This is a genomic window from Achromobacter sp. 2789STDY5608615 (assembly GCF_001298995.1).
Lineage (GTDB): Bacteria > Pseudomonadota > Gammaproteobacteria > Burkholderiales > Burkholderiaceae_B > Achromobacter > Achromobacter insuavis.
In genome coordinates, this window is record NZ_CYTY01000044.1 from 1 (window position 1) to 47,622 (window position 47,622).

Consider the following 47,622-nt stretch of genomic DNA (forward strand, 5'->3'; position numbering starts at 1 on the left):
CCCCCCCCAGGGCCTCGGCCTTCTTCTGGCTGATGCCGCGCACCCGGTCGGCCAGGTCCTGCAGCGACTCGAACCGGCCGGCGCGCTCGCGTTCGCCGACGATGATCTGCGCCGTGCGCGGCCCGATGCCGCGGATGCCCTCGAGCTGCTGCGCGGTGGCGTCGTTCAGGTCCAGCGCCTGCGCCGGCGCGTGCGCCACGCCGGCGGCCAGCAGGGCCGCGCCCAGCGCCTGGCGCAACACGGGCGGGCCTCGTCGCGCGGCAACGGGTTGTGGGCGGCGCCACGGCAGCGCGGGCAGGCGGCGGGCGACGGTGGAATGGAGGAAGGGATTCATGGACAGGTCTCCGGAAAAAACGCGGCGCAACGGTTGCCGCGCCACCTCCGGATCATGGCCCGCCGGGCATTCCCCGCAGATGCGCGGTGAATGGATTGATCCACCCCGGCAACTACGCAGGCGAAAAAAAGCCGCCCGGAACGGCGGCTCTTTTTTGACACGGACCGGCCACCGCCAGGCGGCGGCCGGCGCGCCTTACTTGCGCGCGCGCCAGTAGCGCACGTACTCGGCCACGCCGGTCTGCACGTCGCGCATCGGGGCGGTGAAACCCGCCGCGCGCAGGCGGCTGACGTCGGCCTGGGTGTAGCTCTGGTAACGGCCCTTCAGGTCGTCCGGGAACGGGATGTAGCGGATCAGGTCCAGCTCGACCAGCTGGGCCAGCGTCAGTTGCGCCTCGCCGCGCTCGGCGCGCAGCGTGTTGACCACGGCGGCGGCGACGTCGTTGAACGGCTGGGCCCGGCCCGTGCCGCAATTGAACACGCCGGACTGCTCCGGATGATCGAGGAAGTGCAGGTTGACCGCCACCACGTCCTCGACCGAGATGAAGTCGCGGCTCTGGCCGCCATCCACGTAGCCGTCCCAGCCGGCGAACAGGCGCACGTGGCCGTGCTCCAGGAACTGGTTCATGTTGTGGAAGGCCACCGACGCCATGCGGCCCTTGTGCTGCTCGTGCGGACCGTAGACGTTGAAGTAGCGCAGGCCGACGACCTGGGCGGTCAGGGAGTCCATGCGCTTGCGCAGCACCTGGTCGAACAGCAGCTTGGAATAGCCGTAGACGTTCAGGGGGCCTTCGTTGGCCGGATCTTCCACGTAGATCGACGAACCGCCGTAGACCGCGGCCGACGAGGCATACAGGAAGGGAATGCGGCGCGCCTGGCAGAACTCGAACAGCTCCAGCGTGACGCGGTAGTTGTTGTCGAGCATGTAGCGGCCGTTGCGCTCGGTGGTGTCCGAGCAGGCGCCCTGGTGCAGCACGGCGCGGATCTCCGGCAGGCTGCCATCGGCGACGCGGCGACGGAAGTCGTCCTTGTCCATGTAGTCGGCGATCTTGCAGTCGACCAGGTTGACGAACTTGTCGCCCTCGGTCAGGTCATCGACCGCGATGATGTCCTCGATCCCGCGGCGGTTCAGGCCGCGCACCAGGTTGCTGCCAATGAAGCCCGCGGCTCCGGTAACGACGATCATGAGAGTTCTCCTGCCAGTTCGGCGGCGGTGACGACGGACGTGCCCAGCTTGCCCACGGCGATGCCGCCGGCCCGGTTGGCCCAGCCCATGGCATCCGCCCACGGCAGGCCGATGGCGCGCGAGACGGCCAGCGTCGCCAGCACGGTATCGCCCGCGCCGGACACGTCGAACACCTCGTGCGCCTGCGCGTCGATGTGCTCGCGGCCCGTGTCGGTAAACAAAGTCATGCCCTGCTCGGAACGCGTCACGAGCAAGGCTTCCAGGTCCAGATCGGCGCGCAGGCGCTGCGCGCGATCGGTCAGTTCGGATTCGGAATTCCAGCGGCCCACGGCCTGCTGCATTTCGGAACGGTTGGGCGTGACCAGCGTCGCGCCGCGATAGCGCGAATAGTCGTCGCCCTTGGGATCGACCAGCACCGGGATGCCGGCGCTGCGGGCCAGCGCGATCAGCGACTCGACCCGCGTCAACACGCCCTTGGCGTAGTCGGACAGCACCACGATGTCGTGGTTGGCCAGGTGACGCGCCAGCGCGGCGTCGATGCTGTCGAGCGCCTCCTGCGCCGGGTGCTGCTCGAAGTCGACGCGCAGCAGCTGCTGCTGGCGGCCCAGCACGCGCATCTTCAGCGTGGTGTGCAGGCTCAGGTCGGTGATCAGCTCGGCCTGGATGCCGGCCTCGGCGGCCAGGCGGCGCACGCTGTCGCCGGCCTCGTCCTCGCCCAGCACGCCCACCAGCGTGACGTGGCCGCCCAGCGCGGCGACGTTGCGCGCCACGTTGGCGGCGCCGCCCAGGCGGTCCTCGCGGCGCGCGACACGCACCACCGGCACCGGCGCCTCGGGGGAAATACGCTCCACCTCGCCGAACCAGTAACGGTCCAGCATGACATCGCCCACCACGAGCACGCGGCTATGCGAAATGGATTCGGCGGGAAATTGGCTCATTCAAGTTCTTCCAGACGGCGCGGCGCGTAGGTTTCCCAGGCGTTGCAGCCAGGACATTGCCAATAGAAGCGGCGCGCTTGAAAACCGCAGTTCCGGCACGCGTAGCGGTCCAGTCGTTGCGTATGCTTGTGAATCAGGCTGCGCAGCAGCGTGAGGTCGGCTCCAGGCACGGGGCCATGCTCGCTCGCGCCCTCCGGATTGGCCAGTTCGGCCTCCAGCAGGCGGTCCAGGCCGAGCAAAGAGGGATGGTTGCGCAACGCGCCCCGGGCAAAGGCCCAGGCCGGCGCGGAGCCCTGCTGCACGCGCAATTCGCGGAACACGACGTTGAACAGGTCGAGCGAGGCGTGGCGCGCGTATTGGCGCTGCAGCAATTCCAGCCCGGCCTCGGCCTGGCCGGCGGCGCGATAGTTGGCCAGCAACTGCTCGGCCACCAGGCCGGCGTACTCGGGGGCGTCGGTCATGACCGACTCCAGGTACAACCGCTCGCGCTTGGGATCCTGTTCGATCAGCGCCAGGCGCGCGCGCAGCATGGCGGTGCGCACCACGGCGCCCTTGCTCGACATGCCGGCGTCGGCGGTCGACAAGGCATGGTCGGCGGCATCCAGGGCGGCGTGCGCGGCATCGACGTTGGGCGGCTTGGCCGCCAGCGCCGTCGCGGCCTGCTCGCAGTAGTAATGCACGATCTGCGGCACCGGCTCGTCCACCAGGCCGTGCAGCGTCTTGACGGCCTCGATGGCGCGCGGCCAGTCGTGCTCGGATTCGTAGATGCGGATCAGCGAACGCAGCGCCGGCAAGGCGTAGCGCGTGTCCTTGAGCTGCTCGAAGCCGTTTTCGGCGCGGTCGAGCATGCCGGCCTTGAGGAAGTCCTGCGCCAATTCGTGCTGCGCGTGCTCGCGCTCGGCGGCGGGCAGGTCGGAACGGTTCAGCAGGCTCTGGTGCACGCGGATGGCGCGCTCCATTTCGCCGCGGCGACGGAACAGGCTGCCCAGCGCGAAGTGCAGTTCGGTGGTCTCGGGATCGAGCTTGGCCACCTCGACGAACGCGTCGATGGCGCGGTCGGGCTGCTCATTGAGCAGGAAGTTCAGGCCCCGGAAATACGAATCGGGCAGGCTGCGGGTTTCCCGCAACATCTGCCGGATGTCGAAGCGCGCGGCCAGCCAGCCGAGCGCGAACAACACCGGCACGAATATCAACCACCAAGGTTCAAAATCCACTATGCGGGCTCTTGCGTAGATTCAATGCGGAAAAGAAAGGCTTGCGGACGGCGCGGCGCCGTCACAGCGGCGACATCGGCGCGACGGCTTCCGGCGGCACGGCCGGCGTGGTGCCGTTCACGGCGGCCTGCACGCGGTCGAGCTCGCGGCGCAGGCGGATGGCCTCGCGGCGGCGGCGCATGGCGGCCGGCACGGTCAGCAGCAGGCCGAACAGGGCGCCGACCACGAACACCACCAGCATGACGACGATCAGCGGCACATCCTGCACCACGTAATCGGCGTAGAACTTCACGGCGACGGGATCGGTGTTCTTCAACGCGAACATCAATACCGCCACGAACACGAGCAATCGCAGGGCCCAGACAAGGTAGCGCATGACGCATGCTCCTAAGAATTCGAGAGGGTCAATTGTAAGCGACCTCCGCAAAAACAAAGCCCCTTGATTGCTCAAGGGGCGTTTGCTCGCGGTCCGATCTGCCCGAAGGCAGCTTGCTGGCCGTGCCGTCAGTGCATGGCGTGCATGCTCGCCATGGACGGCATCGGTTCACTCGATCCAGAGGATTGAGCGTCCTCGTCATTGCCGCCGACCAAATCCACCCGCTCGCGCAACTCCTTGCCCGCCTTGAAGTGCGGCACCTGTTTGCCAGGCACCAGCACTTGTTCGCCGGATTTCGGATTGCGGCCGATACGGGGAGACCGCTGCGACAGCGAGAAGCTGCCAAAACCGCGGATCTCGATGCGCTGGCCCGAGGCCAGGGCCTGGGTCATTGCATCGAGCACGGTCTTGACCGCGTAATCGGTGTCGCGGGCGGCCAGCTGAGGATAGCGGGCCGCCAAGGCGGCGATCAGCTCCGACTTGGTCACGAATTAACCGTCGTTGCGCTGTTGGTCCAGCTTGGCCTTCAGCAGCGCGCCGAGGTTGGTGGTGCCGGACGAAGCGCTGGCGTCGGACATGCGCTGGATCGTTTCGGCGGTTTCGGCGTTGTCACGGGCCTTGATCGACAGCTGGATCGAACGCGTCTTGCGGTCGATGTTGACGATCATGGCTTCGATGTTCTCGCCGGCGGTCAGCACGGTGGTGGCATCTTCGACGCGGCCCGAGGAGATCTCGGAAGCGCGCAGGTAGCCTTCGACGTCCACGGACAGCGTCACGACGGCGCCCTTGGCTTCGACCGACTTGATGGTGCCCGGAACCACGGCGCCCTTGTCGAACGTGGCAACGAAGTTGTTGAAGGGGTCGCCTTCCAGCTGCTTGATGCCCAGCGAGATGCGTTCCTTGTCGGTATCGATGCCCAGAACCACGGCTTCGATCTCGTCGCCCTTCTTGAAGTTGCGCACGGCTTCTTCGCCGGTTTCCGTCCACGACAGGTCGGACAGGTGAACCAGGCCATCGATGCCGCCGGGCAGGCCGACGAACACGCCGAAGTCGGTGATCGACTTGATGGCGCCGCGGACCTTGTCACCACGCTTGAAGTTGGTGGCGAACTCTTCCCACGGGTTCTGGCGGCACTGCTTCATGCCCAGCGAGATGCGACGACGGTCTTCGTCGATTTCCAGGACCATGACTTCGACTTCTTCGCCCAGGGTCACGACCTTGCGCGGATCGACGTTCTTGTTGGTCCAGTCCATTTCGGAGACGTGCACCAGGCCTTCGATGCCGGCTTCGACTTCAACGAACGCGCCGTAGTCGGTCAGGTTGGTGACCTTGCCGAACAGGCGGGTGCCTTGCGGGTAGCGGCGAGCCAGGCCCACCCACGGATCTTCGCCCAGCTGCTTGACGCCCAGCGAGACGCGGCTCTTTTCCTGGTCGAACTTGAGGACCTTGGCTTCGACTTCCTGACCCACTTGCAGGACTTCGGAGGGGTGACGCACACGGCGCCAGGCCATGTCGGTGATGTGCAGCAGGCCGTCGATGCCGCCCAGGTCCACGAACGCGCCGTAGTCGGTGATGTTCTTGACCACGCCCTTGACCACAGCACCTTCGTGCAGGGTTTCGAGCAGCTTCTGGCGCTCTTCGCCCATGCTGGCTTCCAGCACCTGGCGACGCGACAGCACGACGTTGTTGCGCTTGCGGTCGAGCTTGATGACCTTGAATTCGAGGGTCTTGCCTTCGTACGGGGTCGTGTCCTTGACCGGACGCAGATCCACCAGCGAACCCGGCAGGAACGCGCGGATGCCGTTGGTCATGACGGTCAGGCCGCCCTTCACCTTGCCGGTGATGGTGCCGGTGACCAGCTCGCCGTTTTCCAGGGCCTTTTCCAGTTGCAGCCAGGCCGACAGGCGCTTGGCGCGGTCACGCGACAGGATGGTGTCGCCGTAGCCGTTTTCCAGGGAATCGATGGCCACCGAGACGAAATCGCCGGGTTGCACTTCGAGCTCGCCCTGGTCGTTCAGGAACTCTTCCAGGGGGATCAGCGCTTCGGACTTCAGGCCGGCGTTGACGACGACGAAGTTATGGTCGACGCGCACGACTTCGGCGCTGATGACCTCGCCGGACTTCATGTCCTGGCTCTTGAGGCTCTGGGCGAAAAGGTCGGCGAAACTTTCGCCGCCGGTGGCGGTAGTGGAAACGGAAGACATGGGGTTGAAATCCATTGGGCCGAAATGGCCGTTAAGAACACACCGCAGCGGATTGCCCGCCACAGTGGAGTCAAAATACCTGCCTGCCGGTTTGCCCTTGCGGGGTGTCCCGTGGGGGTTTCGCCTGGCGAAGACAGGGCCGATAAAAAAAACGACTGGCGAAGATGCCCGCCATTCAAACGACTGGCGGGGATACCCGCCATTCAAACGAGATTGGCCGGTGCCCGCCCCTCAATGCGTGGGGCTGGCCTGCCAGAGATCCAGTATTGCCTGCACGGTTTCCGCAATCGTCAAATTCGACGAATCCAGCACGTGTGCATCCGCTGCGGGAGCAAGCGGCGCCGTGGCGCGCTGCGTGTCGCGGGCATCCCGCTCGCGCATATCCCGCAAAAGGTCGTCTAGATTAGCAGAAATTCCCTTTTCGATCAACTGCTTACGCCGCCGCTCGGCTCGCGCGACCACATCGGCCACCAGGAACACCTTCAGGGACGCATCAGGGAACACCACCGTGCCCATGTCGCGGCCGTCGGCCACCAGTCCGGGAAGCAGGCGGAACGCGCGCTGGCGCTCGAGCAGCGCCTGCCGCACGCCGGGAAACGCCGCCACGCGGGAAGCGAAGTTGCCGACGGCCTCGCGGCGGATTTCATGGCCGACGTCGGCGCCTTCCAGATAGACGTGAGGGCCGTCGAAACGCACATCCAGCGTCTCGGCCACCCGCGCCACGGCGGGCTCGTCGGCCGCGTCGACGCCGCGGTTGATCGCCGCCAGGGCGGTCAGCCGGTAGAGCGCGCCGCTGTCCAGCACCGCCCAGCCCAGCGCCTTGGCGACGCGGTGGGCGACGGTGCCCTTGCCCGAGGCGGTGGGGCCATCGATGGTGATGACAGGGGCGGCGGAAGTCACGATCGGATCAATCGAAGTCATGTAGAGGGGCAATGGGCCGAAGCCCTGGTTCGCTACGCCGACACCAGGCCGGCGTAGACATCAAAGTAACCCGGGAACGTCTTGCTGACGCAACCCGGATCCAGAATCCGCACCGCGGCCGGGCCGAACGCGGCCAGCGAAAAGCACATCGCCATGCGATGGTCGTCCCAGGTGCCGATATGCGCGTCGCGCCAGGCGCCGTCGGCCGGCGGGGTCACGCGCAGCCAATCCGGCCCCGATTCCACCTGCGCGCCCAGCTTTTCCAGCTCGGTCTGCATGGCGTGGATGCGGTCGGTCTCCTTGACGCGCCAGCTGCCGATGTTGCGCAGGCGGCAGGGGCCGTCGGCGTACAGCGCCAGCGCGGCGGCCGTCATGGCGGCGTCGGGGATCAGGTTGAAATCGGTGTCGAAGGCCTTCAGGCGACCGCCCTCGGCCACGCGCACGCCGGTCACCTCGATCCAGCCTTCGCCGTAGGTCACGGTCGCGCCCATGGCGGCCAGGGTGTCAGCGAACTTGACGTCGCCCTGGATGCTGTCGGCGCCCACGCCGGTCACCCGCAGCGGGCCGCCGCCGATGGCGCCGAGCGCCAGGAAGTACGAGGCGGTCGAGGCATCGCCCTCGACCGCGATCTGCCCCGGACTGCGGTAGCGCGCGCCGCCGGCAATGGTGAAACGGCTCCAGCCGTCGCGCTGCACGGCCACGCCGAAGCGCGCCATCAGGTTCAGCGTGATCTCGATGTACGGCTTGGAGATCAGCTCGCCCGCCACTTCGATCACCACCGGCTGGCCGCTCTGCGCGGCCTGCAGCGGCGCCGCCAGCAGCAAGGCGGTCAGGAACTGGCTGGAGACCGAGCCTTGCACCCGCGTCACGGCAGGCGTGGCGATCTCGCCGCGGCCGATATGCAGCGGCGGATAGCCGGGCTGGCCCAGGTAGTCGATACGGGCGCCGAGCGCCTTGAGCGCATCGACCAGGTCGCCGATGGGACGCTCGTGCATGCGCGGCACGCCCGACAGGCGGTAATCGCCGCCCATCAGCGCCAGCGCCGCCGTCAGCGGCCGGATCGCGGTGCCGGCATTGCCCATGAACAGGTCGGCGCTGTCGACCGGAAAACGGCTCACGCCGCGCACGGTGACGCGGCCCTCGGCCAGCTCGGACACCGCCACGCCCAGTTGGCGCAAGGCGGCCAGCATGACGCGGGTGTCATCGGAATCGAGCAGTCCGGTGATGGCGGTCTCGCCGTCGGCGATGGCCGCCAGCAGCAGCACGCGATTGGAAATGCTCTTGGAACCGGGCAAGGCCATGACGCCCTGCGCGCGCCGCGCGCGCGGCAGATCCAAGAAAGGCAAAGCGCCCATGTCGATTACTCCTTGCGCCAGTTGCGGCGCGCCTGCGCCGCCGTGTCCAGCAATGCCAGCAAGGCCGCGCCGTCGCCGCCGTCGATCGCGCGCTCGGCCCGATCCAGCACGGCGCGCACGGCCGCCAGCTCGGCCAGCATGGCGTCGCGGTTGGATAGAAAGATATCGCGCCACATCTCGGGCGAGCCCGCCGCGATGCGGGTGAAGTCGCGGAAGCCGCTGCCGGCCAGCGCCAGCCGCGTGGCGGCGTCATCGGCGGTGGCGACCTGCTCCATATAGACCGACGACAACAGGTGCGGCAGATGGCTGACCGAGGCCAGCACGCGGTCGTGCGCGTCGGCGTCCATGTCGATCACGCGGGCGCCACAGGCCTGCCAGGCCTCGCGCACCCGGGCCACGGCGGCGGCGGCGTTCTCCGCCAGCGGCGTCAGGATGACGCAGCGGTCTCGATACAGGCCGGCAGCGGCGGCATCGGGGCCGGTGCGCTCGGCGCCGGCAATCGGATGGCCCGGCACGAACTGGCCAATGCGCGCGCCCAGCGCCAGGCGGGCGGCATCGACCACCTCGGCCTTGGTGCTGCCGCCGTCGGTCAGCAGGGTGCCATCGCGCAGCTGCGGCAGCATGCGCGCCAGCATGTCCTTCAGGCCGCCCACGGGCGTGGCCAGGAACACCAGGTCGGCGCGGGCGGCGGCCTCTTCGGCGCTGACGGCTTCGTCGATCAGGCCCAGTTCGACCGCGCGCGCCAGCGACGCGGCATTGCGGCCCACGCCCAGCACCCGCCCCACCTGCCCCGCCTGGCGCAGGGCCGCGGCGAAGGAACCGCCGATCAGGCCCACGCCGACGACGGCCAGCACAGGAATCAGGGGGCCAGCGGCCCCCTGATTCGGCTTGGAGGTCGCGCCGTTCATTCGGACAGGATGGCGGTCAGCGCGTCGATGAAGCGGGCGTTCTCTTGCGGCAGGCCGATGGACACGCGCAGCCACTCGGGCAGGCCGTCGCCGGCCACCGGGCGCACGATCACGCCGCGCTTGAGCAACGCCAGGTTGATGCGCGGCGCATCGCCCACGTGCACCAGCACGAAGTTGCCGTAGCTGGGCACATAGCGCAGCTTGAGGCGGTCGAAGGCTTCGCACAGCTGCGCCTTGCCGGCCTTGTTGGAGGTGTAGGCCTGTTCCAGATAGGCGACATCGCCCAGCGCGGCCACGGCGGCGGCCTGCGCCAGCGTGTTGACGTTGAACGGCTGGCGCACGCGATTGAGCAGGTCGGTCAGGGCCGGCTGCGCCACCGCGAAGCCCACGCGCAGGCCGGCCAGGCCGTAGGCCTTGGAGAACGTGCGCGAGACGATCAGGTTGGGAAAGCGGCGCACCAGCGCGGTGCTGTCGAAACGGAATTGCGGCTCGAGGTATTCGTTGTAGGCCTCGTCCAGCACCACCGTGACGCGGTCGCCATGGGCGGCGTGGACGCGCTCCAGGAACGCGGCCACCTGGTCGCCCGGCACGAAGGTGCCGGTGGGGTTGTTGGGGTTGGCGATGAACAAGAGGCGCGTGTCGTCGGCGATGGCGTCGAACATGGCGTCCAGGTCATGGCCGTAGTCCTTGGCCGGCACCACGATGTGGCGCGCGCCGCGGGCCTGCGTGGCCAGGCGGTAGACGGCGAACGAATGCTGCGCGTAGACCGCCGAGGCGCCCGGCTCCAGCAGCGCCAGCGCGGCGATTTCCAGGATGTCGTTGGAGCCGTTGCCCAGCGTGATCCAGTTCATCGGCACTTCGTAGCGCGCGGCCAGCGCGGCCTTCAGGTCAAAGCCGTTGGGATCCGGGTAGCGCGCCAGCGACTCGGCGGCGGCCAGCATGGCGGCGCGCGCCGACTGCGGCATGCCCAGCGGGTTCTCGTTGGAGGCCAGCTTGACGATCCCGGCCGGATCCAGCCCGAATTCGCGGGCCAGTTCCTCGATGGGCTTGCCCGCCTGGTAGGGCGCGATGGCGCTGACGTGCGCGGGAGCGGCGAGAGGCTTGGAAGTGTTGGTCATGGAGGACTCACGGCGCCGGGTAGGAACCCAGCACTTTCAGGTAGGCGACCTGCGCCCGCAGGGTATCCAGGGCGAGCGCGACATTCGGATCGTTGCGATGTCCCAGGACATCGACGTAGAAATAGTATTCCCACTCGCCGGTGCGGGCCGGGCGGGATTCGAAGCGCGTCATCGACACGCCGTTGGCCGCCAGCGGCGCCAGCATCTCGTAGACGGCGCCGGCGCGGTTGGGGACAGCCAGGATCAGGCTGGTCTTGTCCTTGCCGCTGACCAGCGGCTCGATATTGCCGATGGCCAGGAAACGCGTGCGGTTGTGCGGATCGTCCTGGATGCCGGCGCTGACGACCTGCAGGTTCCAGGCCGGCGCGGCCACTTCGCCGGCGATCGCGGCGATGGCCGGATCGGACGCGGCCAGGCGCGCCGCCTCGGAATTGCTGGCCGCGGCCACGCGCTCCAGGTCGGGGTAGTTGCGCGTCAGCCAGCCCTGGCACTGGGCCAGCGCCTGCGGATGCGCGGAAATCGTCTTGATGCCGTCCATCTTGCCGGACTGCGACATCAGGCAATGGCGGATCACCAGCGAACGCTCGCCCAGGATGCGCAGCGGCGTGTTCAGCAGCAGGTCCAGGCTGCGGTTGACCGCGCCTTCGGTGGAGTTCTCGACCGGCACCATGCCGACATCGGCCTGCCCCGCCTCGACGGCGCGGAAGACTTCATCGAACGACACGCACGGCAGCTTCTGCACCGCGTGGCCGAAATGCTCCAGCGCGGCCTGCTCGGAAAACGAGCCTTGCGGGCCCAGGTAGGCGACGGTCATGCCGCGCTCCAGGCCACGGCAGGCCGAGATGATCTCGGTCCAGACCGAGGCCACGCCGGCCGCCGGAAACGGACCGGGATTGAGTTGCTGCAGGCGCCGGATCACTTCGGCTTCACGTTCGGGACGCAGCACCGGGCCGTCGGCGTGGGCCGCGTGCTTGGCCTCGCCGACTTCCTGCGCGGCGCGGGCGCGCTGCGACAGAAGGTCCAGGATCTGTGCATCGAGCGCGTCGATGCGGTCGCGCAGGGGGCGCAGCTTGCGCTGCAGATCGTCATCCATAGCGGCGCTCGAATTCCTTCAGGTACTCGACCAGCGCGGCCACGGCGGCCAGCGGCACGGCGTTGTAGATCGAGGCGCGCATGCCGCCCACGCTCTTGTGGCCCTTGAGCTGCGTCAGGCCGGCGGCATCGGCGCCTTGCAGGAAGGCGTCGTTGAGCGACTCGTCGCGCAGCACGAACGGCACGTTCATGCGCGAACGCACGGGCGCGTGGATCGGATTGCGGTAGAAACTGGTGCTGTCCAGGTAGCCGTAGAGCAGCTCGGCCTTGGCCTTGTTGGCCGCTTCCATGCCGGCCACGCCGCCATTGGCCTTGACCCACTTGAACACCAGGCCGGCGATGTAGATCGCGAAGGTCGGCGGCGTGTTGTAGCGCGAATGCTCGGCGGCCACGTTGGCGTAGTCGAACGCCGACGGGCAGATCGGCAGCGCGTGGCCGATCAGGTCGCGGCGGGTGATGGCCATGGTCACGCCGGCCGGGCCGGCGTTCTTCTGGGCGCCCGCGTACATCATGCCGCAGCGGCTCACGTCCATCGGACGCGACAGGAAATGCGAGGAAGCGTCGATCACCAGCGGCACGTCGGGCGCGCCGAGCGCGGCCGTGTCGGGCCAATCCATGAATTCGACGCCGCCGATGGTTTCGTTGCTGCACAGGTGCAGGTAGGCCGATTCCTTGCGCACCTTCCAGGTGTCGACCGGCGGCACCCAGGTGAACGGCGCCTGCTCGCGGCCGTCCAGCTGCGTCGCCTGGCCGCTGGTGGCCGCGACCTGCGCGTCACCGTAGCGGCCGGCTTCCTTGTAGGAGCGCGACGACCAGTGGCCGGTCACGACGAAGTCGGCCGCCGGCGTGCCGCGCCGCCCCATGAGATTCATGGGAACGATGGCGTTCTCCCCGGAACCTCCGCCCTGCATGAACATCACCGCGTAGTCCGGAGACAGGCCGAGCAGATCGCGCAGGTCGCTTTCCGCTTCGTCGCAGATCTGCACGAAGTGCTTGCCGCGATGGCTCATTTCCATCACGGACATGCCACTGCCGTGCCAGTCCAGCATTTCCGCAGCGGCTTGCTGCAGTACCACCTCGGGCAAGGCCGAGGGGCCTGCCGAGAAGTTCCAGGGGCGGGCCATTATTGCTCCGTAGGTTCCGTCGAATCCGTTGCAGCGGCGTCGCCGTTGCCCTCTTCCTGGCCGTCGTCCAGGTCTTCGCTGTCATCGTCCGCATCGCTTTCGACAACGCGGCGCACGCCGGACAGCGAGCTGCCGTCGTCGACGTTGATGAGGGTGACGCCTTGCGTGGCGCGGCCCATTTCGCGGATTTCCGCGACCCGGGTGCGCACCAGCACGCCGCCGGTGGTGATCAGCATGATTTCATCCGAAGGCATCACCAGCACGGCGCCGACCACCTTGCCGTTGCGCGAGCTGGTCTGGATGGCGATCATGCCCTTGGTGCCGCGGCCATGGCGCGTGTACTCGGTGATCGGGGTGCGCTTGCCGTAGCCGTTTTCAGTGGCCGTCAGCACGCTCTGCGTTTCATCCCCGGCCACCAGCAGCGCGATCACGTTCTGCGTGTCCTCGAGCATCATGCCGCGCACGCCGCGGGCGTTGCGGCCCATCGGGCGCACGTCGTTCTCGTCGAAGCGCACGGCCTTGCCGGCATCCGAGAACAGCATGACGTCGTGCTTGCCGTCGGTGAGGTCGGCGCCGATCAGGTAGTCGCCATCGTCCAGGTCGACCGCGATGATGCCGGCCTTGCGCGGGTTGGAGAAGTCGGACAGCGGGGTCTTCTTGACCGTGCCGCGCGAGGTCGCCATGAAGACGTAGTGGTCTTCGCTGAATTCCTTGACCGGCAGCACCACCGTGATCTTCTCGCCTTCGGCCAGCGGGAACATGTTGACGATCGGCTTGCCGCGCGAATTGCGCGTGCCTTGCGGCACTTCCCAGACCTTGAGCCAGTAGACCCGACCGCGGTTCGAGAAGCACAGCAGGAAATCATGCGTGTTGGCGATGAACAGTTGGTCGATCCAGTCGTTTTCCTTCATCGCGGTGGCCTGCTTGCCGCGGCCGCCGCGCTTCTGCGAACGGTACTCGGACAGCGGCTGGCTCTTGATGTAGCCGCCGTGCGACAGCGTCACGACCATGTCGGTGGGCGTGATCAGGTCTTCGGTGTCGAGTTCGGTCGCGTTCAGCTCGATGTCCGAGCGGCGCGTGTCCTTGGCGCCGGTCGAGAACTCGGCCTTGATGGCCTGCAGCTCTTCGCCGATGATGGTCGTGATGCGCTCGGGACGGGCCAGGATGTCCAGCAGGTCGGCGATGGCGGACATGACGTCCTTGTATTCGCCGACGATCTTGTCCTGCTCCAGGCCGGTCAGGCGCTGCAGGCGCATGTTCAGGATTTCCTGGGCCTGGGTGTCGCTCAGGCGGTACAGGCCGTCGCCCTGCAGGCCGAACTCGGCGCCCAGGTCGTCCGGACGGAAGGCCGCGCGGCCTCCCGGCGTGTCGCCGTCGGCGCGCGACAGCATTTCGCGCACCAGCGAGGAATCCCACGACTTGGCCATCAGCTCCTGGCGCGCGACGGGAGGCGTCGGCGCGGCCTTGATGATGGCGATGAAGTCGTCGATGTTGGCCAGCGCCACGGCCAGGCCTTCCAGCACGTGGCCGCGTTCGCGGGCCTTGCGCAGCTGGAACACCGTGCGGCGCGTCACCACTTCGCGGCGATGCTGCAGGAAGTAGTCGATCATCTGCTTCAGGTTGAGCAGGCGGGGCTGGCCGTCGACCAGCGCCACCAGGTTCATCCCGAAGGTGTCCTGCAGCTGCGTGTTCTTGTAGAGGTTGTTCAGCACCACCTCGGGCACTTCGCCGCGCTTGAGCTCGATCACCAGGCGCATGCCGTCCTTGTCGGACTCGTCGCGGATGTCGGAGATGCCTTCGATCTTCTTGTCGTTGACCAGCTCGGCGATGCGTTCCTGCAGCGTCTTCTTGTTGACCTGGTAGGGAATCGCGTCGACCACGATGGCCTGGCGGTTGCCCTTCTCCATGTCCTCGAAGTGGGTCTTGGCGCGCATGATGACGCGGCCGCGACCGGTGCGATAGCCTTCGCGCACGCCGGACATGCCGTAGATGATGCCGCCCGTGGGGAAGTCCGGCGCCGGGATGATCTCCATGAGTTCATCGACCGTGCACGCAGGATTGCGCAGGCAGTACAGGCAGCCGTCGACCACTTCCTGGAGGTTGTGGGGCGGAATGTTGGTGGCCATGCCGACGGCGATGCCCGAGCTGCCGTTGACCAGCAGGTTCGGCAGGCGCGAGGGCAGCAGCAGCGGCTCTTGCTCGCTGCCGTCGTAGTTGGGGCCGAAGTCGACCGTTTCCTGGTCGATGTCCGCGAGCAGCTCGTGGGCGATCTTGGCCAGGCGGATTTCGGTGTAACGCATCGCCGCGGCATTGTCGCCGTCGATGGAGCCGAAGTTGCCCTGGCCGTCGACCAGCATGTAGCGCATGGAGAAATCCTGCGCCATGCGGACGATGGTGTCGTAGACGGACTGGTCGCCGTGGGGGTGGTACTTACCGATGACGTCCCCGACGATACGCGCGGACTTCTTATAGGCGCGGTTCCAGTCGTTGTTGAGCTCGTGCATCACGTAGAGCACGCGCCGGTGGACGGGCTTGAGCCCGTCCCGCACATCCGGTAGCGCCCGCCCGACAATCACGCTCATCGCGTAATCGAGGTAACTGCGGCGCATCTCTTCTTCCAGCGATACCGGAAGCGTCTCCTTGGCAAAGGAATCCATATATATAACGACAGAATCGTGTAAGGAGGAACCCGGGCCGGGTAAACAGGAAATTCTATCATTCGATTGGGGTCACGGCCCCAAGGGCCCCGCCCCGCCATCGGCGCGGGCCTTGAAGCGGATGTCGGCGGCAAGCGGCACCGGCGCGTCCGCCATCGTCCGGGGAGCCTGTTGCCAAAAACCAACATGGCAAACGGATGGAGCGCGGAAAACGTCATATCCAGCACCAATGCGCCTCTCCAGGGAAGCCAAAGCCCCCCAAATGCCTTAAGATTGTTTCCAGCACGCAGGAAACCCAGTAGCTATTCCTTTGAACCAGCTCTTGGCGTTGCTATACTGGCCCCGTTTTCCTGATATGCGGCGGGGGTTCGCTGCGAGTCACTTATCCAGCTTCAAGCTCAACGAGGAGAAACATGAACAAACCCTCCAAATTCGCTCTGGCGCTCGCCTTCGCCGCCGTCACGGCCTCGGGTGTAGCCTCGGCCCAGACCTATCCCCAGACGGTGGACAACTGGCGCAATCCGTTCGGTAACGTTTGGAAAAACGGTACGAACGAACTGTGCTGGCGCGATGCGTTCTGGACCCCGGCCACCGGCATCCCCGGCTGCGACGGCGTTCCGGTTGCTCAACAGAAGGCGAAGCCGGCCCCGATGGCGGCCAAGGTCGTGTTCAACGCTGACACGTTCTTCGACTTCGACAAGTCGACCCTGAAGCCCGAAGGCCGTCAGCTGCTGGACCAAGTCGCCCAGCAAGCTCGCGGTATCGAGCTGGAAACGATCATCGCCGTCGGCCACACCGATTCGATCGGTACGGACGCCTACAACCAGAAGCTGTCCGAGCGCCGTGCCGCTTCGGTCAAGGCCTACCTGGTCAGCAAGGGCATCGATCCGAACCGTATCTACACGGAAGGCAAGGGTAAGAAGAACCCGATCGCTTCCAACAAGACGAAGGAAGGCCGCGCCCAGAACCGTCGCGTTGAAATCGAAATCGTGGGTAGCCGCAAGTAATTGCCGGACTAGCTACAATAAAGGGCCTCGCATAGCGAGGCCCTTTTTTTCGCCCGGCTTGCACCAATCCGGTGCAAACGCTCCGGCGCCCACGGGCGCCGCCGACTCTCTATATAGAGCCGTCTTATGCTGGACCGCCCATGAGCACCCAAACCCACGATTCCGCCCAAGCCACCGTCAACGCCGACCAGGCCGAACTGGACAAGTTCGGTGCGTTGGCCAGCCGCTGGTGGGACCCCGAAAGCGAATTCAAGCCCCTGCACGCCATCAACCCCCTGCGCCTGGAATGGATCCAGGAAAGCGTGGGCAGCCTGGCCGGCAAGAAGGTGCTGGACGTCGGCTGCGGCGGCGGCATCCTGTCTGAAGCCATGGCCCGCGCCGGCGCCGACGTCACCGGCATCGACCTGGCCGACAAATCGCTCAAGATCGCCAAACTGCATGGGCTGGAATCGGGCGTGAAGGTCGAATACCGCAAGGTGCCGGTGGAACAGCTGGCGGCCGAGCAGCCCGGCCAGTACGACGTGGTGACCTGCATGGAAATGCTGGAGCACGTGCCGGATCCCGCCTCCATCGTGCGCGCCTGCGCGGCGCTGACCAAGCCGGGCGGCTGGGTGTTCTTCTCGACCCTGAACCGCAATCCCAAGGCGTTCCTGTTCGCCATCATCGGCGCCGAATACGTGCTGCGCCTGCTGCCGCGCGGCACCCACACCTACGACATGTTCATCAAGCCGAGCGAACTGGCCTCGTCCGCGCGCGGCGCCGGCCTGGAGCCGGTCGGCATGCGCGGCATGGAATACAACCCGATCACCCAGATCTACTCGCTGACGTCCGACACCTCGGTCAACTACCTGATGGCTACCCGCAAATGAGCGCCCTGATCCTGTTTGACTTCGACGGCACGCTGGCCGACACCGCCCCCGACCTGGCCGCCGCCGCCAACCAGCAACGCACCCGCCGCGGGCTGGAAACCCTGCCCTACGAGACGCTGCGTCCGGTCGCCTCGCAGGGCGCGCGCGGCCTGCTGCGCGTCGCGCTCGGCCTGAAGCCAGGCGACGACGAATACGAGCCGACCCGCCTGCAATTCCTGGAAGACTACGCCGCCAGCTCCACCGTCCACAGCAAGCTGTTCCCCGGCATCGAGGCGCTGCTGGCCGACATCCGCCAGCGCGGCCTGTCCTGGGGCATCGTGACCAACAAGGTCACCTACCTGACGCTGCCGATCGTCGAGCACCTGAACCTGACCCGCGACAGCGCCGTGCTGGTCTGCGGCGACACCACCGCTCACGCCAAGCCGCACCCGCTGCCACTGCAGCACGCCGCGCGCGAGGCCGGCTTCGCCACCGACCGCTGCGTCTACGTCGGCGACGACCTGCGCGACATCCAGGCCGCGCACGCGGCCGGCATGCCGGCGGTTGCCGCCGCCTATGGCTATGTCGGCGAAGAAGACAACATCAGCACCTGGGAAGCCGAAACCTGCGCCAACACGCCGGCCGAACTGTGGACGGCGATCGAGCCGCTGCTGCCGCGCGATCTGCGCTGATACGCCGTCATCGGCGCCGATCTCCCGCGACCCGCATCGCCGCCCTGCCGACGGCGCACGGTCCGGGATGACAAGGGTTCGGTCGGATTAGTTGATCTGACCGAACAATTTATCCGGTGAAAAAGGGTTTATCCCTAGGCGCCGGTGAATTAAAGTACGTTTCATGCAAGGCAATCCGGGTGCCTCCCGATTGCCTTTCCCGGCTCATGCCGGGCGCCGCGCGGCGATGCCCGCACGGCGACTCTCGTTACGCATTGATGGCTTGCCGCCCTCATGCGCCCGCGCGCCGACGTCTCCCCGGCGCGCAACCTAGACCTTTTAGACCATTCATCCGCCCACCGCGCATTGCCTCCCGGCTTCGCGCGTACCTGGAATTGCCCATGCTTTTGCCCATCCTGCTACTTTCGGCCGCTGGTTTCACCATCCTGACCACCGAATTCCTGATCGTCGGCCTGCTGCCCAGCCTGGCCCGCGACCTCGACGTCACGGTTTCCCAGGCCGGCCTGCTGGTGTCGCTATTCGCCTTCACCGTGGCCGCCACCGGTCCCCTGCTGACCGCGCTGATGGCCAACATCGAGCGCAAGCGCCTGTTCATCAGCGTGCTGGTGCTGTTCGGCCTGTCCAACGCCCTGGCGGCGGCGGCGCCGAACATCTGGGTCATGGCGGTCGCCCGCTTCGTGCCGGCGCTGGCATTGCCGGTGTTCTGGTCGCTGGCCAGCGCCACCGCGGTGGAACTGGTGGGCCCGGCCCGCGCCGGCCGCGCCATCTCGATGGTGGCGTTCGGCATCGTCGCCGCCACGGTGTTCGGCATCCCCATCGGCGTGCTGATCTCGGACGCCTTCGGCTGGCGCGCGGCCTTCGGCGCGCTGTCGGTGGTGGCGTTCGCCAAGGCCCTGTTGCTGCTGCTGGCCTTCCCCAGCACCCGCATCCGCGCCGAGAGCGTCAAACTGGTGACGCAGTTGCGCATCCTGCGCAACCCCATCGTGGTGGGCCACGTGCTGCTGTCGCTGCTGGTGTTCACCGGCATGTTCACCGCCTACACCTACCTGGCGGACATGCTGGAACGCCTGGCCGGTTTCAATGGCCAGATCGTTGGCTGGACCATGATGGCGTTCGGCGCCGTCGGCCTGATCGGCAACACCCCTGGCGGCCGCATGGTCGACCGCAGCCCGCTGGGCGCCACCGCGCTGTTCTCGTCGCTGATGGCGGTCGGCCTGGCGTTCGTCGCGCCGGTGATGCAGTCGCACGGCCTGCTGGCCGTGGCGCTGACGATCTGGGGCATCGCCCAGGCGGCGCTGTTCATCGTCTGCCACGTGCGCCTGATGAAATCGGCGCCCGAGGCGCCCGCCTTCGCCGCTTCGCTCAACATTTCGGGCGCCAACATCGGCATCGGCCTGGGCGCGGTGGTCGGCGGCCGCGTCATCGACCAGTACGGCCTGGCGTCGCTGGGCTGGGCCGCTGCGGTGATCGTGGCGGTGTCCGTCGCGCTGGCGTTCGTGCTGATGGCGGCCTCGCGCGCACGCCCCGCCGGCAAGGCGGCCTGCGCCAACGCCTGAGCTCACATTGCGGCATCCGCGCCACGCCCGGGCGGGCGGGCGCGGAAACGCAGCGGACTATCGCGTTTACCAGTACAATAGAAAGTTCTTGGGGCCGATCCGGATTCGACGTGGGTCGCGAAACAACTCAGGGCATGCCGAGCACCAGTACGCTCGTTAAACCACTGGAACACTACAAACGCCAACGACGAGCGTTTCGCTCTCGCCGCTTAAGCGGTGAGCCGCTGCACTGATCTGTCCTTGGGTCAGGCGGAGGAAGGCAACTTCCTAGGGGGGGCAACCCTCGAACCGCAGCAGCGACATTCACAAGGAATCGGTTCGCGCTGGGGTCACACGGCTCGGATTTAAATTACGTGAATCGCTCTGGTCCGGCCTGTCGGTTGGCTAAGTCCAGGGTTAAAACCAAATAGATCGACTACGCATGTAGAACTGGTTGCGGAGGGCTTGCGGACGGGGGTTCAATTCCCCCCGGCTCCACCAAATTTCCGCCATAGCGCCAAATGGCCGACCTTTACGGGTCGGCCATTTTTTTTTCCGTGGGCGCTACCCGCTCTTTACGGTCATGGGTGCTTTGCATCCGTCACAGGGCGGGACGGGCACAGGTCTTTGATGCGAAGAGCCGGCGCCGGCGTCAGCCTTGCGCAAGTCGCTTGCGCAGGGCCTTGTATTGACGGAATTCCCTGGCGCAGAGATGGCCGACCACAATGCTGGGCAACAAGGCAATCAGGGTGGTGAGGCTTTGGCCACAACACGTGGCGAAGCTCTCTTTGCCACGCATCGCCGCGATGACGTTGGCAGCGACGCAGCCAACCAGCAATGCGCCGACTGCGTAGGCGAGGATGCTCCCGGCGTTGAGCCAGGGCCGGCCGACCAGCTTGTTGACGAGCCACTGGAACGCCAGGGCCACCGCAAGCGCCAAGAAGGACACCGTCCATAGAACAACAATCGCGACATCCGCATCACGCCCCACAGCCGCATCCTCCGAAAGCGATGTCATTTCATAGCATGCTCGCCTGAGGTCCGGGGACAACGCGGGTGCGCTTATCAGACTGATTCGAGCGCTAACCGATAACGCCTCTGGCCCACGGCCCGCCGCTATCGTCACACCGCGCTCAGTGGATATGCTCCTGCCCGGAACGATCCGAACGCTCCACCTGCAGCGTCGTGTGATGCAGGTCGAAGCCGTCCTGCAGGCGTCGCTCGATCTCCAGCCGGACGGTCTCGCCGTCGGCGCCCGCGGCCAGCACCACGTGGCCGGTCAGGAGCGGCTGCTTCTGCGTGATCGCCCACAGGTGGATGTCATGCACGCTGGCGACACCATCAGTGCCGGCGATGGCTTCGCGCACCGCGCTCAGGCTCATGCCGGGCGGCACGCCTTCGAGCAGCAGGTTGATGCATTCGCGCAGCAGCACCCAGGTGCGCGGGAACACCATGAATCCGATGGCCACGGCCAACGCCGAATCGACCCAGCGCCAGCCGGTCAGCCAGATGATCACGGCCCCCGCGATGACGGCGACCGAACCCAGCATGTCGGCCCAGACTTCGAGATAGGCGCCTTTCACGTTCAGGCTGTCGTCCTTGGAACCGGCCAGCAACCGCATCGACACCAGGTTGATCACCAGCCCGGCGATGGCCACGGCCAGCATGCTGGCGGACTGGATATCCGGCGGCGCCTCGAGACGGCGCCAGGCTTCGTACAGGATGTAGAACGCCACGCCCAGCAGCACCAGCGCGTTGACCGCGGCCGCCAGGATCTCGAAGCGCGCATAACCGTAAGTGCGCATCAGGTCGGCGGCCTTGCGGCCCGCGCGGATCGCGATCAGCGCCAGCAGCAGCGCGATAGCGTCGGTCATCATGTGCATGGCGTCGGAGATCAACGCCAGACTGCCGGTCCACAGGCCCCCGACGATCTCCACCACCATGAAGGTGCTGGTCAGCCCGAACGCGATCCACAGGCGGGATTCGGGCAGCGCCCGCACGTCGGCGTGCTCATGGCCGCCGCTCATGCCCGTCCCCGCGAAACGATCGCGACGCGGGCGTGGATGGGGTGGCTTTCCAGCAGTCTTTTCGGCGAATCCATGGCGCGACGCTCCGGGTGATGGGGGGGCGGCACCGTGGCGGAGGGTGCCATGGCCGTATGAGAAAGCCTGAAGTGACTATAAGGTCAAGCGATGGAAGACCCGCGGCGGCCCGGCCGCCGGCAGGCGGCGGCGGGCGAGGGATTGAAGCCGCGGGCGCGTCAGGGGGGAGACCCCTTGGCCGGATTCAGCCGCGATTGCCGAACAGGCCCGACAGCGAGGCCAGCAGGTCGGTGGGGTTGAACGACTGGCCGGGCTGCACCGTGCCTTCCGGGGTGGCCTTGTCGATCAGCTGCGGCAGCAGCGAAGACAGCGAGCCCAGCACCGAGCCGGTGTCCTGGCCGGTCTTGGCGGCCAGTTCGTTAACCACGCCGGGGTCCAGCACCTGACCGAGCTGGTCGGCGCTGACCGGCAGGTTCTGGCCCTTGCCGATCCACGACGCGACGATCTCGCCCAGGCCGCCCTGCTGGAAGCTGGCGATCAGGCCGGACAGGCCGCCCGGGTATTTGCCCAGTTGTTCAATCAGGGCGGGCAGCAGCGAGGCGGAGCCTCCTTGCTGGCCGCCGCCGGCCATCGAGGCCAAGGTATCCAATAGACTCATCGCCGTACTCCAGGAAAATCGGAAATCCAGTATAGGCCCGTGACGGCGCCGATGTGGTCATCCAAAGGTCGGCAACCGGCGATCTTTGCAAAGCTTGTCGTTCCGGCCTTCAGCCCGCGCCGCGCGGGGCTGGCGAGGCCAGGGGAGCCTGGGAGGCCTTGAGGGCTTTCAACGCCTTCTGGCCGGCGCGGCCGTCGGCGGGCAGGCCGAGTTCGCGCTGCGCTGCGCGCAGGGCTTCACGGGTGCGCTCGCCGATCATGCCATCGGGTTCGCCCAGCTCATAGCCGCGGGCAATCAGCAGCCGCTGCAATTCGCGCCGCTCGGCGCGCGACAGCCCCGGATCGTCGGTCGGCCAGGCCTGCGCCAGCGGGCCGCCGCCGCGCAGGCGGTCGGACAGGTGCGCAATCGCCAGCGCATAGCTTTCGGCGGCGTTGTAGGAATACAGCGCATCGAAATTACGCGTCACCAGGAACGCCGGCCCCTTGGGACCGGCCGGCAGCAGCAGGCCGACAGGCGTATCGCCCGCGGGCAACGGCTTGCCGTCGGCGCGGGTCAACCCCTGGCCGCGCCAGAAGGACAGCGGACGCTTGTTCTTGCGTCCCGCGCCGGCGGTGTTCGCGCCCGCCGGCAGGATCACCTCGTAGCCCCAGTCCAGGCCGCTGTTCCAGCCGGCGCGCTTGAGGAAGTTGGCGGTGGAGGCGAGCGCGTCGGGCACGCTGTCGATGAGGTCGCGGCGGCCATCGCCGTCGAAATCGACCGCCAACCGCAGATAGGTCGACGGCATGAACTGGGTCTGGCCGAACGCCCCCGCCCAGGAACCCTTGAGCTTGTCGGGGTCGATGCGCTCGTCCTGCACGATCTTGAGCGCGGCGAAGAACTCGCCGCGGAAATACGCCTGGCGGCGCCCGAAGCAGGACAGCGTCGACAGCGAGGTCAGCAGCGGCCGCCCGCCCAGCGTGCGGCCATAATTGCTCTCCACGCCCCACACGGCCGCGATGGTGGCCGGGTCCACGCCGTAGCGCGCGGCGGCGCGGTCCAGTTCGGCGCGCCAGCGCTCGATGCCCGCCTTGCCGTCGGCGACGCGCTCGTCGTCGACCAGCGCCGCCATGTAGTCCCAGATCGGCGTCTTGAATTCGGGCTGCGCATCCAGCAGGCCGATCACCGCCATGTCGGGCGACAGGCTGGCGGTATGCCGGTCGAACGTGGCGCCCGACACGCCCGCCTTGGCGGCGGGGGCGCGCAATCCGGCCAGGCAAGCGGCGAAGGCGTCGGCGGCGTGCGCGGCGGGCGCGGACAACGCCAGCATGGCGGCCAGGGGAACGGCGTGGCGAAAGGTCATCGAGAAAGCGCTCCTGCGGATGCGTTGGCCGCACCGCCATCGGGGCAGCGCTGGCTGTCTTCGGCTTCGCCCGTGACGGCGCGTTTGTCGAGCAAGGCGGCCAGTTCGGCCTCGTCGAAACCCGCCGCGCGGCGCGCTTCCATGTTGAAGGGGCCGCGCAGCCGCGGCGCGTTGTAGCGGCTGGCCAGCTCGGCGTAGCAGGCGACCGGCTCCCTGCCCTGCTCGGCGCACAACCGCCTGTACCAGTAGTTGCCGATCGCCACGTGGCCGATCTCGTCGCGCAGGATGATGTCGACGATGGCCGCGCTCTGCGCGTCGCCGGCGCCGGCCAGCTTGTTGCGGATCAACGGCGACGCATCCAGGCCGCGCGCCTCCAGAGTGCGCGGCACCAGCGCCAGCCGCGCCAACAGGTCGTCGCATGTGCGTTCGGCCATGTCCCACAGGCCGTTGTGGCCGGGAAAGTCGCCATAGGCATGGCCCAGCTCGGCCAGCCGCCGATTGAGCAGATCGAAATGCGCGGCCTCTTCGCGCGCCACGCGCAACCAGTCGCGGTAGAACGCGTCCGGCATGCCGGCGAAGCGCCAGAGGATGTCCAGCGCCAGGTTCACCGCGTTGAATTCGATATGCGCCAGCGCGTGCAGCAGCGCCGCGCGGCCTTCCTGGGTCGCCATGGAACGCTGCGGCACCTCGGCCGGCGCCACCAGCACGGGCGCGGCGGGGCGCCCCGGCAATCCGCCTGGCGCCGCGTAACGCCGCGCGCCATCCAGCGGGGCGTCGTCGCCAATGGCGCGCACCCGCGCCAGCTTGTCGGCCCAGCCGGTGGCGGCCAGCGCGCGCAGGGCCTGGGCGCGCAGACAGGGCGTGCCGGATTGGTCCAGACCGTTCCCGTCCGCGGGAAGGATCGAATTGCTGTCCATGAGGATTTCCGGTGCGGGGCGGAACGACGCCGCCCGCAAGACAATAACCATGCGCGGTCATCCCGCGCCGCGCGTCATGCGCCAGCGAAGACTTTATCATTCGTCCATGGATTCGCCGCTCCGCCTGACCATCGAAACCGACCTGTCGCGCATCGACGCCCGCCAATGGGATGCGCTGGCCGGCGACCAGCCGTTCCTGCGGCACGCCTTCCTGCACGCGCTGCACGACACCGGCTGCGCCGCGCCGCGCACCGGCTGGTCGCCGCATTACCTGATGCTGTGGCGCGGCGACGATCTGGCCGGGGCGGTGCCGCTCTACCTGAAATCGCATTCACGCGGCGAGTACGTGTTCGACTACGCCTGGGCCGACGCCTTCGAACGCCACGGCCTGCGCTACTACCCCAAGCTGCTGGCGGCGGTGCCGTTCACCCCGGTCTCGGGCCCGCGCCTGCTGGCCGCCAGCGACGAAGACCGCGACACGCTGGTACGCGGGCTGGTCGCTTTCGCCGAAGAAATCCAGGTGTCGTCGCTGCATCTGCTGTTTCCGGCCACGGCGGACCTGCGCGCCCTGCGCGAGGCCGGCTTCATGGTGCGCGAAAGCGTGCAGTTCCATTGGACCAATCCGGGCTACGCCGACTTCGACGCCTTCCTGGCGACGATGAGCCATGACAAGCGCAAGAAGATCCGCCAGGACCGCAAGAAGGTAGCGCAGGCCGGGCTGGCGTTCCGCTGGCTGCGCGGCGCGCAGATCGACGCCGCCGACCTCGATTTTTTCTACCAGTGCTATTGTCACACCTATTTCAATCACGGCAATCCGCCCTACCTGAGCCGCGAGTTCTTCCTGCGCGCCTACCGCGACCAGCCCGACGCCTTCGTGCTGATCCTGGCCGAGCGCGACGGCCAGCCGGTGGCGGCGGCCCTGAACCTGGCGGGCGGCGACACGCTGTACGGACGCTATTGGGGCGCGACGGAATATGTGCCGGGGCTGCACTTCGAGACCTGCTACCTGCAGGCCATCGCCTACTGCATCGCCCATGGCATGGCGCGGTTCGAGGGCGGCGCGCAAGGGGAACACAAGATGGCGCGCGGGCTGCTGCCCACGCCCACCTGGTCGGCGCACTGGGTTGCCGACCCGCGCTTCGCGGCCGCGATCCAGCATTTTCTCGATGAGGAAACCGCCGCGGTGGATGACTACTTGGGCGAACTCGAGGCGCACACGCCGTTCAAGCGCGCGGCCCCGGACTGAGGTCGGTCAGAGGAAACGGTCCAGCAGCTTGCGGCTGTGCTTGTCGAGCGACAGGATGTCGCGCACCAGGTAGAAGATGCCGTGGCTGTCGGCGATCAGCAGCGTCTGCGGGCTGAGGCGGCGGATGTCCTCTTCGCCGCGCAGCGTGAAACTGGTGGCGCCGCGGTCGGTTTCCACCTTCCAGACGCTGGGCGTGGCGAAGGTGGACACGCTGGCCAGCTTGCGGATCTCGGGCATGAATTCCCGCCCGGCCAGTTCCTCTTCGATCAGGGCGCGGTCGGCGGCGGGCACCTCGGCCAGCCGTTCGATCCACAGCAGCTCGCGGCCCTCGCTGGTCACCAGCGACAGCCCGCGATCGGCCTCGCTGATCGGAAAGGCCCGCACCGGGAGCACGCCCTCGTGCGCGACGCCGTCGGCGCCCTGGAACACCAAACGCCCGAACGCATTGCGTCGCAGCTGGAAAACGGGAAGCGTCATGACGGTTATCTCGTTCAGGCCACGGCGGCCATGTCTTCGCTGCCGGAGGCCTGCGCGTCGGCCTCGTTCTGGCGCGCCTGCGCCTGGTACAGCCGGTAGTAGGCGCCTTCACGCGCCATCAGCTCTTCGTGCGGACCCTGTTCCACGATCTGGCCACGGTCCAGCACCGCCAGCCGGTCGGCCTTGCGCAAGGTGCTCAGGCGGTGGGCGATGGCGATGGTGGTGCGGCCACGCACCAGGTTGTCGAGCGCCTTCTGGATTTCCTTCTCGGTGGTGGTGTCGACCGACGAGGTGGCTTCGTCCAGGATCAGGATGCGCGGGTCGATCAGCAGCGCGCGCGCGATCGAGATGCGCTGGCGCTCGCCGCCGGACAGCGCCTGGCCGCGTTCGCCCACCAGCGAATCGTAGCCATGCGGCAGGCGCAGGATGAATTCATGCGCATGGGCGGCGCGGGCCGCGGCCACGATCTCGTCGCGGGTGGCGTCCGGCTTGCCGTAGGCGATGTTCTCGGCGATGGTGCCGAAGAACAGGAAGGGCTCCTGCAGCACCAGCCCGATGTTGCGGCGGTAGTCGGCCACCCGCACCGAGCGGATGTCGGCGCCGTCCACCAGGATCGCGCCTTCCGACACGTCGTAGAAGCGGCAGATCAGGTTGATCAGGGTGCTCTTGCCCGAGCCGCTGTGGCCCACCAGGCCGATCATCTCGCCGGGGGCGATGGTCAGGTCCAGCCCGCGGATGACCTGGCGATTGCCGTAGCGGAAGCCGACGTCGCGCAATTCGATGCGGCCGTTGATCTGCGGCAGCTTGGCCGGATTCTGCGGTTCCGGCACGCTGGAGACATGGTCCAGGATGTCGAAGATGCGCTTGGCGCCGGCGGCCGCCTTCTGCGTCACCGACACGATGCGGCTCATCGAATCCAGCCGCGTATAGAAGCGCCCGATGTAGGCCAGGAACGCCGCCAGCACCCCCACCGTGATCTGCTTCTGCGAGACCTGCCAGATGCCGAAGATCCACACCACCAGCAGGCCGACCTCGGTCAGCAGCGTGACCGTGGGCGAGAACAGCGACCAGGTGGTGTTGACCCGGTCGTTCACTTCCAGGTTGCGGTTGTTGGCCTCGCGGAAACGCGCCACTTCGCGCTTTTCCTGGGCGAAGGCCTTGACCACGCGGATGCCGGGGATGGTGTCCGCCAGCACGTTGGTGATCTCCGACCAGATGCGGTCGACCTTCTCGAAGCCATGGCGCAGCCGGTCGCGCACCGCGTGGATCATCCAGATGATGAACGGCAGCGGCACCAGCGTGACCAGCGCCAGCCAGGGATTGATCGACACCAGGATCACCGCGGTCATGGCGATCATCAGGATGTCGTTGGCAAAGTCCAGCAGGTGCAGCGACAGGAACACGCAGATGCGGTCGGTCTCGCTGCCGATGCGGGAAATCAGGTCGCCGGTACGCTTGCCGCCGAAGTACTCCAGCGACAGCTGCTGCAGGTGCTCATAGGTGGTGGTGCGCAGGTCGGCGCCGATGCGCTCGCTGACCCAGGCCAGGATGTAGGTCCGCGCCCAGCCCAGGCCCCACGCCAGGATGGCGGAGCCGAGCAGCCCGCCCAGGTACAGGCGGACCTTGCTGTAGTCGATGGGCGCGCCGTTCTGGAACGGAATCAGCACGTCGTCCATCAGCGGCATGGTCAGGTACGGCGGCACCAGGGTTGCCGCGGTGCCCAGCAGGGTCAGCAGGAAGCCGGCCAGTAAGGGGCCGCGGTACGGCCGCGCGAAGCGCCACAGGCGCAGCAGCGCCCAGGTGGTCGACGGCGCCGCCTGTTCCTGGTTGCAGACCGGACATTCGTCCTGGCCGGCCGGAATGGCGTTGTTGCAGATGGTGCACTGGCGTTCGCCCGCCTCGGCTTCCGGCTGGCCGGACAGGCGGATCGCCTGCTGCGCCTCGAACTGGCCCAGCAGCCGCAGCGCGGCCGGGTTGCAGGCCAGCGTGAAGCGCCAGATACCCAGACGCGCGGTATCGTCGTGCAGCTCCAGCACGGCGGCGCCGGCGTGGTCGGAAAGATTCAGGGACAGTTGGGGACCGTAGGCCCAGGATTCCCAGCCGGTATCGGCCGCGTTGCGGGCGATCAGGCGGTGATCGGTGACGGCGACCAGGCCGGGCTGGAACTTCAGCCGCTGATCCAGGTCTATTTCAACCCAGGCCAGCAGGGTTTCATCCTGCGCCAGTTCTGCGCGGATTTCATCCCGCCAGCGGGCAGGAAAGGCTTCGGCTAGGCCGGAAAGCAGGTGTGGTTTTTTCATTAGAACGCATACCGGGCCAGGACTCTGCCCTACAAGGCGGCGACGGCATGCCAACTCCAGGCTGGCAACGTGTCCCTTCCTTACAACACAACGAGTTCACGCCTTTGAAGGCGTCGTATAGTATCAGCCGATTTTTCTAATTAGGAATATCTGGGATCCCCCACTCGTTGGCATTATTCTTAAGGCGCAACCCCAATAAATTCGCGGTCTTGCATAGGGGCGTCCGCGCGTGCCAACCTGCTTCTCAAGTAAATTAAAACATGAAAAAGAAAGACATTGAATTTCTCGATGTCGTGGCTTTGCGCGGCCCGAACATTTGGACGTACCGTCCGGTACTTGAGGCGTGGGTGGATATCGGCGAACTGGAGGACTATCCCTCCAACACGATCCCCGGCTTCTACGAGCGCCTGACCGCCTGGCTGCCGACCCTGATCGAGCACCGCTGCAGCCCGGGCGTGCGGGGCGGCTTCCTGTCCCGCGTCAAGGAAGGCACCTGGCCCGGCCACATCCTCGAGCATGCCACCCTTGAGCTGCAGAACCTGGCCGGCCTGCGCGGCGGCTTCGGCAAGGCCCGTGAAACCTCCACCCGCGGCGTCTATAAAGTCGTCGTGCGCGCCTGGCAGGAACAGGTCACCCGCACCGCCCTGAACGAAGGCCGCGACCTGGTCATGGCCGCCATCGAAGACCGCCCCTTCGACGTCGACGCCGCCGTGGCGCGCCTGCGCCGGCTGGTCGACAAGCATTGCCTGGGTCCCAGCACCGCCTGCATCGTGGATGCCGCCGACGACCGCGACATCCCCTACATCCGTCTGTTCGAAGGCAACCTGGTGCAGTTCGGCTACGGCTCGCGCCAGCGCCGCATCTGGACGGCCGAGACCGACCGCACCAGCGCCATCGCCGAAGGCATTTCGCGCGACAAGGACCTGACCAAGGAACTGCTCTCGACCTGCGGCGTGCCCGTGCCCGAAGGCCGCCTGGTCGACAGCGAGGACGACGCCTGGTCGGCCGCCGAGGACATCGGCCTGCCGGTGGTGGTCAAGCCGTATGACGGCAACCACGGACGCGGCGTGTTCACCAACCTGACCACGCGCGAAGAAGTCATTTCCGCCTACCGCGTCGCCGTCGACGAAGGCAGCGGCGTCATCGTCGAACGCTTCGTGCTGGGCAACGAGCACCGCTTGCTGGTGGTGGGCGACCGCATGGTGGCCGCGGCCGCCGGCGAGCCGGCCTGGGTCACGGGCGACGGCAAGTCCACCCTCACCGAACTGATCGACAACCAGATCAACACCGACCCGCGCCGCGGCCGCACCGAAAACCATCCGCTCAATCCGGTGCGCCTGGATTCGGCCGCGCGCCTGGAGATCGCCCGCCAGGGCCTGACGGAAGACAGCGTGCCGGCCGAGGGCCAGCGCGTGCTGGTGCAGCGCAGCGGCAACGTCGCCTTCGACGTCACCGACCGCGTGCACCCGAGCGTCGCCGCCACCGTCACCCTGGCCGCCCGCGTGGTCGGCCTGGACATCGCCGGCGTCGACCTGGTGGCCGAGGACATCTCGCGCCCGCTCGATGAGCAGCGCGGCGCCATCGTCGAAGTCAACGCCGGCCCCGGCCTGCTGATGCACCTGAAGCCGGCCGACGGCACCCCGCGTCCGGTCGGCCACGCCATCGTCGATCATCTGTTCCCCGAAGGCGACGCCGGCCGCATTCCCATCGTCGGCGTCACCGGCACCAACGGCAAGACCGTGGTCGCGCGCCTGGTCGCGCGCCTCTTGCACCTGTCGGGCAAGCGCACCGGCCTGGCCTGCAGCGAGGGCCTGTACCTCGACCGCCGCCTGGTGCAGAAGGGCGACCGCGCCGATTTCGCATCCGGCACCCGCGTGCTGATGAACCGCAACGTCGATGCCGCCGTCATCGAGAACGACAGCGGAGTGATCCTGGGCCAGGGCCTGGCCTACGACCGCTGCCAGGTCGGCGTGGTCACCAACATCGACGACGCCGACCATCTCGGCGACTTCGACATCAACGAGACGGAGCGCATGTTCAATGTGTTCCGCACCCAGGTCGACGTCGTTCTGCCGACCGGCGCCGCCGTGCTCAACGCGCGCGATCCGCGCGTGGTGGAAATGGCCGAGCTGTCCGACGGCGCCGTGATCTTCTTCGGCATCGACCCCGCCCTGCCCGCCATCACCGCCCACCTGCAACAGGACGGCCGCGCGGTCTTCGTGCGCGACGGCGCCATCGTGCTGGCGCAGGGCGCGCGCGAGGAACGCCTGGCCGACGTCGCCGCGATTCCGCTCACGCACGGCGGCCGCGTCGCCTTCCAGGTCGAGAACGTGCTGGCCGCGGTCGGCGCCGCCTGGGCGCTCGACATCCCGGTCGAACTGATCCGCGCCGGCATCGAGACCTTCGACATCGACCAGGCCGATGCGCCCTGGCAGTTCACGCTGTTCGAACGCAACGGCAGCACCGTGGTGGTGGACGACGTCCACAACGCCTCCGCGCTGCGTCCGCTGATCACCGCCATCGACCAGTTCCCGTCGACCACCCGCGCCGCCGTGTATTCGGCCGGCGCCGACCGCCGCGACGCCGACCTGATCGAACAGGGCAAGCTGCTGGGCGACGCTTTCGACCGCGTGGTGCTGTACGACGACACCACCGTCACCAGCAAGCGCCCCGCCGGCCAGGCGCGCGCGCTGCTGCGCCAGGGCCTGGAGCAAGGCAGCCGCGTCAAGCAGATCCTGGACGAACCGGACCATGGCAAGGCCATCGAGAGCCAGCTCGCCGGCATCGCGGCGGGCGACTTCGTCCTGCTGCAATCCGACGAGGCCTTCTCCGGCCCCACCATCGATCTCGTCCGCCGCTGGATCCAGCAACACTGACATCATCGCGCGCGCCGCGGTGACCCGCCGCGGCGCGCGCAAGCTAGACAGGAATACCTGCCATGGAAGTTTCCCGTATCCGAGCGCTGCGCGGCCCCAACCTGTGGAGCAAGAACACGGCGATCGAGGCCATCGTGTCGTGCGCCGACGCCGAATGCTCGATCGACAACCTGCCCGACTTCGAAGCCCGCCTGCGCGCGCGCCTGCCGCAGACCGGCCTGCTGCGCCCCGAAGGCCACCAGGGCGCGGTCTCGATCGCGCACGTGCTGCAGATCGTCTCGTTGACGCTGCAGGCCTACGCCGGCTGCCCCGTCACGTTCGGCCGCGCCTCCCCCACCACCGAACCCGGCGTGTTCCAGGTCGTGGTGGAATACAGCGAGGAAGAAGTCGGCCGTCTCGCCATGGACCTGGCGCAGCAGCTGGTGCAGGCCGCGCTGGACGACACCCCGTTCGATCTGGCCGACGCCCTCAAGCGCCTGCGTGAACTGGACGAGGACGTGCGCCTCGGCCCCAGCACCGGCTCCATCGTCAACGCCGCCACGGTCCGCAACATTCCCTACCGTCGCCTGACGCAAGGCAGCATGGTGCAGTTCGGCTGGGGCAGCAAGCAACGTCGCATCCAGGCCGCCGAAACCGACCTGACCAGCGCCATCTCCGAATCGATCGCGCAGGACAAGGACCTGACCAAGATGCTGCTGGACGCCGCCGGCGTGCCGGTGCCGCTGGGCCGCTCGGTCACTACCGCCGAAGACGCCTGGGCCGCGGCCCAGGAGCTGGGCGGCCCGGTCGTGGTCAAGCCGCGCGACGGCAGCCAGGGCCGCGGCGTCGCGGTCAACATCGAAACGCGCGAACGTGTGATCCAGGCCTTCGAAGTGGCCGAGGAGATCAGCTCCGAGGTCATCGTCGAACGCTACATTCCGGGCCACGACTTCCGCCTGCTGGTGGTGGGCGGCACGCTGGTCGCCGCCTCGCGCCGCGATCCGCCGCAGGTTACCGGCGACGGCGTGCAGACCATCCGCCAGCTGGTCGACCAGGTCAACGCCGACCCGCTACGCGGCGACGGCCACGCCACCTCGCTGACCAAGATCCGCTTCGACGACATCGCCCTGGCCACGCTGAAAAAGCAGGGCTTCGACGCCGATTCCGTGCCGCCTCCCGGCACCCTGATCTTCCTGCGCAACAACGCCAACCTCAGCACCGGCGGCTCGGCCACCGACGTGACCGATGAAGTGCACCCCGAGATGGCGGCGCGCGCGGTGTCCGCGGCCCGCATGATCGGCCTGGACATCTGCGGCGTCGACGTGGTGGCCGAAAGCGTGCACTACCCGCTCGAGGAGCAGAACGGCGGCGTGGTCGAAGTGAACGCCGCGCCCGGCCTGCGCATGCACCTGAATCCCTCGTTCGGCAAGGGCCGCGCCGTGGGCGAGGCCATCATCGCCAACATGTACGCCGACGGCGACGACGGCCGCATTCCGGTGGTGGCAGTGGCCGGCACCAACGGCAAGACCACCACGGTGCGCCTGACCGCCCACATCCTGGGCGTGGCCGGCAACCGCGTCGGCATGACCAACTCGGACGGCGTCTACGTCGACAACCTGCGCATCGACACCGGCGACTGCAGCGGTCCGCGCAGCGCCCGCAGCGTGCTGATGCACCCGGACGTGGACGCCGCCGTGTTCGAGACCGCGCGCGGCGGCATCCTGCGCGAGGGCCTGGCCTTCGACCGCTGCAACGTCGCCATCGTCACCAACATCGGCATGGGCGATCACCTCGGGCTGGGCTACATCAGCACCGTCGAGGACCTGGCCGTGGTCAAGCGCGTGATCGTGCAGCACGTGCATCCGAGCGGCACCGCCGTGCTCAACGCCGCCGATCCCATCGTGGCGGAGATGGCTTCCAGCTGCCCCGGCTCGATCACCTACTTCGCCGAGGACCGCAACCACCCGGTCATGGCGACGCACCGCGCCCAGGGCCTGCGCGTGGTCTACCGCGATGGCGACGCCATCGTCGCGGCCCAGGGCAGCGAGGAAACCCGCTTCCCGCTGGCCGAGATCCCGCTCACGCGCAACGGCACCATCGTGTTCCAGGTCGAGAACGCCATGGCCTCCATCGCCGCGGCCTGGGCGCTGAACCTGCACTGGAGCATCGTGCGCCGCGGCCTGTCGACCTTCGTCAACGACGCCCAGACCGCGCCCGGCCGCTTCAACGTGTTCGACTATCGCGGCGCCACCGTGATCGCCGACTACGGCCACAATCCCGATGCGATCCTGGCGCTGGTGCGCGCGGTCGACGCCATGCCCGCCAAGCGCCGCTCGGTGGTCATCAGCGGCGCCGGCGACCGCCGCGACGAAGACATCCGCATGCAGACCGAGATCCTCGGCGGCGCCTTCGACGACGTGCTGCTGTACCAGGACCAATGCCAGCGCGGCCGCGAAGATGGCGAAGTGCTGGCGCTGCTGCAGCAAGGCCTGGTCAACGCCAGCCGCACCCGCCACATCGAAGAGATCCACGGCGAGTTCCTGGCGATCGACACGGCGTTGGCGCGCCTGCAGGCGGGCGACCTGTGCCTGATCCTGGTGGACCAGGTCGAAGAGGCGCTGGAACACATCGCCCAACGCATCCGCGAAAGCTGATCCCGATCAGGGAATCGCATGCGGACGGGGCGCGAAAGCGCCCCGTTTCTTTTGTAGGGCGGCAGCTGTCAGCACGCCACGGCGGGCCGCCGCTCCCCGTCCGGACCAGACACGGGATCGTATCGCCAGCCCCTAGCCGTGCGACGCCGCGGCGGGCGCCGCGGCCTGATAGCGATCCGTCACATGGGTGCATCCCAGCGCCGCCATCGCGGCCAGCGCCAGCAGGATCGTACCGAGGAATCGTTGCGTCATGCGTGCCCTCTCCGTTGTGTGATGCCGCCAGACCCCGGGCCATCGACCCGGGTACGGAACCTGTCCCGACTATACCGGCGCGACGGCCCCGCAGCCAGCGCCGGATGCCTGACGCATCGGCGCCGCGCCTCGCTGCGTTTTGCACGGGAATCCCGTGTAGGTCCCGTTACCAGCCCCGCTCAAAAGGGCTCAATTCGTTGCTCAGATGTAACTCCCGCTCTTGGTACGCCTGCGCTACCCCTCGTCGAAGGAAGCGCGATTTGCCCCGTCCCCGGCAGTTACATTTACCCACAGCGTTCTTTGACAGGGCTCGCGGCGGACCTGTACCTTGAACTCAAGCTGATCAGTGCCCAACTCAACCGCGAATGCAGAGCTTATCGGCCATAAGCCGCTGCGTTTGCCACTACGAAGAGAGGTCACCATGAATAACGACATCATCGCTGGCAAGTGGAAGCAACTGTCCGGCAAGGCCAAAGCGGCCTGGGGTGAACTCACCGACGACGAGTTGACCCGTACGGAAGGCAATGCCGAACGCCTCGCTGGCCTGATCCAGGAGCGCTACGGCAAGACCAAGGAACAGGCCCAGAAGGAAGTCCGGGATTTCTTTGACCGCAATCCCTGATTCCAACGCCACCAGGAGAAGCTGACATGTTGCACTACGCCGTCGTATTTTTCGTCATTGCGATCATTGCGGCTGTCCTGGGCTTCGGCGGCATTGCCGCCGGCGCCGCGGGCATCGCCAAGATCCTGTTCTTCGTCTTCCTGGTACTGGCGCTGCTGTCCATTCTGGGCGGCGCATTCCGCAAGAAATAGAAGAACATCGCACCCCAAGAATCTTCGCTTAGCCGTTGCATCCTGAACGCGCTGAACCCCATATACAAGGAGCACAACTATGGAAATCCGCAAGCTGATCGCCGCCGCCGCACTGGGTACGGGCGCCGTCTTCACTTCCATGGCCTTTGCCGCCGATGACGGCAAGCCCAAGCAATCCGTGGGCGAATACGCGTCCGACGCGACCGTGACCACCAAGGTCAAGGCCGCCTTCGTGGCCGACAAGCAGCTGAGCGTGCTCGACATCGCTGTCGAAACCAACGAAGGCGTGGCCAAGCTGACCGGTACGGTCGGCACCGCCGCCGAAGCCGATCACGCCGCCACCGTTGCCCGCGGTGTCGAGGGCGTGAAGCAGGTCATGAACAACATCAAGGTCGACCCGGCCAAGAACAAGAAGTAAACCGCCGGCCCTTGATGGGCATGCAATGAAAAGCGGCGCCTGTGCTTACACACAGGCGCCGTTTTTCTTTGGGGCGCGGGATGACAGCAACCCGCAGCCTCAGACGTCCACCGTGCCACGCCCGATCTCCAACGCGCGGCCGCCCACCTGAATGCGGCCATCGGCCTGCACGTCCAGCAGCAGCCGGCACGGACGGCCCATCTGGTCGCCCTGCTCCACCAGGAAACTGGCGGGCAGGCCATGCTGCCTATGCCGCAGCCAGCCGCCCAGGTTGGCGCAGGCCGAGCCGGTGCCCGCATCTTCCTGCACCCCGCCGCCAGGTTTGGCATAGAAATAACGCGTCACCACGACATCGCGCCCGTCCTGCCGGCGCCCATGGTCGAAAGCGAACAGGTAGCAGACCTTGCGTCCCAGGCTGTTGGCCTGCCAGCGATCCAGCTGCGAGGCATCTGGCTTGGCCCGCCGCAACGCGTCGACGTTATTCACGGGCACCAGCAACTGGTCCGCGCCCGTATCCACCCAGATGGGATCCCCCGCAAGGTCGCCCGCGTCCAGCCCCATCAGTCCGGCAATATCGGCCGCCGGCAGCGTCGGCGCCGCCGTGCTTATGCCGTTCGGACAGGGCGCGGTGAAAGTCCAGGCGTCACCCTGCGCGGTGACCGGCACGACACCGGCCTTGAATTCCAGCGTCAACGCATCGCCGCGCTTGAGCAGGTCGCGCACCACTTGAGACGTGCCGATGGTGGGGTGGCCCGCGAAACCCATCTCGAAGCCGGGCGTGAAAATGCGTACGCGCGCGTCGGCCACTTCGGAGGGCAGGATGAAGGTCGTTTCGGAAAGATTGAACTGTGCCGCCAGTTCGCGCATGGTGGAGTCGTCCATGCCACGCGCGTCTTCGAATACGCAGAGGGGATTTCCGGTGAAGGTGCTGGAGGCGAAGACGTTGAGGAGGCGGAATGCGTAGGTGGCCATGGGCTGGAGGGGGAATGCTGTGGGGAGGAAGGTCATTACTTTATCGCAATGGGCCGGCTAAGAGACGACGCCCTCAATGCCATCAGGCCTGATCATTTTTTAGGCATGGGCGTACACGAACAACACTCTCCTAATAAAACCTACCAAGCAACCATAAAATTTTTGATATAAATTTAATCAGCTTCCGGCACCCAGTTCAGCCACTACTGGCTAAATCAAGCGCAACTAGTACCTTTAAGATACTTCGCCTACCCCTGATACTTTTTAAGTATTCCGACACAGTAATTTCTTCAACCTCGCGGATTTCTTCAGACGAAGTACAAATATCGAAGCTAACGTAGATTTCACCATTGACCAATATTCCACACGCATCTTCACCTTGACTCGGAGTCCAAGCCAAGGCATAGACCGACCTTACATCTCCGTACCTCTCGCACAAAAAATCCATGATTTTTCTGTTTCCCTTTAGCGACAGATCAGAAAAAATAAGTACATCTCTTATTATTGATTCGGTACGAGTCCCTCTCAATTTCATTTCATTCACTCTACCTAGCACAGCCCCTTCCTAGCGGTATACATCGCTCACAGCCAGAAGCTCCCTTTTAGCAATCGCAATTTCTGCATGAATTTATTTTTTTAATAAAAACAACAACCTACCCACCATCAACTGTCAAAATCTCAAAAAAATCCATGAGACTTTTCATCCAAATGAAACAGACAGATCATCCAGCAACCGCTCTCACACAAGACCCCTGTTAAGAACGCCCCCCTTCACCCTAGCGATAAATAAATTCAAATTCAACGCAGCATATGCTACACCAACCTTATAAAGGTCATATCGAAGTTACGCGTCATATATTTTTGGTACTAACCGAACCCCGCTTACCGATTGCGGCAAAGCGTATTATCCAGAGACAAGAGTGGGAAACACCAAGCTTCGCGACGTAGTAATTTCAAGCAGAACATCTTCACCCCTCGATCTATCAGTTTATTATTTCATAAAGAGTATCAGGCGGAGCCTGGAATTTTTCAAAGTCAGATTGAATAGTCTCACAACAATCTGACAATTCCATTTTTTTAATATGCTCTATTTGCTCACACTCATTTATTGCAACAACCATTTTTTTTGATTTTGTAATCGTCACCATATTAAAAATTACACTCAACAACACATTTAACCGCTCCCTCGGATCCGCAGGAAACCCAATCTTCGATTCATCAGGATCATATTCGTAATAGTCAATCAAATAGGTCGCATTAGTAGATTCGACACCATCCGATATCTCAAAAATAAAACAACCATCTTGTGGCAAATATTCTTCAGGATAATTAATCAGCTCTTCTTTCTCAATATTTCTTATATGAACAGGGCACTTCAAAAAATATGATTCCAGAGCCACTTCAGCCTCCTTACTCAGAGGAGGATATAGGTATCCATACACATTATTCGACATAACACCACCTATTTTCCATCTAAAACCCAAGACCCTACAGGATTACCATTCACATCTAATTCTCTATAGTATTTCCTATCAACATATCCACGTTCATTGTAGATAATTCTATGCTCATGCGGAGGCACTCTTCCATTTTTATCGTACCCCAACTTACCATGGGTCTTTTGTTGACCATAGTCCTCGCGAGAAAACGTCCTACCCTGATCGTCGTAATAGGTAACACTTTTAGTCCCATCAGCTCTAGACACCTCGTAAATTGAATTAGGCTTCCAGATCTTGGGCGCCTTCCCCGAAGACACGATAGTGTGATCAGCAATAGCCTCATTATTATCTTTTATTATTATTTTTTCTTTCTTCAAACTACCAAGAGTCGCTGAATCTTCACTCCTCGTTTTATCTTTCGTCAATATCCCGTCGACACCCCCACCAGTACCACTCTTCTTGCCGGCTCCTTTATTAACCCCTTTACTACCGCCACCTCCAACACCACTAACCACCGCCGGCAGCGTAGCAGCCATTACCCGTGCCGTATCGGCATCAAACCCCATTGCTTCAAAGCGTTTAGTCCATCCGCTCTCGGCTATAACCCCACCCGCCTCCACGTCCGACATATATACGGCCGGCATATAGTCGCGGAAGTCATCCGGCAACGACTTGTCCTTCGCCAGTCCTTTTATCGTGTCGTCGAACAACTCCCACTCATCAACCAGATATCCATATCGTTGCTGGCATTGCTGAGGCGAGGTCGCGCAGACTTCCTTTATCTCTTCCTGCTGGCGGACATTGGTATCCACCATGTCCCGAATGACTTTTTGGCGTTCGTCCTCTGAGCCGGTCTTTGCCCGATTGGCGAAGTCGTCCAACTGAGCAACATCCAAAAAGTTGTTCTCGACCGCATTCCGCCCCGTCTGCGCACCGGTCACGCCACCAGCCACATCCCCCGTCGCCAGACCGCCCGCGATCCCCGCCGCCAGCTCGCTCAGCGCGCTGACCTGCTGCTTCTCGCTTTCGCTCAGCGCATCGGGCGTTTTTCCTGGGAACAATTGCCCCGTGATCACTCGCGCCGCCAGTTCGCCGCCGCCCGCGCCCAGACCGCCGGCCAGCGGCGACTGGTCGTTCAACTGCGCCGTCACGGCGCCCAGCACCGCGTGCGCCATCGCGTTGGCTGCCGGGTTGTCCTCGCCGATCCGCCGCTTGATTTCGGTCGCCAGGTAGGGCGCGGCGCCGCTGCCCAATGCGCCCGCCAGGTTGTTCCCCACCAGCGCCGTCAACGCCCCGGCCACCGCCTGTGCCGCCTTCTGCAGGTCACTGCCGGTGCCGTATCGCGCCATGGCATTGCCGTAGGCCCTGTCCCTCACATCCGCGTCGGTGTAGAGCCGGCCCTCCTTGCCGAGCTGGGCCTTGGCCTCGGCCAGCGCCTTCGGGTCGGTTTGCGCCTTCAGGCCCGCGATATCGCCCTGCGTGCGGATGATGTCCATGGCCTGGCCGCCGATCTCGCCGATCAACTGCACCTGCCTGAGACGGTTCTGTTCTTTCTCCTTGTTGAAGATCGGACTGATGCTGCCGTCGTTCGCGTGCGCCGTGTCCCGGCTCAACCCCGCCACGTCCTGGCGCTGGTTGGGTTGGTCACGCACCGTCAGATCGCCTTCGCTGACCGCCGCCTTGGTCGTGCCCGACGCATGCCCGCCATGATTGGCGTTGGACAGGACGCCGCTGGCCGCGTTGGTCAACAGCGCCTTGCCCACCGGCCCGCCCGTCCCCATCGATCCGCCGCTATGGCGTGCCTCGAAGTCCGCCCGGTTGTCGATGTCGCGCCAGCCCAGCGTGCCTGTATCCAGCTGGTTCTTGTCCTGACCGGCCGTGCTCGCGATCACCGCGCCATCCAACTGCGTGTGCCCGCCTACCGTGATGTCATAGCCGCCACGGCCCGCGAACAGCCCGGTCTGTTCCTTGACCGAATCAAAATCGCTGCGCAGTTTGTCCTGGCTCGCGCTGACATTCGCCGAGCCGGTCATCGAACCGAACGTGAAACTGCCTCCTGCGCTGATGTCGCGCTGGCGCGAGGAATAATGGTCACTGTCCTGCTCGCTTTGCAGCGTCAGGTCGCGGCCCACGTCGACGCCGATGTGTTCACCGCCAACCTGCGCGCCCTTGAGCAACGTGTCGCGCCCGCTGCCCAGGATCACGCTGCCGCCCGCATCCAGCGTGGTTTCGGTATGGGTCAGGCCCCGGCCTTTCTCGCTGCCCTTGCCGGCATTGATGTCGGCCGATACGTTGATTCCGTAGCCCCCGGTTCCCACGCCGATGCCGACGCCGAGATTGCCGCCATGGCTGCTGCTCTTGCCGTCGCTACGCTCGGTGTTCTGCGCCGACCGCAGTTCGAGGTCCGCGCCAGCCGAAAGCAGCAGATCGCCGCCGGCCTTGACCTGACTGCCGATCACCGCGATATTCCCGCTGCCGGCCTCCTTGCCAGCGCCGGTGGCGGTGATCGAAACATCCCGCCCGGCGTTCAGCGTGCTGCCATGCGCCTGCAGGCTCTCGCTGTGGGTCTCGCTTTTGGAGGATTGGCTGCCAACGGAGACGCTGACGCCGATGGTGTTGGTTGCCCCCCCCCCGCGCCGCATCCTTGTCGCCCGCTTTCACACCCGATGCGACATTCCTGGCATCGGCGGCCTGCGTCTGCAGGTCGTCCCGTTCCAACGCCTGCGCCGCCTGGGCGCCGGAAAGCAACGCTTTGGCGCCCTGCAGCGCCCGCAGCCGCCCGTCGCTCTCCTTGCCCGCCTGACGCGCGGTGGTGACCGCGGTATTGAGCGCGCTGCCCACGGTTCCCGACAGCGCAATGGTCAAGCCACGCTGCCGGGACTCGAAGGTCTCTGTGCGGGTCCGTGTGTCATAGCCCGGGTCGATCCGCACACGATCGCCAGTGATGTCGATATCCTGCCCCGCGACCACGTCGGCCCCGCCGATGTGCACGCGATTGCCCGCGGCGATGGTCACGTCACCCTGGTTGCTGCCCACCGTGCTCACGCTCTGGCTCTGGGTGACGCCCTTATCGTCCACTTCGTGGCGCGATGACTGGCTGCCGAAGGTGACGCCGATGCCGCCGCTGTCCAGCAACCCGCTTTTCTTCTTCCGCTCCAACAGGTAGTGCGATTCCGTCTCGGTCGCGGCGGAGATATCGACGTCGCGACCCGCATGCAGACCGACATCGCGGTCGGCGACGATCGCCGAACCACTCACCGTCAGATCATTGCCCGCCGTGACGCGGACCGTGTCACCGCTCAGCATGCTGCCTGTCTCGCGCGTGACGTGGTCGTCCTTCACCGTGTCGCTGCTGCGCTTGCGCAGGAAGCCCTTCGTCTCCGAGTGTTCCTGCGTATGCTGTGTGTCGCTCTGGGTGACGCTGACGATCCGCACGTCTTTCTGCGCCCACAGCGCGAGATCGCCCTGTTCGCTGTGCAGCGTGCTGCCTGCCACGGCGATATCCCCCGCCCGGGCGACAATCGTCACACCGTCCTGACCCGCGAGCGTGCTGCCGACGGCCTCATGGCGCGAGGTTTCCATGGCACGCTGGCTCCTGGTCTTGCCTTCACGCGTGCTTTCGGCGTCCTGATCGTTCACCTGGCGGCGCGCGCTGCCGATGGAGATGTCGTTGGCCTCCAGGCCTATCCGTCCTTGCCGGCTGTCGAGCTGTGCGCCCTCCAGCGTGACCGAATTGCCGGCCTGGATCGTGACGCCCCTGTCGCCGCTCAGCGTGGACAGGCCCAGCCGCTCTTCCTCTCGGTGGTTCTCAACCGAAGAAGTGCGGCTGTCGGCCTGCAGCCGCGTTCGATTCGTGGTGGACGTCGACAGCAGCCGGACATCGCCTGCCGCCTGCAATTGCGCCGAGCCGCCCGCCTGGACCTGACTGCCTTGCAGGATGAGATCCCGCCCTGCCGTCAGGCTCGCGTCGTTGCCCGCCGTCAGGGTGCTGCCCAGCGCCTGTTGCCATTCGCCGCTGACTTGCGCCATGCGCTGGCCGGCCTCCTCCATGCCCGAGCTGGTCCGGTTGCCCATGGCGCCGGAGATCACCTCGACGCTCCCGGTGTGGCGGCTTTTCGCGGCGCCGATGTCCAGGTTGTCGCGCGCGCTCAGGCTCAGATTCCGCGTGGCGTCCAGCCGGGCGCCCTGCAAACGGATATCGCCGCCGCTGAGCGCAATGTCATTGGCGCTCATGCCGGCCTGGCGCAATGCATCCTGCAGATTGCTGCGCATCGTCAGGCTGTCCGCCCGCGCCTCGATGCGATCGGCCTTGATGTCGCCGCCCCGGTGCAGGAACTGATCCGCATCGATCCCGAGCGCCTGGTCGGCGAACAGATTGCCGGCATTGTCGAGGCAGCTTGCCGACAGCTGAAGCGCGCCGCCACCGATCAACGCGCCATCGCCGGTCAGGCGCAACGTGGACGCGGCCAGATAGACCTTGGGCGTCCATACCGTCTGCGGACCGCTTGCGGTATCGACCGTCTCGCTCACCATCCAGACGATATCCTGCTGCAGCGCCGCGATCTGCGCCGGACTCAGGGCGACGCCGGGCACCAGCCGCAGGTCTTGCGCCACGCGGGCGCCATTGGCCATCAACGCCTGATACTGCTCCATGGCGCTTTCGCCATGCACGCTCGGGCGTCCGGTCAACTGCAGCACCTGCTCACGCACCACCCGCTGTTCGTAGAAGCCGTCCCCAAGGCGCTTGTGTGCGCGCGCCGGATCGAAGCCGACCTGCGTGAGCAGATAGTCGCTGCTGATGAATTTGTCACGGCTGGTGAAGCGCGTGTCGCTGACGACCAGATAGGGGCTGCCGGGTTCCGCCGGCTGACGGAACAGGCCGTTGTTCGGGATCGCGGTCGCGACGCGGTTCAGATGCTGCTTTTCCGTCAACGCCACTTCGGCCGGAAGCAAGGGGCGCCCCGCGCCCCATTGTGCGTCACCCTCGAGCGGCTCCGCATCCGGCACCGTCACGGCCAATGGATTCCGCAGCCAATCGGCGCGCTCGGCCTCCACCGCCGCCTGCGCCGCGGCGACGTCGCTGATCTGCGCCTGATCGACCGTGGTGTTGGTGATGCTGGCGCCCTGAATGGCGACGTTGCCATTGCCGGTGATCACGGCATCCACGGTGCTCAACGCCGTGGTTACGTCACGGTTGAACGTCGGATACCAATGCACCGTATCCTTGTCGTAGTGGTCGACGATGATTTCCCTGCGTCGCTCGTTGATCGAGTACCCGCGGTTGTCGACCGTGCCGGAGCCCGCGATATCGAGATTGCCGTTCGCCGTGATGACGCTGGCGTCGTTGAGCAGGCGCCCGGAGATGCGCAACGCCATGTTCCCGCCCGCCAGGATGCGGGCGCCAGTCCCTTCGGACACCAGCTGGTCGCGCGTGGAGGTGCTGGTGACCGTGCGCTCGCGGAAATTGCTGTAATCCGTCACGAAGGGCGCGTCGGCGATATCGACGTGCCTGGCAGGGTCCCACTGCTCGATGCGGCCCTGGTCATATTCACGCCAGACCGTGTTGTGATACGGCGTGGGAACAAGGTACTGCCTGTACCCGCGCGTCTCGTAGAAGGTCATGGCATAGCGGCCATCGTCATCGGGCGTCAGCGCCAGATAGTTGACCCACAAGTCCATCAACCTGCCCCGACTGGTCCTGACACGCACTTGCGCGCGCTTGGCGGGGGCGTCGATGGCCAGCAGCGTGCCGTATCGGTCGCGGCTCGCGGCGGCCTCGTCGTGGAAAGTCAGGTGCCGGGTGGTGGGCGCCACGGGCCCGAGGTCTGGATCGACGGCCGAGCCATAGGAACGCCAGTAATAGTTGTAGCGGTGCCAACGGATCGTGTCGCCGGCTTGCGCGTCACGCGCGATATCCAATCCTTCGCGCAGGTTATCCAGGCGGCCGGCATCAATCGCAACGTCACCATCGGCTTCGATGATGCTGGCGCGGTTTTCCATCAGATCGCCGCTGTATAGCGTGAGCGCGCCACCGCTATACAGCAGGCCGCCTTCGCGGTTGACCAGCCGTTCCCGCGCCTGCAACGACAGGTTTTGCGTCGCGGCGACCACGCCATCTCGACCGTGGTTGTCGATCACACGGGCATGCACGACGACGTCGTCGCCCATCACGGTTGCCGGGTTGTCGAGCGTATCGACATCGAGCGTCATGCGGTCCGCTTCCAACCTGCCCCGGTTGACCAGCGTGCCCGTGGCCAGCTTCATCCCCTTGCCCGTCAGGGAGCCCAGGTTGGTGAAATGCGTGCTGCCCAGCGCAAGGTCGCCCGGCAGCAGCCATTGGGCCTCGTTGGTCAGCGTGCCGTTCACGGCAAGCGTGAGCAGGCCGTTGCTGCTGAGGATGTCGCCGTCCCGATGGGTGTAGTCCTGCCCGATGGAAAGCGACAGCGCATCCAGGCCGAGCAGCGCACCGCCCCGGTTATCCAGGGCCTGGACGTCGATAGCCAGCGCGCTGCCGCTTTGCACCCGCCCCGAGGCATTGTCCAGCGAGCCCGCAGTCAGCGCGGTATGCGTCGTTCCCAGCAACAGGCCACCGTCACGGTTGTCCAACCGATCGGCCTTGATGCCCAGCTGCCCCTGGCTGCTGATGATGCCGCGCCCACTGTTGTCCAGGCCCGCCGCATTCAGCATGAACGTCCCGCCCGACACCAGCTGGCCAGCCTGGTTGTCCAACCGCGCGCTGTTCAGTGTCAGCGCGTCGGCACTGTGAATCCTGCCTTGCCGATTGTTGAGCGTACTGACCCGGTAATCTCCCGCCGCCTGACTGACGAGCATGCCATCCGTGTTGTTCAGATTGTCCGCGGCCAGGGTTAGCGCGCGCTTGCTGCTGATCAGCCCATGCCGATTGCCGACCCGGCCCGCGGTGATGCGCTGGTCACCGTTGCTGCGCAGCGCTCCCCGGTCATTGCCCAACAGGTCGACGATGCGCAGATCGAGCTGCCGCTGGCTGTCGATTGCGCCGCCTTCGTTCAGCAATCGCAGCGCATCGAGTCGCAGCGCATCGCCGCTTTGAACTTGGCCTTGCCGGTTGTCCAGTGCCCCGCCCAGATCGAGCCGCAATTGCTGCTGGCTATGGATCAGGCCTCCTTCCGTGTTGCTCACGCCTTGCGCCGCAAGCCACAACCCCGTACCTGCCGATATCCGGCCCGCCGCGTTGTCGACCGAACCCGCTGACGTGTCTGCAGCGGCGCCCCGCAGGTCCAGCCGCCCCGCGGCGCTGATATCGCCGGCGCGGTTGTCGATATCCTGCGCGAGCCGCAACGTCAGATCCGAAGCCGACTGCAGCACGCCGTTGGCGTTATTCGAGGTCGTCGCGGCGAGTGCCGACGCGCCCTGGCTCTGTATCGTTCCCTGCCCGTTATCGATATTTCCCGTGGCGGCGGCAGACCAATCCCCCTGGCTGCCCATCCATCCTTGCACGTTGCGGATGTCTTGCGCCCGCAACTGCTGCCCCCCCCGGCTGAAGAGGCGGCCGCCGCCGTTATCCAGCAGGCTCGCGAACCGCAGATCCAGGCGGCCCAGCGACAGGATGCTGCCCTGCCGCAGATTGTCCAGCGCGCCACCCTTCAACGACATGGCGCCACCGCTTTGCACCGAGCCCGCGGTGTTGTCGAATCGGCTTGCCGCGTCGCCCTGCCAGGCGAGTGTGTCCACGGCCGTCAGGATGCCCGCCTGATTGCCGACATCGCCGGAGGTGTCCAACCTAAGTGCACCGCCCGACTGCAGTTTCCCGGCACGGTTGTCCAGCCCGGCAACCGCGGCCTGGACCTGCTGGCCTCCCACCGCGGTGGCGTTACGGTTGTCCCAATTGCCACCGGCCTGGATGGATAAGGTCTTTCCGGCTTCGAGCCACCCCTGCGCGTTATCCAGGGCCTGCCGCGCCGTCAGGTTCAGATCGCCCCAACTGACGAGTTGCCCTTGCCTGTTCTGCAGGTGCTGCACGGCCACATCCAGCTGCCCGCCGATGACTTTTCCGCGGGCGTTGTCGAGCGTGCCTTGCGCCTTCAATGCCAGCCTGTTGCCACCCCGCAGGCTTCCATCCTTGTTGTCGATGTCGCCGCCGGACGTGAGTGCCAGCGCGTCGAGGCCGGAGACCGAGCCAGACCGGTTATCCAGGCGGCCGGTGATCAGCGCGAGGCTGCCATTGCTACCCAGTTCGCCGCCACGGTTATCCAGCAGTCCATCGACGTGCCAGCGTTGCGCGGCGCCGGCAAGCGCCACCAGACGCCCCTGCCGATTGTCCAGGGAGCCGGCGTCGATATCCAATTGCCGGGCCTCGATGGCGCCCCCGGTGTTATCCAGCGCGCCCGTCAGGGTGAAGCGGCTATCTCCGTCCGCCACCTGCGTCCAGACCGCATCCCGATTGAACAGATCATGGCCGTCGACCTTCCAGCTGCCTGCCCGGATCTTCGCCTGCTGTGCGTCAATCGATCCCGTCGTGTCCAACGTCAGCAGACGGCTGTCGACCCGGGTTCGCTGCAATGCGATGCCGCTGTCCTGCGCGTTGATCTGCACCTGGTCAGCGGCCAGGGCGCCCTGGCTCAGGTCCACCCGGCGGCCAGTCATGGCGATAGCCTTGTTGCTCAGCAGGCTGCCACTGGCGCGGATGTCTCCCTGACTGCTCAACAACAGGTCCGCACTGCCCACCAGCGAACTATTGATATCGCTGCCCGCCAGCAGATTGCCACCGATCTGGATGCCTTGCTGCGCGGTCAGCCGGATGTCGCCCGCCGCCGCCAGCGTGCCGGACTGTTCAATGCGTCCTGCACGGCTTTCGACTGACAACGTGCCGCCGCTGTACAACTTGCCGCGATGCTCGAGGCCATCCCGCGCAATCAGGGAAATGTCGCCGCCGGCCTGGGTCACGGCCTGGGTCACGGCCTGATTCACGGCCTGGGGTTCAGCTTGGTTCACGGCCTGCGTTGAACCCGGCAGCCAGCTGAGCCAGCCCTCGCTGCTGACGGTCAGCGTTCTGTCCGCCAGCAGATGCCCGCCCTGATTGCGCACCCCCACGCCGGCCTCGGTGCCCATCATGTGGATGTGGCCGCTGTACATGCCACCCAGCTGGCCCATGTCTATCGCCAATTCCGGCTTGATGGCATCGGCAATCAGCGGTACGACCGTCTTGCCATCGGCGCTGATGCGATTGCGTCCCGCGACCACCGACACGGCTTCCTGGGCCCAGACGCCGGCGTTTATTTCCACCGCACGCGCCAGGATGTCCACATACCGGGCGTCATGCCGGAGGTCGCCATTCACGCCGCCGCCGTCGATGCGCACCACGCCGCGTTCAACCAGGAATCCCGCCAGGCTGCCATCGGCATTGCGCTGTGGCGCACCGGTGCTCAACGTCATGCGCCCCGCGTTGATGGTTCCACACCCATCGCACACGATGCCTGCCGGATTGGCCACGATGATCTGCGCCCTGTCGCCCGCCACCTCCATGAACCCGCGCAGCAGGCTGGGATTGCTGCTATTGACCTCATTGAGGATGACGCGCGCCGTCACCCCATTCGGAGCGAGATTGGGGTTGCCCTGGATCATGCCGGCCAGGCCGGTTGACGTCATGACCGCCGAGTTGTTGAGAATGACGCCTTGCCGGTCGACGTCAAACTGGGTGTAACGGTTATGCGAAACCCTGCCGTTATCGGGCGCGGCAATGTTCACCTGCGGCAA

34 protein-coding genes, 1 other RNA gene and 1 pseudogene are annotated in these 47,622 nt (G+C 66.0%); 11 read left to right on the forward strand and 25 right to left on the reverse strand.

Translation table 11 applies throughout. The features are described 5' to 3' along the window. The 14 genes from AOZ49_RS26670 to gyrA form a co-directional block, all read right to left on the reverse strand. Positions 1–334, reverse strand: a 334-nt coding sequence (locus AOZ49_RS26670; RefSeq protein ID WP_054478735.1) for a ComEA family DNA-binding protein, incomplete at its 3' end; no start/stop codon positions are given. A gap of 195 nt (positions 335–529) precedes the next feature. Beyond that, positions 530–1,519, reverse strand: a complete 990-nt coding sequence (rfaD, locus tag AOZ49_RS26675) for an ADP-glyceromanno-heptose 6-epimerase (protein ID WP_054429482.1) — start codon at positions 1,517–1,519, stop codon at positions 530–532. Beyond that, the gene (gene rfaE1 / locus AOZ49_RS26680; RefSeq protein WP_054429483.1) at positions 1,516–2,457 is read right to left on the reverse strand and encodes a D-glycero-beta-D-manno-heptose-7-phosphate kinase; all 942 of its coding nucleotides are present in this window, start codon (positions 2,455–2,457) and stop codon (positions 1,516–1,518) included. Before rfaE1 ends, rfaD begins: the two co-directional genes overlap by 4 nt. After that, positions 2,454–3,671, reverse strand: coding sequence for a lipopolysaccharide assembly protein LapB (lapB, locus tag AOZ49_RS26685; RefSeq protein ID WP_054429484.1), 1,218 nt, complete (start codon positions 3,669–3,671; stop codon positions 2,454–2,456). Before lapB ends, rfaE1 begins: the two co-directional genes overlap by 4 nt. Positions 3,672–3,732: 61 nt before the next feature. After that, positions 3,733–4,047 carry a lipopolysaccharide assembly protein LapA domain-containing protein gene (locus tag AOZ49_RS26690; protein WP_006388264.1) on the reverse strand — a complete coding sequence of 105 codons (315 nt, stop codon included), beginning with the start codon at positions 4,045–4,047 and terminating at the stop codon, positions 3,733–3,735. 128 nt (positions 4,048–4,175) lie between these two features. Beyond that, a complete protein-coding gene (locus AOZ49_RS26695) occupies positions 4,176–4,535 on the reverse strand; it encodes an integration host factor subunit beta (protein ID WP_006393620.1) in 360 nt (119 codons plus the stop codon). Positions 4,536–4,538: 3 nt separating this feature from the next. Then, positions 4,539–6,251 carry a 30S ribosomal protein S1 gene (rpsA, locus tag AOZ49_RS26700; RefSeq protein ID WP_026382780.1) on the reverse strand — a complete coding sequence of 571 codons (1,713 nt, stop codon included), beginning with the start codon at positions 6,249–6,251 and terminating at the stop codon, positions 4,539–4,541. Between the two features lie 231 nt (positions 6,252–6,482). Beyond that, the gene (gene cmk / locus AOZ49_RS26705; protein ID WP_054429485.1) at positions 6,483–7,172 is read right to left on the reverse strand and encodes a (d)CMP kinase; all 690 of its coding nucleotides are present in this window, start codon (positions 7,170–7,172) and stop codon (positions 6,483–6,485) included. A gap of 32 nt (positions 7,173–7,204) precedes the next feature. Then, positions 7,205–8,527: a 3-phosphoshikimate 1-carboxyvinyltransferase gene (gene aroA / locus AOZ49_RS26710; RefSeq protein WP_054478737.1), complete on the reverse strand. Its 1,323-nt coding sequence runs from the start codon at positions 8,525–8,527 to the stop codon at positions 7,205–7,207. Positions 8,528–8,532: 5 nt separating this feature from the next. Next, a complete protein-coding gene (locus AOZ49_RS26715; protein WP_054478739.1) occupies positions 8,533–9,435 on the reverse strand; it encodes a prephenate dehydrogenase in 903 nt (300 codons plus the stop codon). After that, on the reverse strand, positions 9,432–10,553 hold the full coding sequence (gene hisC, locus AOZ49_RS26720) for a histidinol-phosphate transaminase (protein WP_054478741.1): 1,122 nt from the start codon (positions 10,551–10,553) through the stop codon (positions 9,432–9,434). Before hisC ends, AOZ49_RS26715 begins: the two co-directional genes overlap by 4 nt. Positions 10,554–10,560: 7 nt before the next feature. Continuing rightward, the gene (pheA, locus tag AOZ49_RS26725; protein WP_006393614.1) at positions 10,561–11,646 is read right to left on the reverse strand and encodes a prephenate dehydratase; all 1,086 of its coding nucleotides are present in this window, start codon (positions 11,644–11,646) and stop codon (positions 10,561–10,563) included. Further along, positions 11,639–12,769 carry a 3-phosphoserine/phosphohydroxythreonine transaminase gene (serC, locus tag AOZ49_RS26730; RefSeq protein WP_054429490.1) on the reverse strand — a complete coding sequence of 377 codons (1,131 nt, stop codon included), beginning with the start codon at positions 12,767–12,769 and terminating at the stop codon, positions 11,639–11,641. Before serC ends, pheA begins: the two co-directional genes overlap by 8 nt. Then, positions 12,769–15,426, reverse strand: a complete 2,658-nt coding sequence (gene gyrA, locus AOZ49_RS26735) for a DNA gyrase subunit A (RefSeq protein WP_054478743.1) — start codon at positions 15,424–15,426, stop codon at positions 12,769–12,771. Before gyrA ends, serC begins: the two co-directional genes overlap by 1 nt. A gap of 413 nt (positions 15,427–15,839) precedes the next feature. Between gyrA and ompA the strand changes: the two genes are divergently transcribed. The 5 genes from ompA (at position 15,840) to ssrA (ending at position 20,009) form a co-directional block, all read left to right on the forward strand. Then, complete coding sequence (gene ompA / locus AOZ49_RS26740; protein ID WP_054429492.1) at positions 15,840–16,433, forward strand: outer membrane protein OmpA; 594 nt, start codon at positions 15,840–15,842, stop codon at positions 16,431–16,433. A 140-nt stretch (positions 16,434–16,573) separates the two neighbouring features. Then, positions 16,574–17,302, forward strand: coding sequence for a bifunctional 2-polyprenyl-6-hydroxyphenol methylase/3-demethylubiquinol 3-O-methyltransferase UbiG (ubiG, locus tag AOZ49_RS26745; protein WP_054429493.1), 729 nt, complete (start codon positions 16,574–16,576; stop codon positions 17,300–17,302). Beyond that, the gene (locus AOZ49_RS26750; RefSeq protein WP_054478746.1) at positions 17,299–17,973 is read left to right on the forward strand and encodes an HAD-IA family hydrolase; all 675 of its coding nucleotides are present in this window, start codon (positions 17,299–17,301) and stop codon (positions 17,971–17,973) included. Before ubiG ends, AOZ49_RS26750 begins: the two co-directional genes overlap by 4 nt. A gap of 380 nt (positions 17,974–18,353) precedes the next feature. Then, a complete protein-coding gene (locus AOZ49_RS26755) occupies positions 18,354–19,529 on the forward strand; it encodes an MFS transporter (RefSeq protein WP_054478748.1) in 1,176 nt (391 codons plus the stop codon). Between the two features lie 90 nt (positions 19,530–19,619). After that, positions 19,620–20,009: a transfer-messenger RNA gene (gene ssrA / locus AOZ49_RS31995) on the forward strand. 151 nt (positions 20,010–20,160) lie between these two features. Here the strand turns inward: ssrA and AOZ49_RS26760 are convergent. From AOZ49_RS26760 to AOZ49_RS26780, 5 genes are all read right to left on the reverse strand, one after another. Further along, positions 20,161–20,526, reverse strand: coding sequence for a hypothetical protein (locus tag AOZ49_RS26760; protein ID WP_054478750.1), 366 nt, complete (start codon positions 20,524–20,526; stop codon positions 20,161–20,163). A 115-nt stretch (positions 20,527–20,641) separates the two neighbouring features. Then, a complete protein-coding gene (locus tag AOZ49_RS26765; RefSeq protein WP_054478752.1) occupies positions 20,642–21,535 on the reverse strand; it encodes a cation diffusion facilitator family transporter in 894 nt (297 codons plus the stop codon). A 259-nt stretch (positions 21,536–21,794) separates the two neighbouring features. After that, on the reverse strand, positions 21,795–22,208 hold the full coding sequence (locus AOZ49_RS26770; RefSeq protein WP_054429498.1) for a YidB family protein: 414 nt from the start codon (positions 22,206–22,208) through the stop codon (positions 21,795–21,797). A gap of 109 nt (positions 22,209–22,317) precedes the next feature. Beyond that, positions 22,318–23,547, reverse strand: a complete 1,230-nt coding sequence (locus AOZ49_RS26775) for a lytic murein transglycosylase (RefSeq protein WP_054478753.1) — start codon at positions 23,545–23,547, stop codon at positions 22,318–22,320. Further along, a complete protein-coding gene (locus tag AOZ49_RS26780) occupies positions 23,544–24,464 on the reverse strand; it encodes a ferritin-like domain-containing protein (RefSeq protein ID WP_054478755.1) in 921 nt (306 codons plus the stop codon). Before AOZ49_RS26780 ends, AOZ49_RS26775 begins: the two co-directional genes overlap by 4 nt. A 106-nt stretch (positions 24,465–24,570) precedes the next feature. Between AOZ49_RS26780 and AOZ49_RS26785 the strand changes: the two genes are divergently transcribed. Further along, positions 24,571–25,710: a GNAT family N-acetyltransferase gene (locus AOZ49_RS26785; RefSeq protein ID WP_054429501.1), complete on the forward strand. Its 1,140-nt coding sequence runs from the start codon at positions 24,571–24,573 to the stop codon at positions 25,708–25,710. Positions 25,711–25,716: 6 nt separating this feature from the next. Here the strand turns inward: AOZ49_RS26785 and AOZ49_RS26790 are convergent, their stop codons facing one another. Continuing rightward, positions 25,717–26,187, reverse strand: coding sequence for a cyanophycin metabolism-associated DUF1854 family protein (locus AOZ49_RS26790; protein WP_054478757.1), 471 nt, complete (start codon positions 26,185–26,187; stop codon positions 25,717–25,719). A gap of 14 nt (positions 26,188–26,201) precedes the next feature. Continuing rightward, entirely contained in the window at positions 26,202–28,487 is a 2,286-nt protein-coding gene (locus tag AOZ49_RS26795) for a cyanophycin metabolism-associated ABC transporter (protein WP_054478759.1), read from the reverse strand. 260 nt (positions 28,488–28,747) lie between these two features. On the opposite strand from AOZ49_RS26795, the gene cphA (AOZ49_RS26800) reads away from it, so the two are divergent. The 5 genes from cphA (AOZ49_RS26800) to AOZ49_RS26815 all read left to right on the forward strand — a co-directional run bounded on the left by cphA (AOZ49_RS26800) (position 28,748) and on the right by AOZ49_RS26815 (position 35,479). Further along, positions 28,748–31,363 (forward strand): cyanophycin synthetase, encoded by a 2,616-nt coding sequence (gene cphA, locus AOZ49_RS26800; RefSeq protein ID WP_054478761.1) that lies wholly within the window; start codon positions 28,748–28,750, stop codon positions 31,361–31,363. A gap of 62 nt (positions 31,364–31,425) precedes the next feature. After that, positions 31,426–33,996: a cyanophycin synthetase gene (gene cphA, locus AOZ49_RS26805; protein WP_054478763.1), complete on the forward strand. Its 2,571-nt coding sequence runs from the start codon at positions 31,426–31,428 to the stop codon at positions 33,994–33,996. Between the two features lie 673 nt (positions 33,997–34,669). Beyond that, on the forward strand, positions 34,670–34,870 hold the full coding sequence (locus AOZ49_RS26810; RefSeq protein WP_006393596.1) for a CsbD family protein: 201 nt from the start codon (positions 34,670–34,672) through the stop codon (positions 34,868–34,870). Between the two features lie 26 nt (positions 34,871–34,896). Continuing rightward, positions 34,897–35,061 carry a DUF1328 domain-containing protein gene (locus AOZ49_RS32000; RefSeq protein WP_006389411.1) on the forward strand — a complete coding sequence of 55 codons (165 nt, stop codon included), beginning with the start codon at positions 34,897–34,899 and terminating at the stop codon, positions 35,059–35,061. 79 nt (positions 35,062–35,140) lie between these two features. Next, positions 35,141–35,479 (forward strand): BON domain-containing protein, encoded by a 339-nt coding sequence (locus AOZ49_RS26815; RefSeq protein WP_054429506.1) that lies wholly within the window; start codon positions 35,141–35,143, stop codon positions 35,477–35,479. Between the two features lie 99 nt (positions 35,480–35,578). Here AOZ49_RS26815 and AOZ49_RS26820 read toward each other — a convergent pair whose 3' ends face one another. The 4 genes and pseudogenes from AOZ49_RS26820 to AOZ49_RS33715 form a co-directional block, all read right to left on the reverse strand. Beyond that, a complete protein-coding gene (locus AOZ49_RS26820; RefSeq protein ID WP_054478765.1) occupies positions 35,579–36,451 on the reverse strand; it encodes a PhzF family phenazine biosynthesis protein in 873 nt (290 codons plus the stop codon). Between the two features lie 983 nt (positions 36,452–37,434). Beyond that, entirely contained in the window at positions 37,435–37,851 is a 417-nt protein-coding gene (locus AOZ49_RS32715) for a hypothetical protein (protein WP_156355758.1), read from the reverse strand. A gap of 62 nt (positions 37,852–37,913) precedes the next feature. Beyond that, positions 37,914–40,532 (reverse strand): hemagglutinin repeat-containing protein, encoded by a 2,619-nt coding sequence (locus AOZ49_RS33115; protein WP_197286790.1) that lies wholly within the window; start codon positions 40,530–40,532, stop codon positions 37,914–37,916. A 310-nt stretch (positions 40,533–40,842) separates the two neighbouring features. Further along, positions 40,843–47,613, reverse strand: a pseudogene (locus AOZ49_RS33715) (filamentous hemagglutinin N-terminal domain-containing protein); the annotation flags it as partial. Positions 47,614–47,622 lie beyond the last annotated feature (9 nt).

Coding starts and splice junctions, on each gene's coding strand:
- rfaD (WP_054429482.1), bottom strand. CDS start 1,519: ATGATCGTCGTTACCGGAGCCGCGGGCTTCATTGGCAGCAACCTGGTG.
- rfaE1 (WP_054429483.1), bottom strand. CDS start 2,457: ATGAGCCAATTTCCCGCCGAATCCATTTCGCATAGCCGCGTGCTCGTG.
- AOZ49_RS26690 (WP_006388264.1), bottom strand. CDS start 4,047: ATGCGCTACCTTGTCTGGGCCCTGCGATTGCTCGTGTTCGTGGCGGTA.
- rpsA (WP_026382780.1), bottom strand. CDS start 6,251: ATGTCTTCCGTTTCCACTACCGCCACCGGCGGCGAAAGTTTCGCCGAC.
- cmk (WP_054429485.1), bottom strand. CDS start 7,172: ATGACTTCGATTGATCCGATCGTGACTTCCGCCGCCCCTGTCATCACC.
- aroA (WP_054478737.1), bottom strand. CDS start 8,527: ATGGGCGCTTTGCCTTTCTTGGATCTGCCGCGCGCGCGGCGCGCGCAG.
- AOZ49_RS26715 (WP_054478739.1), bottom strand. CDS start 9,435: ATGAACGGCGCGACCTCCAAGCCGAATCAGGGGGCCGCTGGCCCCCTG.
- hisC (WP_054478741.1), bottom strand. CDS start 10,553: ATGACCAACACTTCCAAGCCTCTCGCCGCTCCCGCGCACGTCAGCGCC.
- pheA (WP_006393614.1), bottom strand. CDS start 11,646: ATGGATGACGATCTGCAGCGCAAGCTGCGCCCCCTGCGCGACCGCATC.
- serC (WP_054429490.1), bottom strand. CDS start 12,769: ATGGCCCGCCCCTGGAACTTCTCGGCAGGCCCCTCGGCCTTGCCCGAG.
- gyrA (WP_054478743.1), bottom strand. CDS start 15,426: ATGGATTCCTTTGCCAAGGAGACGCTTCCGGTATCGCTGGAAGAAGAG.
- ompA (WP_054429492.1), top strand. CDS start 15,840: ATGAACAAACCCTCCAAATTCGCTCTGGCGCTCGCCTTCGCCGCCGTC.
- ubiG (WP_054429493.1), top strand. CDS start 16,574: ATGAGCACCCAAACCCACGATTCCGCCCAAGCCACCGTCAACGCCGAC.
- AOZ49_RS26750 (WP_054478746.1), top strand. CDS start 17,299: ATGAGCGCCCTGATCCTGTTTGACTTCGACGGCACGCTGGCCGACACC.
- AOZ49_RS26755 (WP_054478748.1), top strand. CDS start 18,354: ATGCTTTTGCCCATCCTGCTACTTTCGGCCGCTGGTTTCACCATCCTG.
- AOZ49_RS26760 (WP_054478750.1), bottom strand. CDS start 20,526: ATGACATCGCTTTCGGAGGATGCGGCTGTGGGGCGTGATGCGGATGTC.
- AOZ49_RS26765 (WP_054478752.1), bottom strand. CDS start 21,535: ATGAGCGGCGGCCATGAGCACGCCGACGTGCGGGCGCTGCCCGAATCC.
- AOZ49_RS26770 (WP_054429498.1), bottom strand. CDS start 22,208: ATGAGTCTATTGGATACCTTGGCCTCGATGGCCGGCGGCGGCCAGCAA.
- AOZ49_RS26775 (WP_054478753.1), bottom strand. CDS start 23,547: ATGACCTTTCGCCACGCCGTTCCCCTGGCCGCCATGCTGGCGTTGTCC.
- AOZ49_RS26780 (WP_054478755.1), bottom strand. CDS start 24,464: ATGGACAGCAATTCGATCCTTCCCGCGGACGGGAACGGTCTGGACCAA.
- AOZ49_RS26785 (WP_054429501.1), top strand. CDS start 24,571: ATGGATTCGCCGCTCCGCCTGACCATCGAAACCGACCTGTCGCGCATC.
- AOZ49_RS26790 (WP_054478757.1), bottom strand. CDS start 26,187: ATGACGCTTCCCGTTTTCCAGCTGCGACGCAATGCGTTCGGGCGTTTG.
- AOZ49_RS26795 (WP_054478759.1), bottom strand. CDS start 28,487: ATGAAAAAACCACACCTGCTTTCCGGCCTAGCCGAAGCCTTTCCTGCC.
- cphA (WP_054478761.1), top strand. CDS start 28,748: ATGAAAAAGAAAGACATTGAATTTCTCGATGTCGTGGCTTTGCGCGGC.
- cphA (WP_054478763.1), top strand. CDS start 31,426: ATGGAAGTTTCCCGTATCCGAGCGCTGCGCGGCCCCAACCTGTGGAGC.
- AOZ49_RS26810 (WP_006393596.1), top strand. CDS start 34,670: ATGAATAACGACATCATCGCTGGCAAGTGGAAGCAACTGTCCGGCAAG.
- AOZ49_RS32000 (WP_006389411.1), top strand. CDS start 34,897: ATGTTGCACTACGCCGTCGTATTTTTCGTCATTGCGATCATTGCGGCT.
- AOZ49_RS26815 (WP_054429506.1), top strand. CDS start 35,141: ATGGAAATCCGCAAGCTGATCGCCGCCGCCGCACTGGGTACGGGCGCC.
- AOZ49_RS26820 (WP_054478765.1), bottom strand. CDS start 36,451: ATGGCCACCTACGCATTCCGCCTCCTCAACGTCTTCGCCTCCAGCACC.
- AOZ49_RS33115 (WP_197286790.1), bottom strand. CDS start 40,532: ATGCGGCGCGGGGGGGGGGCAACCAACACCATCGGCGTCAGCGTCTCC.